The organism is Diaphorobacter limosus (genome assembly GCF_033100095.1).
GTDB lineage: Bacteria > Pseudomonadota > Gammaproteobacteria > Burkholderiales > Burkholderiaceae_C > Alicycliphilus > Alicycliphilus limosus.
The window spans coordinates 3,343,854-3,401,524 of sequence record NZ_CP136921.1 but is presented as its reverse complement, the minus strand read 5'-3'; the positions used below and the strand labels follow the sequence as shown (position 1 = coordinate 3,401,524).

At 60.6% G+C, this 57,671-nt stretch carries 46 protein-coding genes (1 of these 46 only partly in view); 11 read left to right on the top strand and 35 right to left on the bottom strand.

Annotated elements, in window-relative coordinates; translation table 11 throughout:
- The 3 genes from prsK to P4826_RS16305 all read right to left on the bottom strand — a co-directional run.
- Positions 1 to 873: the start of an XrtA/PEP-CTERM system histidine kinase PrsK gene (gene prsK, locus P4826_RS16315; protein ID WP_317701414.1), read on the bottom strand. 1,209 nt of this gene lie to the left of the window's left edge; the window shows 873 of its 2,082 coding nt (coding positions 1–873); the start codon lies at positions 871 to 873; the stop codon falls past the left edge of the window.
- Between the two features lie 98 nt (positions 874 to 971).
- A complete protein-coding gene (locus tag P4826_RS16310; RefSeq protein WP_317701413.1) occupies positions 972 to 2,177 on the bottom strand; it encodes a pyridoxal-dependent decarboxylase, exosortase A system-associated in 1,206 nt (401 codons plus the stop codon).
- Positions 2,164 to 3,801 carry an acyl-CoA ligase (AMP-forming), exosortase A system-associated gene (locus P4826_RS16305; RefSeq protein ID WP_317701412.1) on the bottom strand — a complete coding sequence of 546 codons (1,638 nt, stop codon included), beginning with the start codon at positions 3,799 to 3,801 and terminating at the stop codon, positions 2,164 to 2,166. The genes P4826_RS16310 and P4826_RS16305 overlap by 14 nt, the downstream gene beginning before the upstream one ends.
- A gap of 379 nt (positions 3,802 to 4,180) precedes the next feature.
- Here P4826_RS16305 and P4826_RS16300 point away from each other — a divergent pair, with 379 nt between their 5' ends.
- The 3 genes from P4826_RS16300 to P4826_RS16290 are packed head-to-tail and all read left to right on the top strand — an operon-like array spanning position 4,181 to position 6,125.
- A complete protein-coding gene (locus tag P4826_RS16300; RefSeq protein WP_317701411.1) occupies positions 4,181 to 4,441 on the top strand; it encodes an acyl carrier protein in 261 nt (86 codons plus the stop codon).
- Positions 4,438 to 5,286 (top strand): hydrolase 2, exosortase A system-associated, encoded by an 849-nt coding sequence (locus P4826_RS16295; protein WP_317701410.1) that lies wholly within the window; start codon positions 4,438 to 4,440, stop codon positions 5,284 to 5,286. Before P4826_RS16300 ends, P4826_RS16295 begins: the two co-directional genes overlap by 4 nt.
- Entirely contained in the window at positions 5,283 to 6,125 is an 843-nt protein-coding gene (locus P4826_RS16290; protein WP_317701409.1) for a hydrolase 1, exosortase A system-associated, read from the top strand. The genes P4826_RS16295 and P4826_RS16290 overlap by 4 nt, the downstream gene beginning before the upstream one ends.
- Positions 6,126 to 6,389: 264 nt before the next feature.
- Here P4826_RS16290 and P4826_RS16285 read toward each other — a convergent pair whose 3' ends face one another.
- Complete coding sequence (locus P4826_RS16285; protein ID WP_317701408.1) at positions 6,390 to 7,223, bottom strand: GNAT family N-acetyltransferase; 834 nt, start codon at positions 7,221 to 7,223, stop codon at positions 6,390 to 6,392.
- A gap of 470 nt (positions 7,224 to 7,693) precedes the next feature.
- On the opposite strand from P4826_RS16285, the gene P4826_RS16280 reads away from it, so the two are divergent.
- Positions 7,694 to 7,984, top strand: a complete 291-nt coding sequence (locus P4826_RS16280) for a hypothetical protein (RefSeq protein WP_317701407.1) — start codon at positions 7,694 to 7,696, stop codon at positions 7,982 to 7,984.
- Between the two features lie 479 nt (positions 7,985 to 8,463).
- Complete coding sequence (locus P4826_RS16275; RefSeq protein WP_317701406.1) at positions 8,464 to 10,539, top strand: RIFT barrel domain-containing protein; 2,076 nt, start codon at positions 8,464 to 8,466, stop codon at positions 10,537 to 10,539.
- A 91-nt stretch (positions 10,540 to 10,630) separates the two neighbouring features.
- On the opposite strand, the gene P4826_RS16270 is transcribed toward P4826_RS16275, so the two are convergent.
- The 26 genes from P4826_RS16270 to glmS all read right to left on the bottom strand — a co-directional run bounded on the left by P4826_RS16270 (position 10,631) and on the right by glmS (position 47,450).
- Positions 10,631 to 12,142, bottom strand: coding sequence for a lipopolysaccharide biosynthesis protein (locus P4826_RS16270; protein ID WP_317701405.1), 1,512 nt, complete (start codon positions 12,140 to 12,142; stop codon positions 10,631 to 10,633).
- Positions 12,143 to 12,388: 246 nt separating this feature from the next.
- Complete coding sequence (locus tag P4826_RS16265; RefSeq protein WP_317701404.1) at positions 12,389 to 13,573, bottom strand: DegT/DnrJ/EryC1/StrS family aminotransferase; 1,185 nt, start codon at positions 13,571 to 13,573, stop codon at positions 12,389 to 12,391.
- 5 nt (positions 13,574 to 13,578) lie between these two features.
- Positions 13,579 to 14,763 carry a carboxylate--amine ligase gene (locus P4826_RS16260; protein WP_317701403.1) on the bottom strand — a complete coding sequence of 395 codons (1,185 nt, stop codon included), beginning with the start codon at positions 14,761 to 14,763 and terminating at the stop codon, positions 13,579 to 13,581.
- Positions 14,764 to 14,802: 39 nt separating this feature from the next.
- Entirely contained in the window at positions 14,803 to 15,324 is a 522-nt protein-coding gene (locus P4826_RS16255) for a hypothetical protein (protein ID WP_317701402.1), read from the bottom strand.
- 601 nt (positions 15,325 to 15,925) lie between these two features.
- Positions 15,926 to 18,163, bottom strand: a complete 2,238-nt coding sequence (locus P4826_RS16250; RefSeq protein ID WP_317701401.1) for a polysaccharide deacetylase family protein — start codon at positions 18,161 to 18,163, stop codon at positions 15,926 to 15,928.
- A 107-nt stretch (positions 18,164 to 18,270) separates the two neighbouring features.
- Complete coding sequence (locus P4826_RS16245; protein ID WP_317701400.1) at positions 18,271 to 19,632, bottom strand: putative O-glycosylation ligase, exosortase A system-associated; 1,362 nt, start codon at positions 19,630 to 19,632, stop codon at positions 18,271 to 18,273.
- 361 nt (positions 19,633 to 19,993) lie between these two features.
- The gene (locus tag P4826_RS16240; RefSeq protein ID WP_317701399.1) at positions 19,994 to 21,001 is read right to left on the bottom strand and encodes a GDP-mannose 4,6-dehydratase; all 1,008 of its coding nucleotides are present in this window, start codon (positions 20,999 to 21,001) and stop codon (positions 19,994 to 19,996) included.
- Positions 21,002 to 21,024: 23 nt separating this feature from the next.
- The gene (locus P4826_RS16235) at positions 21,025 to 22,191 is read right to left on the bottom strand and encodes a nucleotide sugar dehydrogenase (RefSeq protein ID WP_317701398.1); all 1,167 of its coding nucleotides are present in this window, start codon (positions 22,189 to 22,191) and stop codon (positions 21,025 to 21,027) included.
- Complete coding sequence (locus P4826_RS16230; protein ID WP_317701397.1) at positions 22,188 to 23,393, bottom strand: glycosyltransferase family 4 protein; 1,206 nt, start codon at positions 23,391 to 23,393, stop codon at positions 22,188 to 22,190. The genes P4826_RS16235 and P4826_RS16230 overlap by 4 nt, the downstream gene beginning before the upstream one ends.
- Before the next feature lie 43 nt (positions 23,394 to 23,436).
- Positions 23,437 to 24,657, bottom strand: a complete 1,221-nt coding sequence (wecC, locus tag P4826_RS16225; protein ID WP_317701396.1) for a UDP-N-acetyl-D-mannosamine dehydrogenase — start codon at positions 24,655 to 24,657, stop codon at positions 23,437 to 23,439.
- 4 nt (positions 24,658 to 24,661) lie between these two features.
- Positions 24,662 to 25,801 carry a non-hydrolyzing UDP-N-acetylglucosamine 2-epimerase gene (wecB, locus tag P4826_RS16220; protein ID WP_317701395.1) on the bottom strand — a complete coding sequence of 380 codons (1,140 nt, stop codon included), beginning with the start codon at positions 25,799 to 25,801 and terminating at the stop codon, positions 24,662 to 24,664.
- Positions 25,798 to 27,015 (bottom strand): TIGR04063 family PEP-CTERM/XrtA system glycosyltransferase, encoded by a 1,218-nt coding sequence (locus tag P4826_RS16215; RefSeq protein WP_317701394.1) that lies wholly within the window; start codon positions 27,013 to 27,015, stop codon positions 25,798 to 25,800. Before P4826_RS16215 ends, wecB begins: the two co-directional genes overlap by 4 nt.
- Positions 27,016 to 27,018: 3 nt before the next feature.
- On the bottom strand, positions 27,019 to 28,125 hold the full coding sequence (locus P4826_RS16210; RefSeq protein ID WP_317701393.1) for a glycosyltransferase: 1,107 nt from the start codon (positions 28,123 to 28,125) through the stop codon (positions 27,019 to 27,021).
- A gap of 23 nt (positions 28,126 to 28,148) precedes the next feature.
- The gene (locus P4826_RS16205) at positions 28,149 to 30,260 is read right to left on the bottom strand and encodes an NAD-dependent epimerase/dehydratase family protein (protein ID WP_317701392.1); all 2,112 of its coding nucleotides are present in this window, start codon (positions 30,258 to 30,260) and stop codon (positions 28,149 to 28,151) included.
- Between the two features lie 18 nt (positions 30,261 to 30,278).
- On the bottom strand, positions 30,279 to 32,201 hold the full coding sequence (locus tag P4826_RS16200) for an XrtA/PEP-CTERM system amidotransferase (RefSeq protein WP_317701391.1): 1,923 nt from the start codon (positions 32,199 to 32,201) through the stop codon (positions 30,279 to 30,281).
- Positions 32,202 to 32,203: 2 nt separating this feature from the next.
- A complete protein-coding gene (xrtA, locus tag P4826_RS16195; protein ID WP_317701390.1) occupies positions 32,204 to 33,775 on the bottom strand; it encodes an exosortase A in 1,572 nt (523 codons plus the stop codon).
- 10 nt (positions 33,776 to 33,785) lie between these two features.
- Positions 33,786 to 35,042 (bottom strand): TIGR03087 family PEP-CTERM/XrtA system glycosyltransferase, encoded by a 1,257-nt coding sequence (locus P4826_RS16190; protein WP_317701389.1) that lies wholly within the window; start codon positions 35,040 to 35,042, stop codon positions 33,786 to 33,788.
- A 12-nt stretch (positions 35,043 to 35,054) separates the two neighbouring features.
- Complete coding sequence (locus P4826_RS16185; RefSeq protein ID WP_425605270.1) at positions 35,055 to 36,026, bottom strand: FemAB family XrtA/PEP-CTERM system-associated protein; 972 nt, start codon at positions 36,024 to 36,026, stop codon at positions 35,055 to 35,057.
- 76 nt (positions 36,027 to 36,102) lie between these two features.
- Positions 36,103 to 36,969 (bottom strand): XrtA system polysaccharide deacetylase, encoded by an 867-nt coding sequence (locus P4826_RS16180; protein ID WP_317701387.1) that lies wholly within the window; start codon positions 36,967 to 36,969, stop codon positions 36,103 to 36,105.
- Between the two features lie 8 nt (positions 36,970 to 36,977).
- Positions 36,978 to 38,099, bottom strand: coding sequence for an XrtA/PEP-CTERM system-associated ATPase (locus P4826_RS16175; protein ID WP_317701386.1), 1,122 nt, complete (start codon positions 38,097 to 38,099; stop codon positions 36,978 to 36,980).
- Positions 38,100 to 38,102: 3 nt separating this feature from the next.
- A complete protein-coding gene (locus tag P4826_RS16170) occupies positions 38,103 to 39,725 on the bottom strand; it encodes a TIGR03016 family PEP-CTERM system-associated outer membrane protein (protein ID WP_317701385.1) in 1,623 nt (540 codons plus the stop codon).
- 16 nt (positions 39,726 to 39,741) lie between these two features.
- The gene (locus P4826_RS16165; RefSeq protein WP_317701384.1) at positions 39,742 to 40,710 is read right to left on the bottom strand and encodes an XrtA-associated tyrosine autokinase; all 969 of its coding nucleotides are present in this window, start codon (positions 40,708 to 40,710) and stop codon (positions 39,742 to 39,744) included.
- Between the two features lie 9 nt (positions 40,711 to 40,719).
- Positions 40,720 to 42,282: an XrtA system polysaccharide chain length determinant gene (locus P4826_RS16160; protein WP_317701383.1), complete on the bottom strand. Its 1,563-nt coding sequence runs from the start codon at positions 42,280 to 42,282 to the stop codon at positions 40,720 to 40,722.
- A gap of 49 nt (positions 42,283 to 42,331) precedes the next feature.
- Positions 42,332 to 42,967, bottom strand: coding sequence for an XrtA/PEP-CTERM system exopolysaccharide export protein (locus P4826_RS16155; RefSeq protein WP_317701382.1), 636 nt, complete (start codon positions 42,965 to 42,967; stop codon positions 42,332 to 42,334).
- Between the two features lie 148 nt (positions 42,968 to 43,115).
- Positions 43,116 to 44,558, bottom strand: coding sequence for a mannose-1-phosphate guanylyltransferase/mannose-6-phosphate isomerase (locus P4826_RS16150; protein ID WP_317701381.1), 1,443 nt, complete (start codon positions 44,556 to 44,558; stop codon positions 43,116 to 43,118).
- Positions 44,559 to 45,539: 981 nt separating this feature from the next.
- Positions 45,540 to 47,450, bottom strand: a complete 1,911-nt coding sequence (gene glmS / locus P4826_RS16145) for a glutamine--fructose-6-phosphate transaminase (isomerizing) (RefSeq protein ID WP_317701380.1) — start codon at positions 47,448 to 47,450, stop codon at positions 45,540 to 45,542.
- Between the two features lie 138 nt (positions 47,451 to 47,588).
- Between glmS and P4826_RS16140 the strand changes: the two genes are divergently transcribed.
- The 3 genes from P4826_RS16140 (at position 47,589) to P4826_RS16130 (ending at position 49,497) form a co-directional block, all read left to right on the top strand.
- Entirely contained in the window at positions 47,589 to 48,083 is a 495-nt protein-coding gene (locus tag P4826_RS16140) for an Lrp/AsnC family transcriptional regulator (protein ID WP_317701379.1), read from the top strand.
- A gap of 98 nt (positions 48,084 to 48,181) precedes the next feature.
- Positions 48,182 to 49,165 (top strand): DnaJ C-terminal domain-containing protein, encoded by a 984-nt coding sequence (locus P4826_RS16135; RefSeq protein ID WP_317701378.1) that lies wholly within the window; start codon positions 48,182 to 48,184, stop codon positions 49,163 to 49,165.
- 2 nt (positions 49,166 to 49,167) lie between these two features.
- Entirely contained in the window at positions 49,168 to 49,497 is a 330-nt protein-coding gene (locus P4826_RS16130) for a chaperone modulator CbpM (RefSeq protein WP_317701377.1), read from the top strand.
- Here the strand turns inward: P4826_RS16130 and P4826_RS16125 are convergent.
- From P4826_RS16125 to P4826_RS16115, 3 genes are all read right to left on the bottom strand, one after another.
- A complete protein-coding gene (locus P4826_RS16125; protein ID WP_317701376.1) occupies positions 49,489 to 50,292 on the bottom strand; it encodes a sensor histidine kinase in 804 nt (267 codons plus the stop codon). The genes P4826_RS16130 and P4826_RS16125 overlap by 9 nt on opposite strands.
- Before the next feature lie 5 nt (positions 50,293 to 50,297).
- Positions 50,298 to 51,725: a bifunctional UDP-N-acetylglucosamine diphosphorylase/glucosamine-1-phosphate N-acetyltransferase GlmU gene (glmU, locus tag P4826_RS16120; protein WP_317701375.1), complete on the bottom strand. Its 1,428-nt coding sequence runs from the start codon at positions 51,723 to 51,725 to the stop codon at positions 50,298 to 50,300.
- A 61-nt stretch (positions 51,726 to 51,786) separates the two neighbouring features.
- Complete coding sequence (locus P4826_RS16115; protein ID WP_317701374.1) at positions 51,787 to 52,092, bottom strand: DUF2917 domain-containing protein; 306 nt, start codon at positions 52,090 to 52,092, stop codon at positions 51,787 to 51,789.
- Positions 52,093 to 52,213: 121 nt separating this feature from the next.
- Between P4826_RS16115 and P4826_RS16110 the strand changes: the two genes are divergently transcribed.
- Complete coding sequence (locus P4826_RS16110; protein ID WP_317701373.1) at positions 52,214 to 53,206, top strand: LysR substrate-binding domain-containing protein; 993 nt, start codon at positions 52,214 to 52,216, stop codon at positions 53,204 to 53,206.
- 80 nt (positions 53,207 to 53,286) lie between these two features.
- Here the strand turns inward: P4826_RS16110 and tyrS are convergent, their stop codons facing one another.
- A complete protein-coding gene (tyrS, locus tag P4826_RS16105) occupies positions 53,287 to 54,519 on the bottom strand; it encodes a tyrosine--tRNA ligase (RefSeq protein WP_317701372.1) in 1,233 nt (410 codons plus the stop codon).
- Between the two features lie 191 nt (positions 54,520 to 54,710).
- Here tyrS and P4826_RS16100 point away from each other — a divergent pair, with 191 nt between their 5' ends.
- A complete protein-coding gene (locus tag P4826_RS16100; RefSeq protein ID WP_317701371.1) occupies positions 54,711 to 56,075 on the top strand; it encodes a M23 family metallopeptidase in 1,365 nt (454 codons plus the stop codon).
- A gap of 38 nt (positions 56,076 to 56,113) precedes the next feature.
- Positions 56,114 to 57,199, top strand: a complete 1,086-nt coding sequence (locus P4826_RS16095) for an anhydro-N-acetylmuramic acid kinase (protein ID WP_317703776.1) — start codon at positions 56,114 to 56,116, stop codon at positions 57,197 to 57,199.
- Between the two features lie 54 nt (positions 57,200 to 57,253).
- Here P4826_RS16095 and erpA read toward each other — a convergent pair whose 3' ends face one another.
- The gene (gene erpA, locus P4826_RS16090) at positions 57,254 to 57,628 is read right to left on the bottom strand and encodes an iron-sulfur cluster insertion protein ErpA (RefSeq protein WP_317701370.1); all 375 of its coding nucleotides are present in this window, start codon (positions 57,626 to 57,628) and stop codon (positions 57,254 to 57,256) included.
- Positions 57,629 to 57,671: the final 43 nt, after the last annotated feature.

Here is a 57,671-nt window from a genome sequence, read left to right as displayed (position 1 = left end):
CACCCGCAGCGTGGCGCGCAATGAACCCGACAACGCCACCCCAATGGCCAGCACCACGGCCACGAAAACCAGGCCCAGCTGCAGGGCACCGCCCCACGCGCCGCCAAAATAGCGCACGTAGTAGCCGACGCTGGCCATGAACAGCAGGTAGAGCCCCACCAGCACCAGCGTGGCGGAGTGAAACATGACCTTGTGCGACACATGGATCTTGGCGATCCAGTTGCGATGGCGCGTTGTCGCCAGCCACAGCAAGGGCACCATGAGGGCATGCACGAACGGCCGCACGCTCAGGGCATCAGGGTCTATGCCCTGAAACAGCACCCCTTGCGAGAACACATACAGGTCAAACAGGAAGGTGCCCGCCAGACCCAGGCACACGGGTTTGGCGCTCCACAGCGAATCCTCCGGCACATTGCGCAGCAACTGTTCCAGCAGAACCAGCCCGGCAATCGCCAGCAACACCATCAGAAAAGCCTGCCCCTTGGCCCCCGCCAGCAGGTAAATCATGACCACCGCCGCCGGGGCGCCGAACAGTCCCACGACCACCAGGCCCGGCCACCAGCGGTACCAGCCATCGTTGGCCTGACCGGCATTCGTCCTGAAGAACAGGGCGACAAACACCGTCCAGCACAGATAGCGCAAGATATCGGCCGCCTGCGCCCCCAGCCACCACGCCGATGACTCGGTGAGCGCCAGCAGGCTGCTGACGCTCCAGATCACGGTCAGCACCGAGGCCGCGAGCATGACCACGGCAATGCGATTGACCGCGGCCCCCAGGTACTGCTGGCCAATCAAACGCAGGGACATCAGGCTATAGGCCCCAGCAGCCAGAGCCCAGCCCCAGTAAACCACCGTGCTTTCACTGCCGTTCATGGTGACCAGCTACCAGGCGGATGCGTCTGCTGCTGTCGCAGGTTGGCATTGATGTTGATACATTAAGAAACAATACCACGTAATGCGCGGTTTTTTGCTTACACCAACACTTCAACGCAAGCCGGGTGCCCCAAAAAAGTCTGCGGGCTGGCGGTCGCACCGTAGGCACCTGACTGAAATACCACCACCAGGTCGCCAGGTTGGGCCACGGCCAGCTCCAGCTTCTCGGCCAGCACATCGAGCGGCGTGCACAGCGGCCCGACCACGCTGGCCGACTCACGCTCGGCCGATTGCAGCCGGTTTCCTATGGCCACCGGGTAGTTGCGCCTGATCACCTGGCCAAAATTGCCCGAGGCCGCCAGATGGTGGTGCATGCCACCATCGGTCACCAAAAAGACCTGTCCGCGCGAGACCTTGCGGTCGAGTACGCGCGCCACGTAAATACCGGCCTCGCCGACCAGGTATCGCCCCAGCTCCAGCACCAGCTCTGCCGCCGGCAGGCCCTGCGCCAGGCGCGCCGTCGCTTGCGCGAGGGCCTCGGCCACGGGCGCCAGATCCAGCCGCCGCTCACCGGGAAAATACGGTATACCCCAGCCCCCACCCAGGTTGACATAGCGCACCGGTGCCGGTGCGTCCTGCGCTAGGCGCAGCACCATATCGACGGTGCGGCGCAGGCTCTCCGCAATCACCTCGCCGCGCAGGTTCTGCGAGCCTGGGTAGGCATGAAAGCCTTCAAACACCACGCCGTCCTGGTGCATGGATCGCAGCATGGCCGGCACCTGCTCGGCATCAATGCCGAACGGCTTGGCGCCCCCGCCCATGTGCATGCCGGCGCCGCGCAGCTCAAAGTCGGGGTTGATGCGCAGCGCCACGCGGGCGGGCATGCCCAAGTCCTGGGCGGCCTTGGCCAGCAGTTGCAGCTCACGCGCCGACTCCACATGCAGCAGCACGCCCGAGGCCACGGCCTGACGCAACTCGGCCGCACGCTTGCCCGGCCCCGCAAATCCTATGCTCAGCGGGTCTGCGCCAGCATCCAGCGCCAGCTTGAGCTCGCCGGCCGACGCCACGTCCATGCCATCGACCAGCGGGCACAGAAAGCCCACCAGGGCTGCCATGGGGTTGGCCTTGATGGCGTAGTGCAGGCGCACGCCCGGCGGCAAAACCAGCCGCACGGCCGCGATGCGCGCCGCGATCAACGACCGGTCATAGGCATAAAAAGGCGTCTGACCCACCCGCTCGGCAAGCCGCGACAAGGGCAGGCCGCCGACCCGCAACTCGGCACCCGAGGCATCAAAGCGATCCATGATCCTGCATCCAACGTTGGCGATCGAGCTTGCCATTGGGACTGCGCGGCAGGGGCTTGTCCACCCACTGCAGCACCCTGGGCAACATGAAGACCGGGAGATGCTGGCGGCAATGCGCCATCAGGGCGGCATCGTCCTGCGCCGCCTGACCGCTGGCCGCGGGCGACGCCCACAGGGCCGCGCAAATCGCGCTGCCCAGGGCTTCGTCGGGCTTGGCATACACCAACGCCTCGGCCACCAGGCCGCTGGCGTACAGCACCTCCTCGACCTCGGTCGGGCTCACGCGGTAGCCCGATGTCTTGATCATCTCGTCGCGCCGGCCGACAAAGTACAAGAAGCCCTCGGCATCGCGCCGCACGGTGTCGCCCGAGAACACCGCACGCTCGGGCGCGGCCCAGTCGCCGGTGGCCGCCAGCAAGGCCGCGGGCCAGGGCTTGAAGCGGCGCGCCGTCTCGTCGGGCCGGCGCCAATACCCTTGTGCGACCAGGGCGCCGCGGTGCACCAGCTCGCCGGGCTCGTCCACGGCGCATTCCGTGCCGTCTTCGCGCAGCACGCGCACGTCGGCGTTGGGTATGGCCCGGCCTATCGAGTCGGGGCGGCGATCCACCTCGTCGGGCGGCAGGTAGGTGGAGCGAAAGGCCTCGGTCAGGCCATACATCAGATACGGCAAGGCCCCAGGCGCCAGCGCACGCATGCGCTGCAGCGTGGCGCGCGGCATGCGCCCGCCGGTGTTGGCCCAGTAGCGCAGATGCTGCGCCGCACCATCGGGCCAGTCCAGGGCCGTCAGCTGCATGTACAGGGGTGGCACCGCCGTCAGGCAGGTGACGCGCTCGCGCGCCATGGTCTGCAGCACATCGCGCGGCAGCAGGTAGTTGAGCAGCACCACCCGCGCGCCCACCAGAAACGCCGTGGTGAGCTGGCTGAAGCCCGCGTCGAACGACAGCGGCAGCACCGCCAGCAGGGTGTCCTCGGCATGGTTGCCCAGGTAGCTGGCCACGCTGGTGGCGCCGGCCACCAGGTTGCGGTGCGACAACACCACACCCTTGGGCAAGCCGGTGCTGCCCGAGGTATAAAAAATCATGGCTACGTCGCCATCCAGCACCGTGGGCGCCGCAGCCGGGCCGCTGGCCAGCACCCCATGCCAGGCGTGCAAAGCCATGCCTGCAGGCACAGGCGCCTGCGCCAGCGGCGCATCCCCATCGCAGCACAGCACATGCCGCAGGTCGGGGCAGTCGCCCAGCACCGGCGCCAGGCTGGCCAGCCGCGCGGCCGACGTGATCAGCACCTGGGCCCCGGCATCCTGCAGGATATGCGCCACCTGCGTCGGCTTGAGCAGCGGGTTCACCGGCACCAGCACCGCCCCTGCTGCCGGGGCGGCAAAGCTGGCCACCACGGTCTCCACCCGCTTGTCCAGATACAACACCACGCGCGCGCCGCGCTCCAGCCCCAGCTGCTGCAAGCCGGCGGCGCAGCGTTCGATCTGCGCCTGCAAGTCGGCATACGACAGGTGCTGCCCCTCCACCGTCAGGGCGGTGCGCGTCGGCCAGCAGACCGCTGCCCGCTGCGGCAGCTGGTGCAGCAACACCGGGGGTATGGCACTGGTGAGATGGGGCGCGTAAGACATGCGGCCGATGTTACGGCATCGCCCTACCCGGCCCCCGGCAAGCATTGGCACCTGCACATTTTTTTAGTAGCGCATAACGCTTGTTTGGCGCGTGCTTCAGCTCCATCGCCACCCTTGGTGAAGAGGAGGTGACGGGGCGCAGCGCCAGCATTGGTCGCCCTCACCCCTGCCCTCTCCCGCAAGCGGGAGAGGGAGAAACAACCCCAAGGGCGCACACATATTGCGTGGAGCGCTATACAAAATAGGTGCAGACACCCATGCCCGGCAAGCGTGGGCGCTGAGTCTCGTCCTTGGCCGGGATGACGGTCGGCCTCTTTTCTTGCGGGTCAATAGAATCCAGCCGCAGCGCACAAGACATTCCACCATCGCCGCCTCCGAAATGAACCTGACCACACAAGTCATCCGCGTACTTGACGAAGCCCTTGGCCTGCAAGGCCGCAGCGCTGGCTTTCAGCGCGATACGCCGCTGCTCGGCGCTCTGCCAGAGCTGGACTCCATGGCCGTGCTGGCCCTGATCACCGGCCTTGAGAACCATTTTGGAATCACCTTCAGCGACGAAGACCTGCACGGCGCGGTGTTTGCCACCGTGGGCAGCCTCTGCGACCTGGTGGAGCAGGCGCTGGCCCAGCAGGACACATGAGCCCGAGCGCGCGCGCCGCCTTGCCGCAGGCGTTCTTTCTGCCCGGCGACAACGGCCAGCGCTTTTGCCTGTACCACCCGCCGCAAGGCAGCTCGCCCCAGGGGCGCGTGCTCTACCTGCACCCGTTTGCCGAAGAGCTCAACAGCACCCGCCGCGTGGTGGCCCAGCAGGCACGCGCCCTGGCCAAGGCGGGCTACGGCGTGCTGCAGATCGACCTGCTGGGCTGCGGCGACAGCTCGGGCGAGTTTGCCGATGCCACCTGGGCCGCCTGGCTGCACGACGCGCAGCAGGCCCGCCACTGGCTGCTGGAGCAAGGCGGCGGCCCGCTGTGGCTATGGGGAATGCGCGCCGGCGCGCTGCTGGCCGTGCAACTGGCGCAGCAGCCGCAAGAAGGCGGTGATCCAACCCACTTGCTGCTGTGGCAGCCGGTGGCAAGCGGCCAGCAACAACTGCAGCAGTTCTTGCGCCTGCAGGCCGCCAGCCAATGGCTGGGCAATGCGTCGTCGGGCCAGACACCGGCGCAGGCGTTGGCCTTGGGTGAATCCGTGCACATTGCCGGCTACACCCTGAGCGCCAACCTGGCCCGGGGCCTGGGCGACGCCCGCCTGACACCTCCCACGGCAGGGCCAGCGGGGCGCCTGGTGTGGCTGGAAGTCTCCAGCACACAGCCCCCGCAACTGCCCCCCGCCAGCGCCAAGCCGCTTGCCGCCTGGAGCGGCGCCGGCTGGCGCGTACAGGCCCAGGCCGTCAACGGCCCGGCGTTCTGGCAAACCGTGGGCACCGACGATGCCCCGGCCCTGATAGCCGCCACGCTGGCAGCACTGACCGACATACCGCCACCATGAACGTCCAGGAACAACCCCTGCAGATTGCGGGCGACGGCTTCGACATGCTGGGCATCTTGAGCCTGCCCGCGCCGGGCACGCCCACGCTGCGCACCGCCGTGCTCATCGTGGTGGGCGGCGCCCAGTACCGCGCGGGCAGCCATCGGCAGTTTGTGCTGCTGGCACGCCGCCTGGCCGCCGCCGGCTATCCCGTTTTGCGCTTTGACCTGCCGGGCATGGGTGACAGCCCCGGCGACCCCGTACCGTTCGAAAACACGGCCCCGGACATCGCCGCCGCCCTGGATGCCCTGGCGCAGGCGGCGCCGATTGACCGCAGCGTGCTCTGGGGCCTGTGCGACGGCGCGTCGGCCAGCCTGCTGTACCTGCAGGCCACGCAGGATCCGCGCGTGGCGGGCGTGGCGTTGCTCAACCCCTGGGTGCGCTCCGAAGCCGGCCTGGCCCGGGCGCATGTCAAGCATTACTACCGCCAGCGCGTACTGCAAGCCGACTTCTGGCGCAAGCTGGCTGGCGGGCGTGTGGGCTGGGCTGCGCTGCGCGGCATATGGGCCAACCTGCGCGCCATGCGCCAGACAGCCCCGGCGTTACTATCATTTCAAGAGCTTATGGCGCTTTGTTGGCAAGCGTTTGAAGGCAAAATCATGCTTATTTTGAGCGAACGCGATCTTACCGCCCAGGAGTTCATTGAATACGCCAGCAACCACGCCCAATGGCGCCCGGCCCTGCAGCGCCCCGGCGTGACACGCCACAACCTTGCCGGCGCCGACCACACCTGCTCGCAACCCGGTCAACAAGACCAGCTGGAGCAACTGACACTGCACTGGCTGGCCACGCTGGTGTGAACCACGCTGCGGCCCGTCGATCCATTCAAACGGGTTGGCCGTCATGCCAACGAATGCCGGGATCCAGCACGCAGGCAATTGGAATCTGACCCCAATTAGGTCAAGATATCAAAAAGTAGAGCTGCATACGAAATACCAACAAGCGCTAGAGCCATATTTTTATCAAAATCAAAGCGACGCGTGCAATGGGCCCCGGACTCCGCCGGGATGACGGTTAACCCGTTGCGGCGGACCAGCAGGCAGTTAATTGGAATCTGACCCCAATTAACTTCGGCGGCGCAGCCAGGCGCCGACAAAATGCCGCGCAGCGGCCAGCAGGCCTTGGGGGCGGCGCGGGTTGAAGGCCAGCAAACCCACGCGCTCGCGGCGTTGTGCCATCCAGTCGCGCTTGTAGGCATCGTCGCCGCTCAGGTAATCCACCTCGGACACGCGATCAACATCCATCACATGCTGCATCAGCGCGGCCGTCAGTGCCGACCCGGCCGATAGCTTCTCCTGCCCCTTCACGTAGGCCAGCTTGTAAATATTGGCCTTTGCCCCATGCACCAGCCACACCTGCGCCGCCAGGGGCTGATCCTGCAGCCACAACACGCCCAGGCGCAGCCACCCCTCGCGCGCGGCCGTGCGCACCAGGCCGGGCATAAAGTCGGGGCAGGGCTCGGGGTTCTTCCAGCTTTGGGCATACACCGTCAAGTAGGCCTGCAACGCTCGCTCCACGCCCTGCGGGTCATTGCTGTGGATCTCGACGTGCCACGCACCCTTGCGATCCAGGCGCCTGCGTCCACGCTCCACGCTGCTGCGCAGCATGGACGGGCGTTGGGCCCAATAAGCCGAAAAACCACCCGCCGGCACCGGCTGAAACCAGTTGCCAAAACAAAAAAACCGGTCCGTCCAGTACCCTGCCCCGCGCAAGGCCTGTTGCAACGCGGCAAGCCACGCGCTGTCTGCATCCAGCGGCTGCAGCCGCAACACCCCAGCATCGGGCCAGCGCCGCAGCGCCCCGGCGGCCTCGCGCCATTGGGCAGCAGACAGGCCTGCCAACGCCTTGCCAGAGCCCACCGGGCCATACAGGCAGCTGTAGTAATTGCTCAGACCCAACAGGGGCCCTCCGGGCTGCAGCCGCATCAACGGCAAGCCGACCTGCCCGTCCGGCGACGGCGCACCCAGCGACCAGGTCTTGAGCGCATGCGGCGGCCGCTCAAAGCCGTGCGCCAGAAGATTGGCAAACCAAGCCTCTGTTTGAAATACCTCAGCCGTCACTCTGCGCCCCTCACATCCATACATACGTACGCCCCCGGTTATACCGGGCTCGGCTACATTGGCGCCGCTGCGCCCACCTTGCGGCGGCGTACCCGCCACAAAACGGCTTCAGGCCTGACCGAAATGCGGTTCAGATAGCGCCCTAAGCCACCTACTCGCAGGAGCGGCTTCAGCCGCGAACGGCGCCATTCGCGGCTGAAGCCGCTCCTACAGCGTCGTTAACTGAACTGTATTGGATCCAACCGGCCACATTCCCCAGAGGCCCACATTCCCCCGCTTCATGAGGACAACAGCCACCGCCCGACCCCATGCACCCGCTCAACGCATGGATCCCGACAGTCGAGGGGATGACGGCTACGTTGTCACAGACGCAGGGCAGGGAGCATCCAAAACATGTCACTGAGCCAACGCCACGAGCCATTGCGCGCCAAGCAGAGATATGGCGCTATCAAAAAAATCTCAAACCACCAAACCATAGCGCCCAAGACGCAACGGGAAAGGAAGTAGTACATATGCAACATATTGTGCTATTTGTTTTATGCACACATCTATCAAAGGAACAAGGTCGTATTTGCGTACCAAACCGCATGATCCTCTGAATGCAAAAAGTGCTAAAACCAAAACATCCGCAGGTGACATCCCTATTTATATGGATGAACAACCAGCAGATGAGAGACACACCTCGGCAGCACCCAGCAAGCCTTGATCCCAATCATCCCTGCAACAAACCGAAACTGAACATATAGGATCAATAGACACCTTTTGTTTCGCCGGCGGCTTCACAATGTCGAAACAATCCCCGCTGCGTGGCCTACCGCAACTTGCCCCTGGCAACACCGGTAGCCACACACCCCCAAAGCCCGGCCAACCGCAACGCCCATCGGCCACACCCTCCCATCCACCACAGCACATTGCCCCTGCTTAGCACGCGGGCGCCCCAAACCGTACGAACTCGATCATCATGAGCCCTTCATCGCGCAAGAACAACGCACCCGGAAGCAATTACCGTATGTCTATTACATGCACACTCGCACTGGCCACCCTCACAGCATGTGGCGGGGGTGGGGGCGACGACGTAGTGGCCAACGTTGACCTGAACAGCTCACTTGCCACCCCCAGGCCACCGACCGCGGCCACTCCCACTCCCACACCCACGCTGCCCCCACCAAGCGTCGTACAGCCGGCTGGCGCATTCAACTGCGCCGCTGATGCCATCACCTGCGTCGAAGTCGCCTCGGCCAGCTCGCAAACGCAAGGCAGCGTACCCGTCACATTCGGGCAGCCATTCAAGGCGGGCGATTGGCAACCGACAAGCCAGGGCCTGGTGGCCAAAGTGGACGGCACCACTATCCCCCTGCAAACCGACGAACTATCAACACACCGCGATGGATCTGCGCGCTTTGCCGTCTTGAGCGCCCAGTTGACCAACCTGCCGGCAGGCCAGAAACGCATCATCAACCTGTACCGCGGCGCCAAGTCCAACAGCACCCCCAACGTACCCGCCAAACCCGACTGGAACCTGGAGCTGGAAGCCCAGGTATATGACGCCAACGGCAGCGTGACCACACTGGTGGCTCAACCCCAGGCCCAACTGGTGTCCCAGATCGCCAGCGGCAGCGAGCGCCGCCTGGCCGGAGCCATCGCGTCCGAGTACACCGTTACCCTGCCCTTCAAGAACAAGGCCACCGGCGCCACGCACCCACACCTGACAGCACGCCTGCACACGCGCCTGGTGGATGGTGGCCAGCGCATCCGTACCGACGTGGTCATGGAGAACACCCGCACCTGGACACCCAACCCGGCCAATATCACCTATTCACTAGACGTAAAGCGCAACGGCAGCACCATCTACACCCAACCCAAGTTCACCCACTACCACCACGCGCGTTGGCACAAGGTCTTGTGGACAGGCTCGTCGGCCGAGCCGCAGGCCCGTGTGCGGCACAACATGCGGTACTTTCTGGACAGCAAAGCAACCTGGAACTATGACTTGAGCATCAACGTGCCAGAAGCGGTGCTGGCCAAGTGGGCGACAGACCTGCAAAAACTGCGCACAGCACAAGCCGCGTTAGGCCCCATGGGGAATGCATTTCTGAATCCGTATTTTCCATCCACGGGTGCCAGATCAGAAATTGGCCCCCTCCCACGCTGGACAGCCACCTATCTCATCACGCAGGACGAGCGCGTACGAGAAGTTATGTTTGCCAATGCGGACGCTGCTGCTGCCGTGCCGATTCACTACCGTGACGAAAAAACAGGCCAAATACTGGACGTAGAAACACACCCAAAAGTCTCAGTGCAATACGGCACTTCCAACCCCGTAGTTCCATCATCATCCCCAAAGGACACGATATGGCACCCAGACATCCCCCACCAGGGGTCTTTCACCTATATTCCATATTTAATTAGCGGTGATGCGTTTTACTTGGAAGAGATGGCCTATTGGGCAGGTTGGAACGTTGCCTCTTATAATCCGGCATATCGCCAGGAGACGAAAGGACTGCTATATGCACATCAAGTCCGCGGCCAAGCCTGGGGAATGCGTTCAATCGCCGAAGTAGCTCATGCTCTTCCCAATAGCCACATACAAAAGAATTATTTCAACTCGATTCTCGCCAACAACCTTGCTCACTACGCGACCTATCAAAATAACTCAAAGCAGTCGCCTATAGGTGCAATGATCGGCTCAAGCCACACTCATGATGCAGCTCCTTGGCAAAATGATTTCGTTGGCACAATATTTAGTTTACTTGTTGAAAACAATGAACCAGGCGCAAAAACCATGTTGGATTGGGTAAATAGATTCAATATTGGCAGGTTCGAAAATGAAGCCAATGGATTTTGCATGGCACACGCACCAGGCTATTACTGGAAAGTCCGAAAAGACACCGGTGAATTTATCACCTCGTGGGCCGACCTATATGCAACAAACTATCCCACCGAGCAAGGAAAGGCATGCAGTACGCTGCCAATAACCGAAGGCTACCCTCATCTGGCTTTAGGCTATGCCGCCATAGCGCGAGGCACATTGGCAGCCACAAGCAACGCTGGATTGAAAGGTGCCACTAGCGCCTATCAAGCATGGAAAGCCAAGACGCCTTTGATGGATGCAGACTTCCGCAATGATCCTACCTGGGCCATAATTCCCCGATGAATCTGCATACAGGGTAAAGCGCTTTAATCTCCGAACAACACCTCAAATCAAATTCCCAAGATATGCCTCAGCCATGTCTTGGGATTCCTACTCAACTCCGCGTCGAAATTCTGCTAAACGGCCAACGATTCAATTTCGATTTGGAAATACCGACCTCACACAACACTTCATAACAATCCCGCAGGCCATCCTTACGCACATATATCAGGAATACTGCGTATGATATCGCACCGAAAACAGTCTTGGCCACCAGCAGTACCAAGGTTTGATTAATGCCACTGCGTATAAGCAATTCATTTATACCCAGCACAATAACCAACATCCAGACACACCCCTCTACGGCCATCCGGATAGCACCAACATACTTTCGCATCGACAGGTGAAGGTGGCGTCTTGCAACAAAAAATAGATAAAGCGACGACAGCGAATACGCCACCGCCGTTCCAACCGCTGCGCCTTGTAATCCCCACTGAATAGACGCGACAAACACACTCCCGGGAATGGTAAGCGCACAAAGTGACGTGTAGCGCGCAGCGATGTTCGCCCTACCAGTTGAAATGAGCGCCTGGGTAATCAATGGGTCAATCGATTTTACCAACCCAACAAGACATAAAATTTGAAGAGGCAGTACTACCTCCACCCAGTTACTACCAAGAATCAGTGGTACAAATTCCGGCGCCGTAATCACCATACCCACCATTACAGGGTAATTTATGAGCGCCAGTCCTGACGTCAATCGCAATAATGCACGATTGAGTCGATCTAGGTCATGCTGCAACCTAGCAAATAGTGGCGACGCAACACTAATTATCAGGCTTGTAATATGAGCATTCGGCAGCGATGCCAACGTGTCGGCCATTGAATATATTCCGAGCAACTGCGAGTTCAGCGTCTTACCAATGATAAGTGTCTTTGCATTATTATAAAAATACCAGGTGATTCTTGAGTATGTGACTGTCGCGCCAAATTTAATCAAGTCCACAGCTGCGCGCAGCCCTCCAACTCGTGAAGGATGCCACTTTCCAAAGTGATAAGTTAAAACGCTTTTCAGGACTTGCGAGGCAAAAAAACCCCAAGCAAGAGCCCAGACCCCAAAGCCAAGCCACGCCAACACCAGAGTAACAATACTCTGCAAAAGAACTGCAACAAACTCGATGCCCGCCAGCATTTTAAAGTTCATCGCACGATTGATTAATGCGCCTGAAACAGTCGCTAACGACCCAAATATAAATGTGAGCGCAACGAACCGTATGATTGGAGTCAGTAGTAAATTTTCATAGTAATGCGCAACAAAAGGGGCCAAAAAAAATGTGACCCCACAAAGCGCACTGCCGATCATCAGCGAAAGATAGAAACATCCGTCAAGCTGTGCGGCGGAGATCACAGGGCGCTGTAGTATTGCGCTCCCCAACCCAATCTCATTAAAAAATCCCAGAAACCCTATAAACACCATAACCAACGCCATGGTTCCATAGTCCTCCGGTGAAAGCAGTCGCGCGAGTACTAACGTTGTGGCAAATGAAAATAACTTTCCAAGCCATTTTCCTGCACCCAAGTATATCAAGCCCAACAGCGCAGTTTTTTTTATACTATCATTTTTCATTTTAATATGAGCTAGCGCTAAGTACTATTTAACAGCCTGAATAGGCCAATCAGCTTTTAGATATCGAAATATCTATGCTCGGGAGTTTTCGCGCCCACTGACTGTCAGCCCAATCAAATTGCAAATCATTGAGTTGCAACAACCACACTCAGTTTGGTGGAAGGCCAATAGAAAGCCTCACGAAAAAATCATACTTAAACTACACCACCCATTCCGACTGTGTCCACTGGAGCTAAATAACACCGGCTAACGTTGCCGCGCCCCGTTTATCGCACTATCGAGCACTGCACAAATACGCTCAACATCCTCTTTGTTTAGCTTTCGACCGCTAGGCACACCAACTACATTGTTAACGTAATTCCTCTGGCATCCAGCATCACCGGAACTGCACACAGGAGGGTATGCGCTACGTAATTGAACCCCTCGCCGCCGAATTTCCTGCGCGAGTAATTCAAAGTTGACGTCTTCCGCAAGCTCAACCACAACTCTGGCCAGGGATGCATCTTGTCGATACTGTGGCAATCTCATTTTTGGATAAATTTGTATAACGTCATTATATAAATTCAACACATTTTTCTTGGCGGCAAGAATAGATTGGATACGCGCTAATTGCACGACTGCCACAGCAGCATCAAGATTTCCGATTTGCGTAACTCCTACGTTGCCGGTTGGTTTACTAAAAAATCCAAGTATTCTCCAAATGTAGTAACCCAGACCACCCACATATGGTGCAGCCAAGTAATTCCAGAAAAAATGTGCAAGGGCTTCAATTCTTCCTGATGATGACGCGAAAGTTGCGCAGCGTTCTGAAATTTGACGTTCTAGAGTATGGTCATTAACCAGCAATCCTCCTCCTGAGCCACGCACGCCTGTTACTACCATTTTTGATTGCGCAAAGCTCAAGATACCCACGTCACCAAACGTCCCCAATAATCGATCACCATGCTTAATGCCCACGGCCTGGGCAGCATCGTCAATCAAATAGATGCCGGCATCTTTGCAGATGGTCTCAATAGATTGAATGTCTGCCGGACACCCATACATGTGCGGGGCTATGACCGCCAATGTATTACTTCCAATGGCCGATTTCACGGCGGCCGCGTCGATATTTAAGTCCTCGCCAACATCTACGCTACGCCATTGCAATCCACGCCGCGCGACAGAGCTCGGAACGCTGGGACAAATATAGGCGGGCCCAATGACTTCCAGGCGACCAGGGCGTTGCTCCTTGAAGATTTCCAGTGCGATCTCGATTGCATGGTGTCCATAATTTAGAAGATGGACACCCGCCGGCGCATACATTTTGGCTAACGCTTGCCTCAATTTCTCGATATCCGGCCCCCGATGTACTCGGCCAAGCAACAGGTTTTTTGCGATGGCTAGATACTCACGATGCGACCAGTCTGCGTACTCAACTAAATAACGCTTCACGGCAGTCACCGAACGGGTTTCGTCCAAAGCCGCAGTCGCTCACGCGCACGGCCAATGACGTCATCAACCCACGGGCGCAAGTCGGTTGATCTTCTAAGGGCATCTACTACTGGGTATGCCTCGAACCCAGGGGTATCACGTACTCGCTCATCTACTTCTTCTCTCGACCAACGATCTGCCTGGGCATCACGCCAAACCCTGGGGGGGCTCATGCGCGATGGTGAAGGAACAGAAATATTTAGTTCATGACAATATGCTGCAAATGGCATGTTATAGCCGTTTACTGTCGCAACTTCCTCCTGAAAATCGGTTCGCCCAACGGTCGGCTCCACCATATAAAACTTACCGTCACGCACGTCACGCTTGTACTCCATGCTTCCCATGCCAAAAAAATTGACAGCACGGAAAAAATCTGCAGTCGTCTTTGACAGCTCATCATGATAGTCAAGATCAGCAGTACAACTTGCCGTTCCCCCAACATTTGGTGGCCATGATCGAATTTTTCGCCCAGAGAACGAAATCACTAGCTCACCATCTCTTCCGATGTATTGAAGGCAAAAATATATGTCACTATCAAGACCTTCTATCCATTGCTGCACGACCATGTCTGGCATCACCGGTAGAATCTGTTCATATAAAGCAGCAACCTGCTCTATCGATTCAACCTTGTAAGCCTTCTTAAACATTTGGCCGTAGGCGTAGTTCTTCTCACTTGGCTTAAAAACACAAGGAAAGCGTAAACCAGTCAACTTGCGCAGATCTTGATTTCCAGACAGTCGAACCGCTGGGGGCACCAAAAAACCGAGATTCTCGGCAAGTCGCTGAAACCCTTCTTTATGCATCAAAGATAGCAAACAATCGTGTGCAGGCAAGCGCAACTTGAGTGTTCGGGCAAGCTGATCACGCATAGCCGAAACGGTCAATACCGTTTTTTCTTCAGTGAGAAAGACAACTGCAGCACCAGAAATCTGAGCTGCCAGGAGGTTCAGTTCTTCTATGAATGACTGTCCCTCCAAAACGCTGACTACCTTCGGTGTTGCGAAGCGCGAACGCATAGCTGGTGATTTGCTGTTGTCGTCAAGTACCCAGACTGGAACGCCGGCGGCTCCTAAGCTACGCACGACTCCCAAGGCATTTATGCCCCCCCCGATAACTATCGCTGGAGCAGTAGTTTTCTGTTCTGGTTTCATTATAAGTATGCCTATGTACTGAGTTATTCCTCTTAACTTTTACCGATCGCCCGCCCATTCGTAAAGCACATGGCTGTTGGTTCCACAATTAACAGGCGTAAAAAGCAAGCGATTTACAGGACTTATTCCTTGAGGAAGACAAATATACCCATATGCCCCCACCCCCTGGCGGGGTTTGGTTACATCATAGGGTAGCTCTAAAATATTTGTCCACGCACCTTGTTTATCGCGTATCCACAGTGCCGCTGTTTCTGGTGTATTCTGGGGTCTTCCAGGCTCAAACGTGGTTTGCATTACAGCTGCTCCATCTGCAAATTCACACGCGGAGTACACCGGGTTACCCACAAGCACTCGGCTACTGCGAATACCGGTTCTGAAATCGTAACGATAAATATAATTAACGGCGTCGGCCGGCGCATCCTTGCCCGCATCCATACCCCACTCCATGCCATGCTCGTCAAACACCATGGCAATCGCCCGCCAGGATTGATCTCCACCGCCAAATTTCTTTATCGACGAGAACTCATCATCGGTGTAGTAAATATTCGATTCATGATCCAAATCACCGGTACATATCCATAAGCGGGATCTGAACCGGTCGTAGTGGATTGCATGAATGTGTTTTATCTCTTGTCGAGAGAATCTCCAGCACTCTCGCATTGACGGAATCGACACATCTATACAAAAAACCCTGATATCGCACTGATGCCCGTTAAGATATTCACCAAAATATACTTTATTCGATATACCATGGGCTGTGGCCCCACCCCTCAATGGCGTTGCAAATTCAGGCCCAGCGTCACAAGAAACTACCGTTGCAAGCCGATCAGGTTTCCTCTCTGAATACCAATATATTCGATCGAAAATGACAACAACGTTTCCATCGTTTGTTCTCGTTAGATTTCCGATTCCTGACCCGGGTAGCAGATACCGCCTGACCCAACTTCTGGCAAGCCGATCTTTTATTCTGCCAGAAAGCGTGTTTGTGCGAGGTGGAATACTAAATAGTTTCTCGAACTGGCCCGTTTCATAGGTATATCTATAAACCGAGTGATCGAGCGAACAAAGCGCGCTATTTTCATCCGTCCAATGGGCCCACATTTCTCTTCGCAGCGGCCTTACCCGCCCACGCCTTACGGAAAAGTCACCATCTGGAATAGCTCTACTCAGTATTGCCACGGCAATTCTCAGTGTCGTTTTCGGGCTGTGGCAAAACCGCATTGAGGTATGTGACCAAACGCATCGTTTGTTCCTTGCGCGAATATCTTCGTACCTGATCAACGTTTCTTTGCAATGCCGCGGACTGCCGGTCGCCTCGTAGATCGGCAAGGGCGACCTCCAAGTTGGTAGCGATGTTCATCTCTGACGCAATATCCGCTACGTACGCCCCTGGAAACTGGCGCAATATTGCCGCTGTATCTCCCGCAGGATCAACCACCGCAAAGACAGGGCGCGCCGCACGCAAATATTCATAGATCTTTGCCGGTATTTGTGCATTGAAACTGCTTCCTTGAAACACCACCAGCAGGTCTGCACCCAGCATCTCCGCAATCGCTCTCTGGTACGGCACAGGCGGCGCCACCTCGACAACGTCTTGCAAGCCATACTGCTGGGCAGATGCCAACACCTCTTCATCGTGGTATGGCGCCCTGAATCGGATGCACAGGTTTTCTCGATCAATCATTTTTTTCTGCAGCAGACTATTAATTGCAGAGAAAAAAGTAGATGGGTTTCTATCCTTGGGATATATTAAACCGCTGTGCAGTATTAGCAGCTTATTCGCAGGCGCTCCAAAACGATCCGGTTCTACTCCGTTGAACGCGTCTTCGTCGTAACCATTCTCTATGACGTGGCAGCGCGCCTGCGCCATGGGGTAACGTTGGCGGTATGTTATTGCAGCGCGCTCAGTGGTAAATATGCAGGCAGCAGCATGGCGCAAGACGTATGATTCGAGCCTTTTCCATAACGTTCTTTGAAGACCGGTGGATGGATAGTTTTCACTGACCATTGGGTCTCGAAAGTCAGCGACCCAGGGTATTCCAGACAACCGGGACAAGGTCGCACCAATAAGGTGTGCCGTGGAGATCGGGTACGTACTCCATATCAACGCGGGGCGGTTGGTACGGATTTCTTGCATGCCTTTCATGACGGCAAACGGCCACCAGCTCACCCAGCGGTCTGGCAAGGCCAGCGTGCCCAGATACTTGCCCTTGATGGCAAGATGTTTGGCCGTATCGAGTGCAAAAGCACGTTCGACGCGCACACTGGGCGGAATGGAGCGAACCAGGTCATTGCGCTGCTCAACGTAGGCTTGGGGCTGGGCGGTAAGTACGGTGGGTTGCCAGTTTTGGGCTGGCAGGTTTTTCACGAAGTTCAGAGTGCGCAAAATGCCACTGCTACCCGCCTGGGGAGGGAAGTGAAAGGCGACCATAAGTGCCCGTTTGCCTTCCTGCTTTGTCTCTTCAAGCGCACCGTTGCGCACCAAGTAATTGCGCATGAACTGAACACGCATTTTGCCGGCCGACGGCCCCCAGGGGGTAAATCGCGGAATCTGGAAAAATGATCCGTCTGGACTGGCAACGCCATGATGCGTGGTAACCGCATGGGCGTACCCTGCCCTTTTTACCATGTCGATATGTTCTGACCCGAAATCTCGACCAGGAATGCCATTGGGATAGGCGAACGCCTCCACCCTGCCATTGATGATGCCCTGCAGCTCCTCTTTACTTTCGGCAATTTCAGAAAAAGCCCTCGATGGCGTGCAACTACTTAGTATGGGATGGGTGACTGAATGCCCTCCAATTTCAAACCCCCTTGAGTGCAAGTTACGAACCTGGGCAGGCGTCAGCACTGGTACGTCGGAACACCGAGCACCCATTTGATCTTCCAAAAACTGCAGATACATCTCACGTTCTGCAGGTGCCGTGTATTTTAAGAAACTGTCCAGTTTCTCTATCGCCTTCACTCTGTCAGTCTGTGACATCAATGGCAAGTGCGGTAATCCAGACGCTTTCAGCTCAACGCCTTCGTGACCGTCATTGGCCCGCATGACTGCGTGGAGTATCCGCTCATTCCACATGGCCTGGCCATTTAATTGACCCGTGGTAATAAAGAAAGTGGCAGGCAGTCCTTCGCTCTCCAGGAGCGGTGCTATGCCCGTAACCCAGTCAGGATAGCCGTCATCAAAGGTAATGCATGCCGCGCGGTGTGGCAAATTGCCGGCTTTGAGTGCGGTTACAGCATCGGACAAGGGGATGACACGAAATTGCTCTTTGATAAAGTGCAGAACATTCTTGAACGTTTCAAGCGGTGTTTCCAATGGTGTCAGCGGATTGCTAACGTGCGGCACCTTGTGAAATATCAGTACGGTGAGTTTGTTCTTTTGAACTATATTAAACATGTTCACCCCCAGTTCACAGCAAATTACTATGCAGCCTTGGGTTATGCTTACATTTTTGCATCAATGAAATATGCGCATAATATGACCATCATGATAAAACAAATTCATTATTTTGCGTTTGCGACGACCAATTTGTCCAAACGAGGGTGTCTTACTACAGAAGATGTTTTGGCACTATTTATAGTAGATTGCGCGCGCAATACATGAAGCTTCAACAACTCCATAAGCATGACTACCATGTAGATCACCTCATAGTAGGCCAAACTCACCGCCGCTCCGCCAGTCATATATGCCAGTATAGCCAACATTAGCATGTCAGCCATATCTCGTGCCCATTGATATCCAGAGCCAAGTCGAACTACGGTTTTCTTTATTATCCACCGCGCACGCAACCCTCGAACCAAGATTATTAAAAAAATTCCTAACCCAACGAATCCCAGATCTCCCAACACTTCAAAGTAAATACTGTGAGCAGCCTTCGCCTTGAAAGTTGGTGGGGGCAGATTCATAAAGCCAAACAAGCCGTGCGCTTCTTTGAAGCTGTCCCATATTGGTTGAATTTGCACGGCATGAAAACCGCCACCAAACACTGGATTGGCCAAGGCAATGGCAGAGCTTACCCGCCACGCATATACCCGCCCCATAAATGAAGCATCGTCGTCCATCTCTTGAATGGTTGTCATGCGATTAGTAATGTTTTCTGGAGCAAACGCAAGAAATCCAATGACGGCGGCGGCCACCAGAATGATCGCCAAACCCTTCCGCCTTGTGGTTAAAACCAACCACACACCTACTACCGACAACGCAATAAACCCGCCACGGGATCCACCACCAAGTATCGCGGCCACTAGTACGCAAAAGGCTCCTAGATAACCCAAACGGAAAATTCTATTAACCGTGTTCGCATGCAAATATAGGAGCAACGGAAGCACCAGCGTCAACGCTGCTGACAGGTGATTGCGATCAGCCAGCATGGTGCCTTGTGGGCCCTGCATGATATGCCCACCGGCTGTAGCGATAGTCTTTAGACCGCCCAGCAGTCCGTGAACACCCAAACCGAGCGCAATGACTATGAACATGACGTGGAAATGGATGCGTTCGCGCACAAAAAATGGCATTGCAATCGCAAACAACATTCCCTTAATAAATAGCTCATGATACGTGGCATTATTTGGATTGCCTGGGTATGCAAACAAATACGCCAACGTCGCATGCAGTGCAAAAAACACGTAAATCCACGTCAATGTATTCTTTTGGTAACTACGCCATTGCACCCGCCCCAAAGCCAGCAGCATCAAGGTAAGCAGCGCCATGACCAAATTTACGCGTACCCCGACCATGAATCCGTAAAAATATGCGGTCGGCGCAAGCATTCCCGTCCAACCCCATAGCAAATACGCATTGAAGGGGCGCGCCAAAGCCATCGGAAATACCGCAAGCAGCATCAAGGCAAAAGCTAAGTCACGCATAGATATTGCAAGGCAACACCACCGGATGCCTAGTGTTTTTCATTACTCTCGTCATACTGTAGGAATCCAAGGCCGGGCCTCTGGTCATCTTTCCAGCGATATATACGCCAACATAGATACAGCATGACGCCCATATCCAACACTAAAATTATTGCCTCCACCCACGCATCTCCAGTAAATAATCAACCGCACCTAAACACAAAATCCCAGCGAAATATTATGCCGCTACTGCAAATCAATGCCGCAATATTCAACCCGGAAAAATTATACACCTTGTCAAGATCGTCATTTTTCATGGTATATTTCAATCAGAATAATGATGATAGCTGCGCTTTGAAAATTTAACCGTCACCCATATTACTTAACAATCATAAAATTCACGATACCACTCAACAAATTGTTTTACGCCATGCTTAAAGTCAGTTTTTGGTTTGTACCCAGTGAGTTTGTTCAACAAGCTCGCATCAGCCCAAGTGGCAGGCACATCACCGGGCTGCATATCCATATAATTACGAATGGCTTTTTTGTTTAAACTATCTTCGATAGCCTCCACAAAATCTAGCAATCGCACCTTTTGCGAATTCCCAATATTTACTACTCGCCAGGGCGCAACCGAAGACAGGCTGTCATTTGAAATGCTTGGATTGGCATTAACTGCAGATGGTGCTGTATTTAGCAGGAGTGCGATGCCACGTACCAAGTCACTTACATAGGTGAAGTCGCGCCACATATCACCGTGGTTGTAGATGTCTATCGGTTTACCCTCCAAAATATTCTTGGTGAATTTGAAAAGTGCCATGTCCGGCCTACCCCATGGGCCGTACACGGTGAAGAAACGAAACATGGTAGTAGCTATGCCATATATGTGGGCGTAACTGTGCGCCATGGCTTCGTTGGCTTTTTTAGTGGCAGCATAGAAAGAGATTTGCGTATCGGCTTTGTGCGTCTCGGCATACGGCATTTCTTTGTTGGCCCCATAGACTGAGGAGGTAGATGCCATCAGCAGGTGTTGCACCTTGTGACGACGCGCACCCTCCATGACGTTGAATGTGCCGACGATATTGGCATCGACATACGCGCGTGGGTTGTCGATGCTATAACGCACCCCTGCCTGCGCGGCGAGGTGAATGATGACCTGCGGCTGGCAGGCGTCAATGGCAGCCTGCAGGACTGCGTCTTCTTCCAGCAAAGCTTCCGTCGCCGTGAACTGGGGGTATTGACGCAGTAACTGATGGCGGGCCTGTTTTAGGCGGATATCGTAGTAGTCAGTAATGCCGTCGTAGCCATGCACGGTATGACCCTGGCGCAAAAATAGATCTGCCAGGTGGTAACCAATAAAGCCGGCCGTACCGGTAATGAAAATATTCATGGACAGAGCGTTCCGGTGAAAAATCAATCGCTTCCAAATAGATCGCGGGTATAGACCTTGTGAGCGACGTCGGCCAGGTCAGCGGTATGGCGGTTAGCGACAATAAGGTCGCAACGCTGCTTGAAATCATTTAGGTCACGCAGCACGGGCGATCCAAAAAAATCCTCCTGCGCAAGAGCTGGCTCATACACCAGCACCTGCAGGCCCTTAGCCTTCAGGCGCTTCATCACGCCCTGAACGCTGCTGGCGCGAAAGTTGTCGCTTCCAGCCTTCATGATCAGACGGTGTATGCCCACGGTGCCCGGCTGGCGGCGCAAGATATCGTCTGCAATGAAATCCTTGCGTGTGACGTTCGCGGCAACAATGGCGCCAATCAACGTTTGCGGTACGTTCTGATAATTGGCCAACAGTTGCTTGGTGTCCTTGGGCAGGCAGTAGCCACCGTAGCCGAAGCTAGGGTTGTTGTAGTGGCTGCCGATGCGTGGATCGAGGCCCACACCTTCTATGATCTGTCGGGTATCCAGGCCATGGGTCGCGGCGTAGGTATCAAGCTCATTGAAGAAGGCGACTCGCATAGCTAGATACGTATTGGCAAAGAGCTTGATAGCTTCAGCCTCTGTGCTGTCAGTCAGTAATACAGGGACGTCTTTTTTCTCAGCCCCCTCCAACAACAGGCCCGCAAACGCACGGGCACGGGCAGATTTGTCGCCCACCACAATGCGGCTGGGGTACAGGTTGTCGTGCAGAGCCTTACCCTCGCGCAAAAATTCTGGCGAAAAGATGAGATTGCTGCATTGGTGCCGCGCTCGCACACGTGCAGTAAAACCCACAGGCACGGTGGATTTTATGACCATCAGCGCTTGTGGAGCGATCTGCATCACGCTGCAAATCACCGATTCGACGCTGCCGGTATTGAAGTAGTTGCTTACTGGGTCGTAATCGGTGGGCGTTGCAATAACGACAAAGTCGGTCCCCTCATACGCTTCGCGCGGTTCGAGCGTTGCACGCAGCTTGAGGGGCTTGCTGGCAAAGAAACGCTCGATGTCAGTGTCTTCGATGGGTGCATGGCGATGATTGATCCGATCAACTTTGACGGGATCGATATCCAGCGCAACCACGTCGTGATGCTGAGCCAGCAAGGTGGCAATAGACAGGCCAACGTAGCCGGTGCCGACGATAGCGATTTTCATATGTTCAATGATCGGTAAGGACTAGACGGAAACCCAAGCACACGCGCAAACAAATCCAGTTGCCCCTGGGTGGTCGCTGCCCAAGAAAATGTCTCGGCATGGGTACGGGTCGCCTGCCGTGCAGGCAACTGGCGCTGCAGATGTTCCCAAGCCTGCGCCAACGCTTGGGCATCGCGACGCGCCATAAGGACTCCTGCTGCGGGCGTATTCACTACTTCGGGTGTCCCCCAGATGTTGGTGGCGACCACCGGCGTGCCACAGGCCATGGACTCCAGCAGTACATTGGCCCACCCCTCACGGCTACTGCACAGGGCCAGCACGTCCGCTGCGCTGTACCACCACTTGAGTTCGCTCTGGGGCACCACGCCGGCCCAATGCACGCGGTCGGCCACCCCAAGGCGGCAGGCCAAGGTGTTCAAAGCACTCTCCTCAGGGCCTGCTCCGGCGATCAACAGCTTCAGGCCGGGCAGGTACGACAAAGCCTCAACAGCGATGTGATGACCCTTGCGTTCGATCAGGTGCCCCACCGAGAGTAGATAAGGCCCCTCTGGCTGAAGGCCTAGGCGCCTACGCGCCTGGGCGCGGTCTTCGGGCACGAAACGCTCCAAGTCCACGCCATTGCGGAGCGTGTTGAGCTTGGAGCGATCCGCCCCCATGTCCGCCAGAGTATTCATGAGTGCCTGGCACACGCCGATGGAAGCACTCGCCTGTTCTGCCGCCTGCAGAATCAGTCTGCGCGCAAATCGGTGCTGCGGAATGAGGTTCAGGTCGGTGCCACGCGCCGTTACCACGAAAGGCTTGCCCAGCCATTTGGCCAGCAACGCAGCGGCCACGCCATCGGGGTAGTAATAGTGGGCGTCGATCAGATCAAAGTCGAACCCGTTGCGTTGCAGCCGGCGTAGCGTGGGCAGCGCACCCAGGGCCAGGGCATATGGGGCGATGTTCATGCCCACCTTGGGCGGCAGCAGGTAACGCGGGTGGTGTACTTCGACCCCGTTGCGCTGCTCCATGCGCGGCGTGGCGGCAAACTTGGCATAAGAGCCAAACCGCGCCGCCTTGAAGGGGAACCAAGGCACCGGCGCCACCACCTTGGCCTGCACCTCGCCAGTCTTGAGCAGCTCGCGCAGGCGCGTCTCCACGAAGATGCCGTGGATGGGCCGCACCGCGCTGGGGTACAGGGTGGAGAAGAGAAGAATCTTCACGCCCCACCCCGGGCGAATAACGTGTTAAGCAAGGCAGAGCAGATCACCGCAGCACGCCCTTGGTATCGATGACCACCTTGTCCTTGATGACCTGGGGGTCGATGTCCTTGAACTCTTCGTGATCCACCAGCAGCAAGAGGATGTCGGCCTCCTTGATCACGGTTTTCAGGTCGTACAGCGCAAAGGGTGCCTTCTCTTTGCGCACATTGGGGTCGCAGGCCATGATCTTGCCTATGCCCGACTGGTGCAGGTGGTGGACTATGTCCATGGATGGCGACTCTCGCAAGTCGTCGATATTCGCCTTGAAGCTCAGGCCCAGGCAGCCAATCACCGGCTCGTGAAAACGTGCCGCCTTGGCCTTGACCTTGGCGATCACCCAGTCGGGCTTGGCGTCGTTGACCTCGCGCGCGGTACGAATCAAGCGTGACTGGGCGGGTGCACTGGCCACGATGAACCAGGGGTCTACCGCGATGCAGTGCCCACCCACGCCGGGCCCGGGCTGCAGGATGTTCACGCGCGGATGGCGGTTGGCCAGGGCAATGGCCTCCCAAACGTTGATGCCCAGGTGGTCGCAGATGACGGACAACTCGTTCGCAAACGCGATGTTCACGTCACGGAAGGAGTTTTCGACCAGCTTGGACATTTCTGCCGTGCGGCTGTCGGTCTCCAGAATGGCGCCGTTGCAAAAGGTCTTGTAGAGCGCCTTGGCCTTTGCCACTGCGGCCTTGGTGGTGCCGCCGATGATGCGGTCGTTATCCACCAGCTCGCGCAGGATTTGCCCAGGCAAGACACGCTCGGGGCAATGCGCCGTGTGGATCTTGCCAGCCAGTTCAGGGCGCATGGCAACAATGATTTCTTGCACGCGCTCGGTGGTTCCAACAGGTGAGGTGGACTCCAGGATGATCAGGTTGTCTTCGCGCAAAAATGGCGCAATGGCACGCGTGGCGGTCTCGATATAGGCCAGGTCGGGCGCCTTGGGGTTGCCGTCCACCTCTTTGAATGGCGTGGGCACCGCCAGGATGAACGTGTCGCCCTCCTCGGGCGTCAGGGACGCCTTCAGGTTGCCGCTGTTGACTGCCGACTTGACGAGGATGTCCAGGTCTGGTTCGACGATGTGGATGCGGCCCGAATTGATGATGTCAACGGCCTGTGCGTTGACATCGACGCCAAGCACCTGGTGGCCCTTGGTGGCCAGCATGGAGGCCGTTGGCAGACCAATGTAGCCCAGGCCCATTACGATAATTTTTTGCAGTTCGCGCGCCATGGCATTACTCCTTGTTCTTCAAATTTAATAGTGTTTTGACAATGCGTTGCGAGGCCTGGCCGTCTCCATAGGGGTTGTGTGCCTGTGCCATGGCCGCATAGGCAGCTGGGTCGGCCAGCAGGCGCTCTGCCTCGGCCACGAGCTTTTGCCGATTCGTGCCTACCAGGCGCACCGTGCCGGCCTCAACAGCCTCGGGCCGTTCGGTGGTTTCGCGCATCACGAGCACGGGCTTGCCCAGCGAGGGCGCCTCTTCCTGCACACCGCCCGAGTCGGTGATGATGAGATGCGCCCTGTCCATCAGGTAAACAAACGGCAGATAGTCCACGGGGTCGATGAGGTGGACGTTATCAAGCTGACGCGCCGCCAGGATGTCGTGCACGGGCTGGCGCACATTGGGGTTGAGGTGTACCGGGTACAGCACTTGCACGTCTGGGTGGGCGGAGGCAATGTCTGCCAATGCGTGGCAGATGTTCTGGAAGCCTTCGCCAAAATTCTCCCGGCGATGGCCCGTAACCAGGATGAGGCGGCGGTTGGGGTCGAGAAACGAGAACTCCTTGTCCAGGCGCTGGCGCAGCTCCGCGTCTGCACGCAGCTTGTCCACCACGGCCAAGAGGGCATCAATCACGGTGTTGCCGGTGACGTGGATGGCGTCGGCAGAGACGCCTTCGCGCAGCAGGTTGGCCTTGGCCGTTGCCGTGGGGGCGAAGTGGACGTCGGTCATGGCGCCAGTCAGGCGGCGGTTCATTTCCTCGGGGAACGGGGCCCACTTGTTATTGGTGCGCAGGCCGGCCTCTACATGCCCCACCTTGGCCCGCGTGTAGTACGCGGCCAGGCTGGCCGCCAGGGTGGTGGACGTATCGCCATGCACCAGCACCAGATCGGGCTGCTCGGCCGCCAGCACGGGTTTTAGCCCCGTGAGGATCTGGGTGGTGATGTCGAACAGATCCTGCCCTGGCTTCATCACGTTCAGGTCGTACTCGGGCTGCAGGTCGAACAGGCGCAGCACCTGGTCGAGCATTTCGCGGTGCTGCGCGGTGACGCACACCACTGTCTGTAACGCAGGCGCTGCCTGCTGCAGGGCCTTGACCAGCGGGGCCATCTTGATGGCCTCGGGCCGGGTTCCAAACACCACCATCACCTTCATGCTTGCACCTTCTTCTGCGTGATCCGTTCATACACGGGTTTGTAGTTGGCGACGCTGTTGCGCCAGTTGCGTACCGACTCGACAAATGCCCGGCCGTTGGCCTTGAGAGCGGGCCAGGCCTGCCTGTGGTTCAGCAGGTCCAGCAGAGCCTGTGCCAACGCATCCTTGTTGCCGGCTTCAAAAAGCACGCCGGTCTTCATGTGCTCCACCAGCTCTTTATGCCCCCCGACTGCGGATGCGACAAAGAGCTTTTGCTGCGCCATGGCTTCCAGCGGCTTGAGCGGCGTGACCAGTTCGGTCAACCGCATGGAATGGCGCGGATAGGCCAGCACGTCGATCAGGTCGTAGTAGCGGCTGACCTGCTTGTGCGGCACACGCCCGGTAAACACCACATGGGCGTCGAGTTGCAGGCGAGATACCTGCTCGCGCAGGCGCGCGTCCTCAGGCCCACCGCCAACCAGCAGCAAGGCCACGGCGGGATTGGCCCGCAGGATCGCCGGCAAGGCCTGGATCAGCAAGTCCAACCCTTCGTAGGCGTAGAACGAACCGACAAAGCCCAGAACCAGCTTGCCATCGAGGTTCAAAGACCGCTTCAAGGCGGGGTCGGGCGCCTGCGATGCCTGGAAGGCCTGGGTATCGACAGCGTTGGGAATGACAGTCACCTTGGCGGGATCGACGCCACGACCAGCAATATCGGAGCGCAGGCCCTCGCAGATCGTGAATACATGGTCGGCCTTGCGGATGGCCCAGGTCTCCAGGGCACGCGTGAGGCGGTAGCGCGCGCTGCCTTCACGGGTGGTGCCATGATCGACGGCCGCGTCTTCCCAGAAGGCGCGAATCTCGTACACCACGGGCAGCCCCAGTTCGCGCCCCACGCGAATGGCGGGCACGGCGTTGAGCACCGGCGAGTGGGCGTGAATGATGTCTGGCCGCACCTCCTGGGCCACCTCGCGCAGCCTGCGCGTGAGCTGCCCCATGAGCTGCCACTGACCAAGCAACGGCAGGCCGGATGCCGCGCCCGTTGCAGCGGCAGTGCGATAGAAGCTGAGGTCGTCAACGGTCTCCAAGGCCTGTTCGGTAACGCCTTGCTTGGGGGACGTGAGGTGAAAGGTTTGCCAGCCCAGCGCCCGCTGCTCGCGCAGCAGGGCGGCAGTGCGAAACGTGTAGCCGCTGTGCAGGGGGATGGAATGGTCGAGAACGTGAAGGATTCGCATAAATCAAGCGTGGCTCAAACTGGTCGCCCTGACACCCGCCAATTGTCCGGCCCATACTGCCTGCCATTGCGCCAGCATGGCTGGCTTGGCGTAGGTGCTGCTGACCAAGGCATGCCCTCTGGAAGACCAAGCGGACCATTTGCTGTTTGCCTGCGCAACCTGCAGCAGCAACTGCGCAAAAGCCGCATCGTCTGGCGGGCAGACATTGTCCGGTGACACGTCGGCAAGGATGGCCGGCACATCGCCCACCGCAGTAGCTACGACGGGCATGCCCATTGCCATGGCCTCCAGCAGTGCAATGGGCTGTTGCTCGGTATCGGACGACAGGGCAAATAGATCAAAGTCCTTGAGCTTCTCGCCCGGATTGCTCAGGTAACCAGTGAACTCAACGTCATCACCCACACCAAGCGACTGGGCCAGTTGCTGTAATTCGGCTTGCAATAGTCCTCCACCCACGATGGTCAGGCGCGCCGGTTGTACCGAACGCAGGCGGGCGAATGCCTTGATCAGACGAGCGATATTTTTTTCCGACCGCAAGCCGGCAACGGTGCCTACGTGAATGGCTGCGCCGGCCACCAACTCACGCTGCGGGCGCATGCGTGCCGGCACATTCACGCCGTTGGCAATGAAGTGAACACGGTGCTCAGGCAACCTCCATTCCTGCAGGGCAATGCGCTCCAGCTGGCGCGAGATGACCACCACTGGAACCCTTGCCCAGCCAAGCAATGCACGGCGCATCCATACCCGCCTGGGCAGCTGACGTGCGGCCTCTTCAGGGCCAAAACCGTCCTCCACATGTACCTGGTGGCAAACCTGGGGAAGGTTGGCCGCTGCCCATTCGATGGCACCCCAGTTGTAGCTCATCAACAAATCGGGCTGCAGGCTGCGCAGCACCTGGCGGAACGAAGCTCGATTGGCCAGCGCACCGCCCTTGATGACCTTCAGGGTCATGGGCGCCCAATTGACCGAAGGGTGCAGGCGCTCGCCGGCATCGAACCGGTTGTCCATGGCAACCACGGTATGGCGGAACATGGGGCCCAGCGCATTGGCCAGTTCGACAAAGCGCGCCTGCGGCCCACCCAGCTGAAAGGTGGAGAAGGCATGCAGCAAATGCCGGGGCCGCTGTTCGGTTGTCACGCGACGGGCTCCTCGGCATGCACCATCACGGCCATCTGCCGGAACGTCTTGGCATCGGCAACGGGGGCCCAATCCAGATCCCGCTTGGCAGCACTGCAATCGAACATGGCGGGAATGCCACGCGAACGGATGTCCCGCAAGTACGGGCGCTGCACGCGCCGCCCGGTAGCCCGCTTGACCAGCCATTTGCCCATTTCTGCCAGCCACAGTGCAACCGGCGACGAAGGCACGAACTTCAACGGTCTGCCCGTGACCTGGGCAACGTCAGCCAGATACTCGCGGGCCGTTGGACGCACATCGCCCACCAGGTTGTAGGCCCGCCCCACGGCCTGTTCAGAGGTCATCGCACCCACGATGGCGTTGGCGCAATCCGTCACCAACACCCAGGGCAAGGCATTGCGCCCGTCGTTCCAACCAACGCAGTATTGGTCGTTATTGAAGAATCCGAGGCCGCCATGGAAGGGCGAGGTCCCTGCCCCAACCACCAGGCCCGGACGTAGCAATACCACGGGCAAGCCCAACCGCCGATGAACGTCCAGAACGGCAGCGTCGGCCAGCGCCTTGGCATGTGCGTAGTCATTGCGGGTTTGTGGCAGCGGGTCGGGCGGGGTGTCGTCGCGCACCGTCTCGCCCGCGTCGCCCAGATAAAGACCGGCGATGGAGCCCACATGCACCAGGCGGCGTGCACCAGCGGCATGGGCCACCTCTGCCACCTGCACCGCGGTATCGACCATGGCGGCGCGAATGGCAGCAAAGTCTGCACCTCCGCCGCCATGCGCCAGGTTGATCACATAGTCGGCGCCAGCCATGGCGCGATCCAGGTCTTCGCGGCTCTTGACGTCGCCTCGAACCACCTCTACCGCCGGGTGGTTGAACACCGCTTGCAGGTTGCGCGCTCCCCGGGCCATGACGCGTACACGATAGCCTTGTGCCAGCAACGCCTCCGTGGTGTAAGAGCCAATAAACCCGGTGCCGCCGAGCAACACGACCAGTTCGCCCTGGTTCGCGGGGGGCATGGCCACGGCCTGCGCCGGCGCGGGCAGGGGCTTGAACCCTTGGGCAATCTGCTCGCAAACCTCTACCAACGAAGCACCAAACTCCAGGTCGATACGCGGGCGGCCATTGCTCTGCAGCTCGCGGTAAAAGGCCTGGATGCTGTTTTTCATGCCCACGTAGAACGCGTCCGACCGTGGCTTGAGTTTGGCCATGGCCAGGACATAGTCACGCAGCACGGCAAAACCTTGCCGGCGAATCTGGCCCGCCGTGGTGCGTGCCGACAGCCATGCGTCCACCGGATCCATATAGGCCGTGCGCGCCAATGTGTGGAACTGGTTGGCAAACATGTCGGCAATGGCAACACCGTCATCGCACACCACGGTGAGGCGGCACACCGTGAACTGAGAGCCCACATGGAAACGCATATGTGCCGGCATGCGTTCGCAGGCAAAGCTGGCCTGGCAGGCAGCATGGAGGCCGACGCCTGGCGAAATCTCGATGGGTGCCTCGCTCAATACCGACAGTTCGCGCACTGGGCCTGCCATGTCCACCACCTGCGACAAGGGATGGACAGCCTGCTCCAAAAGGATGTTGACCGGCTCGCGGAACATCCAGTGGCTGAACTGGCGCGCGGTCAACTGGCGCAGTGGCACTTCATAGACATAACTGAGATAACGCGGCTTACCCAGTGCGCCAGACGCTATGGTTTTTTTGAGCTGTTCGTAGGCTGGGTTGAAAACAAAGTTCTGATTGACCCCCACCACTGCCCCGGAGGCGGCGGCGGCGCAGCGCAGCGCGGCACATTCGGCGCTGCTCACGCCCAGCGGCTTTTCAAGCAACACGGTCTTGCCGGCCTGGACAAACGGCATGGCCGTGGCCAGGTGCAGATCGGGTGGCGTCAGGACATGCACCGTATCCGCTTCACTGGCTGCTGCCTGCTCCAGCGAGTCAAAGACGTTTGGAATATGGAAGTCGCGCGCCAGTGCCTGGGCAGTGGCGGCGTTGGCGTCAAACACGCCGTACAGCACCACTCCAGGCGTATCTTTCAATGCGGCGGCGTGGGATCTTGCAATGTTGCCGGCACCAACCAGCAGTACTTTCTTGGGGCTCACTCAGTCGTTCCTCAAATGTCAATCTAGTGCGGCGGCAGCAACCAATGCGCCTTCGTTCACGCGCAGAAACGCCTCGAACATCAGCAGCATCCACAGCGCGGTCGCGTGGTCACGCATGCCGCTGTTGTGCTCGTCGATCAGGCGGCTGATGGTCGCGGGGTTGAAGTAGCCGCAATCGCGCATGCGTTCGCCCTGCAATGACGAGCGCACCCGGTCTTTCAAGGGGCCGCGCAGCCATGCGGCCAGCGGCACCGAGAATCCCATCTTGGGCCGGTACAGCAGGTCGTGCGGCAGCAGTGGCTCATAGGCCTGCTTGAAGATGGCCTTGCCCTGGCCGCCACGGATCTTGAAGTCGCTGGGCAGCGTGGCCAGCCATTCGACCAGCAGGTGATCCATGAGCGGCTCGCGCACCTCCAGCGAATGGGCCATGCTGGCGCGATCGACCTTGGTGTTGATGTCGCCTATCAGCCAGGTCTTGTAGTCCAGGTACTGGATGAGCGCCAGCGGGTCGTCGGTCTGCGCCTGTGCCGCGTGGTGGCGGAACACCTCGAGCGCGTGATAGCCCCCCAGGCTGCGCTGCAAGCCAGGCGAGAACAACGCCTGGCGCTGGTCGCCGCGCAGCAGGGACATGCTGTGGCAGTAGGCCTGCACGCTGTCCATGGCCAGCGCCTGGAAGGTGGTCTTGGCGCGCAGCGAGCGCGGCGCCCAGTCGGCCTTGGGGTACCAGCGCCCCAGTGGGCCGAACATGCCGCGGCGCAGCGCCAGAGGCAGGCGACCGCGCACGGCCTCTTCGCCCAGGTGCATGCGGTAGCGCCGGTAGCCGCCCAGGCTTTCGTCGCCACCGTCGCCCGACAGGGCCACGGTGACATGCTTGCGCGCCATCTGGCAGACGCGGTAGGTGGGGATGGCGGAGCTGTCGGCGTACGGTTCGTCGTAGAGCCAGGCCAGGGTGTCGATCAGGTCGAAATCATCGCTGCTGACGATCTCCATCCGGTGGTTGGTGCGATAGCGCTCGGCCACCTGCTTGGCGTAGCTGGACTCGTCGAAGCGAGGGTCATCAAAGCCGATGGAGCAGGTTTGCACCGGCGTGCTGGACAGGCCGGCCATGGTGGCCACGACGGCGCTGGAATCCACCCCGCCAGACAGGAAGGCGCCCAGCGGCACATCGGCGATCATGCGCAGGCGCACGGATTCGGTGATGCGCTCGCGCAGCTCGGCCTGGGCATCCTGCAGCGTTATGACGCTATTATTAGTGAAGCTAACATCCCAATATGGTCGTGCGCTAGGCCTGTTTTTTTCACCACGTTTCAGCGTCAGCGTGTGGGCCGCTGGAAGCTTGTGCGCATGGCGGTAGATGCAGCGCGGATCTTGCACATAGCCGAAAGTGAAGTACTCCTCCACAGCCAGCGGGTCGATATCGCGTGCAAAACCGGGGTGTGCGGTGAGCACCTTGAGCTCTGAGCCAAAGACAAAGCTGCCATCAGGCAACCAGGCGTAGTGCATGGGCTTGACGCCCATGCGGTCGCGGGCAAGAAACAGGGTCTGCCGGTCTCTATCCCACAGCGCAAAGGCAAACATGCCGCGCAGCCGGTGCACGCAGGCCTCGCCCCAGGCCGACCAGGCATGCACGATGACCTCGGTGTCGCTGCGCGTCCTGAAGTGGTAGCCCAGCGCCTTGAGCTCGTCCGTCAGGTCACGGTAGTTATAGATCTCGCCGTTGAAGACGATGCCCACCGTGCCAGCCTGATTGAACAAGGGCTGCTGGCCTGCGGCCAGGTCGATGACGGACAAGCGCCTGTGGCCCAGCGCCAGGCCGGGTTCGAGGTGCACATCATGCTCGTCGGGGCCGCGGTGGGCTTGTGCGTCGTTGATGCGCACGATGAGTTCACGCGAGTAGGCGCGCGTACCCTGTGTGTCAAAAATACCGGATATGCCGCACATGCTCAGTCGCGCCCTCGTGTTTGTTTCAGGGCGGCCAGCAGCGCGCCGCCCTGGCTGTCCAGGTAAGCCTGAAGACGTGCGGCAGCATCTGCCTCGGCTTCCTTCGCGTCCATCTCTCCTGACAGCGGGGCATAGATCACGATGTGGGCGCTGTCGTCACCCCAGCCGGTGATGCGCCCCAGGGCGCCCTGGAGCTTGCCCACGTAGTCACTGGCTGTGAATACGCCGTGCACCCAGTAAAAGCGCCAGGCCAGAAAGCGCTCGCCCCCGACAGCCATGCCGCGCGTGTTGTTGCGGATTACCGCGCTTTCGACCTGCAAGGGCTGGCCTTGCAGCCGCACCGCTGCTGCCCCGCTGGTCACGCGCGACCATACCGGGTCATTGCTGAAGACCAGTACGTTTTCGGAGCTGATGAGCTTGCGCTCGTAGTTCTGCTGGCGGTAGTAGCTGATATGCAGGCCTGTTGGCTTGCCCTGTGCGTCCAGCAGCCCCATGTTCAGGTCAGCGGATGCATGGCGAAACATGGGCACCCAGGTGTTGGGGGGCTGCGCTGCGGCAGTCCAGGGCGCGGCCACCTGGGGTTGGGCCAGCTGAACCGGCGCTGTCTGCGCCGTCAGGCCCAGCATGGCGTGCACGCCATAGGGCGCCAGCACCATCACGAGGGCCAGCGCCAGGCCAAGCCATGTCGCTTGCCGGGGTGCATCTGCCTGTGCCAGCGTCATGGCCTTGGGCGCCGGCGCTGGCGGATCCACCCAGCGCGCACCAATGAGAAACATCACGCCAATGACCAGGCCAAAGAACAACCAGCCATAAATGAGGTGGTCCACACCTGTGGCGAGGGTGTTGCCCGAGAGGTGCCCCAACAGGACGATGAGGTAGGCGCGCACCCAGTTGGCCACCAGCGGAACCACGATCGCCACGCCAATGAACACCACGCGCTTGAGCATGCTCTGGTAGCTGAGATAGGCAAACAGGCAGCCGGCCGTCACCGATGCAATCAGGTAGCGAATGCCGCTGCATGCCTCAACCACCGACCACGCCCCAGAGGGAATGATGAACTGCAGCCCTTCGCGATACACCGGAATGCCGCTTGCACGCAGGGCCAGCACGGTGAAGTCGGCAGTCCACTCCATCATGCGCGGCAGCAGGAAGTCGCCAATGGGCACTGCGAAGAACAAAAAAGCCAACGGAAACGCCAGCGCCCGAGTGACCTGCCAGCCCAGCACCGCGGGTACGGCCAGCACGATCAACGCCACCAGAGCCAACTGGGTGGCGGCATTCACGGCCACCAGGTCACCGGCCAGCCACAGCGCGGCGGCCCCCGCCATGAGGAGCCACGCCAGGCTGCCGGGGCGCGGCACCATGCCTGCCAGCACGGCACGCTGGCGCCACACCAACCACAGCGTGATGAGGGGAACGACAAACCCATGGGCGTAGGTCTCGGAGCGCGTCCATGTCATGGCCATGCCCCAGGCGGAATGCCAATAGGCGGCCAGAATCACCGCCAGCAGCAGCACGAATGCGGCCAGGGGACGGTGCCAGTAGGCGGGTAGCAATGGCTTGGTGGCCGTCATATCGAACCTGTCATGCGGTAGCGGTGGCGATGGGGTTTGCGCTCGCATCCGACGGTGCAAACGTGCTGGCCAGGTCGTGATCAATTTTCTTCAGGTGGGCTTGCCAGCTGCATTCATGCTCGACGTAGTGCCGGGCGCGCTCGCCCAGCGCAGCCCTGTCGGCAGGCGACTCCAGCAGCCCGAGCAGCGCAGTCACGAATTCTTCGGGCTTGTCGGCGCGCAGCAAACCCTGCCCCGCACTGGCACCAATGGCGTCCGCGCAGCTGTTGACGGTGACCACCGGCTGCTGCATGGCCATGGCTTCCAGGATCTTGTTCTGAATGCCGCGCGCCACGCGCAACGGCGCCACCACGGCACTGGCGTGCTGCAAATAGGGGCGCACATCGGGCACCGTGCCCGTGACCACCACATGGGGGCCGGCCAGGGCCTTCACCTGCGGTGAAGGGCTGCGGCCCACGATATAAAAACGCAGGCTGGGGTGGCTGGCAAGCAGGTGCGGCAGCATGTCGGCCACGAACCAGCTCACGCCGTCGATATTCGGCCAATAGTCCATCGCACCGGTAAAAACCAGGGCTTCCTCGCCCTGCTCAAAGGGGGTGGCGAACCGTGCGTCGGGTTTGAAGAAATCGCAATCCACCCCATTGCCCATGGATTGGACGCGGCCCTTGGCTTCGGGTGCTTGCGAGACAAACAGGGCTGTCTCATTCGGCGTCACAAAATACGAGCAATGCGCCTGCGCGGCTACCGCGCGTTCATAGGCCAGGAGCCGCCGCCCCTCGCGCCGGTACACCATCGACAACGGCCAGCGATGCGCGGGCGCGTACTGGGTCCACTTGGCGGAGTCCACATCAACAAAATCGACCAGCATCGGCAGGTCCGGCAGCAGCGGCTGGGCGTACTGCGCCATGGCGGATGAAAACACGACACAAGCCTGCAATTTGTGCTCGGCCACGGTCTGCTGCACCCACCGTTGCATGCCGGCATTTCTGTAGTAGGTCAGGGTCAGCGGCTCACCGGTCAGCAGGCCGCTCAGGCTTTTGATCTTGGCGCTGCGCGGCTCAATGTGCTCCACGTGCAAGTCCTTGCACATGGCTTGCAATACAGGCAGGTGCTGCACATCGTCCGGGTCGTCGATAAACGTGCCCAGAAATACCCTGTGGTTCTTCTGCAAATGACGCAGCAGGTGGTAAGAGCGCACCTTGTCCCCCTTGTTGGGCGGATAAGGCAGTCTATGCACCAGAAAAAGAATGTTGCTCACGGCGGCCATGCCTTCCAATGCCTATCCAAGATTGCGCACGATCTTGGGCCCGAGCCAATTGGCCAGCTGAATCGGCATGCGGCGCCAGGTGGCGATCAGCAACCGATACTTGGCATTCGCGGGGTTGTTCTGCGGCACGCTGTCAGTTTTGTATAGCTGATATTCGTAGTGCAACGGCGTGGGTTCGAAACCCCAATTTTTCTTGAACGCATACGAACCCGTATTCAGCTTGCTGCGCCCATAGTCAAACACCTTCAGGCCACGCGCGCAGGCAAGCCGCATCAGCTCCCAATACTTGAAGTCATTGGCGGCGAGCTCACGCGCGGCCTCTGCATCGCCAGCGTAGTAAGGAAGCACCTCATCGCGAAAATAAAAACTCAGCACGCTACTCACGGGCTTGCCATCGGGAGCGCACACCGTCAACACTTCGCAGTCAGGGCCAAATACGCGCAGCAATTGATTGAAATACGCCTTGGGCATCGCCGGCGTGCCGTGGCGATGGACGTTGTCGGCATACAGCGCAAAGAATCGATCGGCCGTGGGATCGATCTGCGACGTCAAGCCATTCTTGATGCCCTTGCGCACCATCGCGCGTTGTTTGCGCGGAATGGCCAGCAGATTTTTCTCTTCGGTTGCCTCGATGGGCTTGCGAAAGGTGACGTAGAGATCCTGCAGGGGCCAGTCCGCGTGCCGGCGCTGCACATTGCGCAACTCCAGGTGATCCACGCCCAGCTCTCGTGCCAGCTGTTGCGCCCTCAGTTCGAGCGCTGTAGCCGTCTCTTCATCGACCGCAGCCACACCGCCGTAAACCGAGAATGGCAAGCTGGTCAGTGCCTTGCCAAACAAACGGCTTTTGACATGCCCCAGGGGCAATACCCCACGGATAACTCCGCCGCTTTCCGCATACAAAAAATAGCTGTCGTGACCAAAAATATCCTCGATCAGTACCTGCCAGCCCGAGCGATGAAAGAACGTAGCCTGAGGGCAGGCCATGACAAATGCATCCCACCGGGCGACATCGATGCTATTGCGCCGATCAAGCCTTTGAATGGATAGCGAGGTAACGACATCAGACAAGGGAAGCTTTCTGCACAGATTGAGGTAGAAATATATGATCCATCCGCCCCCATCTGAAATCTCGTAACAAACACCCCAGACGTTGCTCCATGCGACCAATGTTCACATAGTGCCTGAACCGTGTCTTGAGGCCCACTCCCTCCACACGTGGCTGATTTTTGTCAATTTCCCAAGGGTGAAAATAAAACACTGCCGGCGATGCATCCTTGCTATTGACCTGGCGCAGCATCCAGCGCGACAAGGCATAGGGTAGCAAACGGAAATACCCACCACCACTCGACGGAAGATTGCGATTGAACATGCGCATGGTGGTTGGTGGCACCTCCATCAACCCATCACGCGCCTCGTAGGCGAACCGCGGCGCATCCGGCATACCATAATGATCATGCTGAATGGGGTAGATGCTGGAACTATAGCGATAGCCTGCACGCTGCAAGGTATCAAGCGCCCACAAATTTTGGGAGCCTATGGAAAAACTGGGGGCGCGGTAACCTTGAACCTCCACCCCGCCAATATCTTCAAGCAAGCTCTTGGCGCTGTGAATATCGTCAAAAAACTGCCGCTCGGACAGATCACTCACCCGCTCGTGCCCATAGCCATGACTGGCAAGCTCATGCCCACCATCAACAATGGCGCGCACCAGCTTCGGGTATCTTTGCGCAATCCATCCAAGAGTGAAGAAAGTGGCTTGCACATTGTGCTCGGCCAACAGTTTCAATATTTGATCGACATTGCGCTCAACCCTGCACTCTCGAGAATCCCAGTTGCTGCGTTGAATATACGGAGCAAATGCCGACACCTGAAAATAGTCTTCGACATCAATAGTCAACGCATTGGTGATAGGTGGTGTAATACTCATGGCACCATCTAACCATTGCTGGACACGTTGCTATCAGGTCGTGGCCGCCGGCTTGCCGCCACCAGCTTTTGCAGTGTCATCAATATTTCCAGGCTGGCACGCTCTTGTCGCAGCACGCTGCGTTCTATGCGCAACAAATGCGCGCGCAGTTGCTCAATTGTCATTTGCATGAGCTGATCTGAAATTCCATCAGCCACATCTGCATCCAACTCAATAGAGTCCAAGCCGTATTCGGCATCAACGGATGTATCGTAGGCAGAAGATCCCCCCGTGGCTCTCAGTGGTGTATTCCACGGTGGCAACGTCTTTGGCGGAACCTGCATCTCAGATTGAACTTCGTGAATTATTCCAATCACCAGTTCAACGTCAATATGCGATTTGTCAGCGAGGAAGCCCTGAAGCAGCACTCTGTCCATCAAGGTATTGATGCGGCGCGGCACCCCGCCAGCAAACCGATAGATTTCATCGAACACTTCGTCATCAAACGTTGGCTTTTCTGCGGCACCCGCACATTTGAGCCGGTGCAAAATGTATTCTCGCGTTTCCTCCGCATCCAGGGGGCCGAGATGACAGGTCGCAATGACACGCTGGCGCAATTGCAGCATTCCAGGACTTTGCAGGATTTCTCGAAACTCTGGCTGCCCAACCAGAAAGGTTTGCAGCAATGCATCCTGCCCGTTCTGGAAGTTGGAAAGCATGCGCAGCTCCTCAACCGCCTGAGGTTGCAGGTTTTGCGCTTCATCAACCACCAGCAGGCAGCGCTTGCCCTGGAGTGTCTGGGCCACGAAGAACGCCTCCAGCGACATCAGTAAGTCGCCTTTGGACATCCCATTCACTGGGACACCAAACGCTGCCCCCACCAGCCGTAGCGTGTCATCAGCCCCCAACTGGGTACTGACCAAATTAGCGGCCACGACCGAATCGGAATCAAGGCTATCGAGCAAACCACGCACGATGGTGGTTTTGCCTGCACCCACCTCACCGGTGATGACGATGAACCCCTCGCAGCACATGACACCGTACTCGAGATATGCTCGAGCACGCTGGTGTTGCTTGCTACTGAAATAGAAACCCGGATCAGGATTGAGCTGAAACGGTTTGCTGGTCAGCCCGTAGAACGCTTCATACATGAATCAAAATCGGTGCGTAATAAAACCCATAATCGCCGACTCGCCATACTGACTGACGTTTCCATCAGAAAGCACGCGGCGCAACTGAAGCCCAACGCTGGTGCGTCGTGCGACCAGACTTGTCCAGGAAAATATAAACGGCCTGGTCCGCGTCTCCAATCCCGTATCAACACCCAAGTTGCGCATTTCGCCAAAACTGAGAGTGACACCTGAGCTTGGTGTAAGACGGTGACTCGCCGATATATTCCAACCCCGTTGCCTGATCTTGCTGTCATTACTGAAATCATCGCCAAGCGAGAAAGCACCTTGTAGCAGCCTGCTATCAGATCGCATCACAGCCACTGTCAATGTACTGCGTTGACCCAATATTGCGAATGATAAATTTTGTAATCGTTGCAGTTTACTGGACGATGTCAAAAAATCCTGGAAGACCTGCATATCCGCAGGCAATCCCATCCGCTCTATCTCCGCCTGCACCAACTGCATACGCCGAATGGCATTGGGCTCGGTTCGCATATAAAATCCGTCCAGCAGATCATATAGAGGGCTCGGCGATCCAAACTGATCTCCCAATCCATTAACAACGGATTTTTTATCCGTGTACCTCCATACAGTACGCCCCGTGCGATATTGGGCAACGGCATTGTGCGACTCGCCAAAATAACGTTTTACACGTTCAAAAGACACGCTGGTACGCTCTGACGGCCGCCAGTCTACGCCAAATCCAAGAATACTGCTGGTTTCACGTATTGGTGACAACTGATTGGTCGATTCTGCACCGCCTATCGCCACAAGACGCAAACCCGATCTGGGCATGTAGCCCAAACGCCCGCGCAAGGCCGTTGTATCTATATTTCGCCCATTGGTATATTCGGCATTCTGTTGCGCGGCTTCGACAGTCCACGACATTAATTGACCCAACGGCCGTTTTTCCAACTGAAGAAGCCAGTCATGCACCATCACATTGGAACGCGCTGCAGTGTCGTAGCGCGTGTCCGTCATGCGATACCGCGCCTCATACGACAATCCATCAGTTAAATCTCCTTTGATGTAAGGAGAAACACTAAATGATGTGGCCTGCGTCAGATTGGTGTTTGCGGTGTTAGCGCCGCCAGCGGGGCCGAATGCAGATATTGGCTGCAAAGCAGCTCGGCCGTCCACATCGACAAATACATGGTCTTCGACGGCTTCCACCGTCCCTCTGGCATAAAGGTTATGCCAAATTTTGTCTGGACTGGTGTCACGCGCATAGTTGACCGCTCGCAGCGTATAGTCAACAAAGCCCTTGAGGCGCGCCGTGTCCCTTGCCAAGCGAAAACCTGGCATTACTTCGGTTATCTGGTCGCCGCTGCCGTTGTGGATAAGGCGTGAATTATTGGTAACGGTGTGCTGCACCGAAATGCGTGGCTCGAACCACTGGCCTGACGCCCGCGGCTCCGGTTGATCACTACCAGACCGCGCCGCCGCGCCACTACCCGCTGGCGACTGCGTGGAAGCAGTACGGGATTGTGGATCGGAACCCAGATCAGGAACCTGCGCTGCGACCAGCCCAGGAGCGGAAGCCAACACCCATGCCGCCCAACCAATCGCGGGAATGCGTACCAAACCTACATGCGGCAAATACATTTCAGACGTCCTCTTTCTATGCGGCCGCTGCCGGCATGCGCTCTTCCGTCGCCCTTCCATAACCGCCATGCCCATAGCCATAGCCATAGCCATGTGCACCCAGGCCCTGGGAGCGCACCTGATTCAGCACCAGAAGCTTGATGGGGCAGGCCTCAATGGTGGACAGCGCATGCTCCACTTCTGACTGCAGTGTTTTTTCTGCTCGAACCACAACGACCACCTGCCCCATGTGATTGGCGAGAACGCGCGCCTCTGTCGTCAGCAACAGTGGCGGCGAATCAAAAATAATGATGCGGTCGCTATAACGCTTGCTCATTTCGTCGAGCAAGTCGGTCATTGCGTCACTGGCCAGCAGCTCGGTTGCGCGGTCGTGGGGTAAACCGGCGGGCAGCAGGGTCAGCCCCTCCACGTTGGTTCGCAGAAGCACGTCGGCCAGCTTTGTTTGTCCGCCCCGCAGCATGTCCAGTAATCCCGCGGCAGGCGGCAGGCCCAGCTTGGACATCACTGAGGGACGAGTGACATCGGCATCCACCAGCATGACGGTGTGATCCAGCTCCATGGCCAGGCTCATGGCCAGATTGATAGCCGTAAAGCTCTTGCCCTCCCCTGGCAAGGCGCTGGTCACCATGATCAGGTTGCCGTTTGTCACCAAGGATGCGCCCTTGCCCATGGCATTTTCCAGGAGTGGGCGTTTGATCACACGGTACTGATCCGTCGTGACCGAGCGCGGAGAGCCAGGAGTCACAAAACCGCTGGCACTCAGGGCTGTCAAATCAAGCTGCACGGTTTTCGAAACCGCCCTCAGTTCAGGAGCTGCATGATCGCCATCGGCTGCAGGCGCAGCAAACTGCGGCACGTGATTCAAGGGCTGGGATTCATCTGGCACGCCCGGGTTCTGCACCCGTGGTTTGTCGCCGGGCAACACCGCGCCCGCCTTGCGCAGTTGTTCCAGCCTCTGGGCTGCTTTTTCAATTGAGCTGGTCATGATTGCTTGTCACCCCAAGGCACCTGTACGAATGGACAATGCGGCCATACCGCCCGCGTAAAGCAGCAAAAATGCAACGCTCGCCATGATGAAGCGCTTCAAGCTGCGCGACTCGCGTCGGCGCTGCTCTTCGCTCGGGATCAGCCCCACCACCCCCAGCAATGGCAACTGGGTCACCTGCCGCAAGGTGGCGCCGTCAAAGAACACCGGCCTGATCTGACTCATCACAAAGGCAATGCCAAGCCCCGCTGCGACCGCCGCCAGCATTGCTCCCGGCATCAACAGCAGGCGATTGGGTGCAACAGGCTTGGGGGCCACACGCGGAGGATCGATGACGCGGAATTCGGCCACATTGGAAGTGTTTTCCAACTTTCCCGACATGAGAGCGGATTCACGGCGCGCCACCAGATCGGCATAGTTCTTTTGATGAATTTGATAGTCACGGTTGAGTTGTGCCAGCTCTGCCTCGAGCTGCGGTGCCACCTTCAGTTGCTGGTGAACACGTTGCACACGCGCCTCATACTCAACCACGCGCGCGCGCAGTGAAGCCACCTGCACCTGGGCTGCGGAATAAATGCGGCTCAGCTCCACGGCTGCGGGATTGACCTGGGCAATGGGCACCTCGCCGGTTTGCTGGAGCTTGCGGCGCAATACGTCGATTTCCTTGCGCTTTTGCCCTTCCAGATCGGCGATCAGCGTCCGCGTCCGGATGACGTCGGGGTGACCGTCGGTGTAGCGCTGCAGCAGTGCGTCCAGGTTCTGCTTTTGCGCAAGCAAGCGTGCATCGAGCTCAGGCGTCTGCACGTCGGGCGCCGGGCCCGCCATTGATTTGGCGGTTTGCGCACGCATTTCTTCCAGCTGCTGTGCTGCGGCAGCCCTAGCGCTTTCGGCTTCACGCAACTCAAGCCGTGCCTGGCTCAGAGTGTTTTCTATCTGGGAGGCACGCCCGGCGGAATCCAGCCCCCCCTCAGACTGCATCTCAATATTGCGCAGCTTGAATGCCTTGAGGCGCCCTTCTGCCTCGGTCAGTTTGGTCTCGTAGGTCTTGATCTGGTCGTCCAGAAACCGGCGTGCGCTGTCTGAATCCTGGCGCGTTGCTCCCAGGCTGGATTCCACGAAAATGGTCAACAGCGACTTCACCACGAGTTGCGCCTTCTCAGGGCTCTGGTCGCGGTAGGACAAGGTGTAGAGGTTGTCACGCCCCGTGGATTGGATCTTGATGGACTGGGTGACAGCATCCACCACGGCATCCGTTGAGGCCTTGGTCGTGGAGCCCAGATCAAGGTCGGCCATGCGCACCAGCCGCTCCACGGTCGGCCGGTTGATCAGCGTGCGGCTCAGCATCGACACCTGCTGCTCGATATTGGGCTGCACGGCAATACCGGTCATGAGTGGTCGCAAGATGGACTGCGTATCCACGAACACGCGCGCCGAAGCCTGGTAATAGTCCGGCATGGTGAGTACCACGCCAGCGCCTATCGCACCAACCACCCATATTGTCAGCATCGCCAGCCGGCGATAGATCCACATGCCACGCGCAGTGGTAGTGATCTGACTTAGAAGCTCATCCATTCCACTCCCCTTGACCAACTCATCAGCGACTCACTAGCGAGCAGGCCGATTAAAACCACCCTTGAGGAATGATCAGAACATCACCGGGCAACACTTCAACATTGGCATCAATGTCACCGCGCTTGATGAGGTCGTGCAAACGCACCTTGTAGCGCTTGTTGTCCTCGGCCGCGCGAACCAGGGTGGCGCTGTTGCCGTCGGCAAAATCGGTCAGGCCGCCGACGGCAATCATCACGTCCAGCACCGTCATTTTTTGCTTGTATGGCAGGAATTGCGGCTTGGCCGCCTCGCCCACCACACGGATCTGTTCACTGTACGGGCCAACGAAGTTGGTGACTATCACCGTGACAACCGGGTCACGCACGTACTTGGCCAGCTCTTTCTCGATGTCGCGCGCGATCTGTGCCGAGTTCTTGCCCTGCGCCTGAAGGCCGTCAATCAGCGGCAAGGACACCTGGCCGTCCGGGCGCACCGGCACTGACAGCGAAAGGTCAGGATTGCGCCAGACGATGATGTTCAGGGTATCGCCAGGCCCCACGACGTAGTTGTAGTCCGGGCTCGACGCCTTGACCGGCGCCGCAGGGTAGTTGCCGGTACCCGCACAGCCCACCGCAGTCACAGCCACTGCAACCACGGCCGCAGCGCGACCCACAGAACCGACGAGCCTTGAAAAGAATCCACGCATGGTACAACTCCGATACATATTTAACAGGTGATTTCATCAAATGCCGCTGCAGCATACCGTGGATGACCGCAGCACGTAAATACTCTGATTAAGGGATACCAAACCGCCGGCTGTGCCAGCCATGCACCCCGGCGGCGTCTGAACCGGATCAGCGCCCATACACATCCCCCAGACGCACGATGTCATCCTCCCCCAGGTAGGAGCCGGACTGCACCTCGATCATCTCCAGGTCTACATGGCCGGGGTTCTCCAGCCGGTGCGTGACGCCGAGGGGGATATAGGTGGACTGGTTCTCGGTGAGCAAAAAAGCCTCGTCACCCTTGGTCACGCGCGCCGTGCCGCGCACCACGACCCAGTGCTCGGCACGATGGTGGTGCATCTGCAGCGAGAGCTTGCCACCAGGCTTGACCATGATGCGCTTGACCTGGAAGCGCTCACCCGCGTCCACACCGTCGTACCAGCCCCAGGGGCGGTACACCTTGCGGTGCAGCATGCCCTCGGCGCAGCCCTCGCGCTTCAGGCGATCGACGATCTTCTTCACGTCCTGCGTGTGGCGCTGATCGACCACCAGCACCGCATCCGGCGTCTCCACCACCACCAGGCCCTGCACGCCCACGCAGGCCAGCAGCCGGCCCGAAGAATAGGCCAGGGTATCGTCGCAGTCCTGCAACATCACCCGCCCCTGACTCACGTTGCCGGCCTCATCCTTGGGCAGTATCTGCCACAGCGCATCCCATGCGCCCACATCGGACCAGCCCGCGGACAGCGGCAGCACCACGCCCTGCGGCAAGCCCTCCACCGCCTGCGCTCCGGCCAGGCGCTCCATCACCGCGTAGTCGATCGAATCGCTGGGGCAGGCGGCAAAGGCCTCGGCATCCACCCGCACAAACGACAGGTCGGAGGTGCTCTTGTTCCAGGCCGCCTCGCAGGCCTCGAGGATGTCTGGCCGGCATAGCCGCAGCGCATTCAGCCACACGGACGCCCGCAGCACGAACACGCCGCTGTTCCATGAATAGTTGCCTTGCTTCAGATAGCCCTCGGCCGTGGCGCGATCGGGCTTTTCCACGAAGCGGGCGATGGCACAGGCACCACCGGCATCCAGCGCCGCACCCGCCTGTATGTAGCCATAGCCCGTCTCCGGTCGATCCGGGGTGATGCCAAAAGTGACCACGGCTCCGTTCTGGGCAAGGCGCGCGGCGTGGCGCACGCATTCCTGAAATGCCGCCACCTGGCTCACCACATGGTCGGCCGGCATGACGAGCAACACCGGGTCGTCGCCAGCCGCCCGAGCAGCCAGCGCGGCCAGCGTCAGCGCCGGTGCGGTATTGCGCCCCACGGGTTCGAGCACGATGCGGCCCTGCAGCCCCATCAGCCTGAGCTGCTCGGCCACCACAAAGCGGTACTCGTCGTTGCAGACCACCAGCGGCGGCGCGCAGGTGGCGCCATCGATGCCCTCCAGCCGGCGCAACGTGGCCTGCAACAGCGAATCCTGCCCCACGAAGGAAAGCAGCTGCTTGGGGTACTTTTCACGGGACAGCGGCCACAGGCGCGTGCCCGAACCTCCCGACAAAACGACTGGCTGAATCAACATGATGTGCTGGCAATCCGCTTTTTTGACAGGCAAGAGGGTAATCCGGGTTCATGGCGACCCGTCAGCGATCGAACCCTGATGCCCATGCCGCCAGAGTTTGGCTTTTCCTATCGGCAATGTAGATTGATTGTTTGTTGCGATGCAGCATACCTGATCGCTACGCGGCCCAACTCCTATATCGACCGCTTCTGGCATAAATGGAAACAATTTCACGATTCGAGCCTGTATGCCCACGCCTGGCTGCAACCCATTGACTTGTAAAGAGACACAAATCATTTTCCGAGCGGGGGCGCCTGTCATTCGATCGTCACGCTCTTGGCAAGGCTTCCGGGCTTGTGCCGCCACATAACTTCGCTGCGCGAAGTGAGTGGCGTCCAAACCGCGCCATTTGGGCGCTACGCGCGGCGGCTGCGCCGCCCCAAGAGCGCGCCGGTCATTCGACCGTCACGCTCTTGGCAAGGCTTCCGGGCTTGTGCCGCCACATAACTTCGCTGCGCGAAGTGAGTGGCGTCCAAACCGCGCCATTTGGGCGCTACGCGCGGCGGCTGCGCCGCCCCAAGAGCGCGCCGGTCATTCGACCGTCACGCTCTTGGCAAGGCTTCCGGGCTTGTGCCGCCACATAACTTCGCTGCGCGAAGTGAGTGGCGTCCAAACCGCGCCATTTGGGCGCTACGCGCGGCGGCTGCGCCGCCCCAAGAGCGCGCCGGTCATTCGACCGTCACGCTCTTGGCAAGGCTTCCGGGCTTGTGCCGCCACATAACTTCGCTGCGCGAAGTGAGTGGCGTCCAAACCGCGCCATTTGGGCGCTACGCGCGGCGGCTGCGCCGCCCCAAGAGCGCGCCGGTCATTCGACCGTCACGCTCTTGGCAAGGTTTCTGGGCTTGTGCCGCCACATAACTTCGCTGCGCGAAGTGAGTGGCGTCCAAACCGCGCCATTTGGGCGCTACGCGCGGCGGCTGCGCCGCCCCAAGAGCGCGCCGGTCATTCGACCGTCACGCTCTTGGCCAAATTGCGCGGTTTGTCCACATCCGTGCCGCGGGCGCAGGCGGTGTGGTAGGCCAGCAGCTGCAGGGGCACGACATGCAGCAAAGGTGACAGGGGGCCGTAGTGCTCGGGCATGCGGATCACATGCACACCCTCGCTGCTCTCGATATTGGTGCGGGCGTCGGCCAGCACATACAGCACGCCGCCGCGCGCGCGCACTTCCTGCATGTTGCTCTTGAGCTTTTCCAGCAGCTCGTCGTTGGGCGCCACGGTGACCACCGGCATGCTGCTCGTCACCAGTGCCAGGGGCCCGTGCTTGAGCTCGCCGGCCGGATAGGCCTCGGCGTGGATGTAGCTGATTTCCTTGAGTTTCAGGGCCCCTTCCAGCGCCACCGGATAGTGGATGCCACGTCCCAGGAACAGCGCGTTTTCCATCTTCGCGAAGTCCTCGGCCCAGCTGATGATCTGCGGCTCCAGCGCCAGCACGGCCTGCAGGGCCGCCGGCAGATGGCGCATGGCGGTCAGGTACTGGGCTTCCTTTTCCTCTGTCAGGCGCCCCTTGGTTTGCGCCAGCGCCAGGGTCAGCAGGAACAGGCCCGCCAGCTGCGTGGTGAAGGCCTTGGTGGATGCCACGCCGATCTCCACCCCGGCGCGCGTGACGTAGGTCAACGCGCATTCGCGCACCATGGCGCTGGTGGCCACATTGCAGATGGTCAGCGTGTGCTTCATGCCCAGGCCCTGGGCGTGGCGCAGCGCGGCCAGGGTGTCGGCCGTCTCGCCGGACTGGCTGATGGTGACCACCAGGGTGCGCGGGTTGGGCACGCTGGTGCGGTAGCGGTACTCGCTGGCCACCTCCACCTGCGTGGGAATGCCGGCGATGGATTCGAGCCAGTACTTGGCCGTGCAGCCGCTGTAGTAGCTGGTGCCGCAGGCCAGGATGAGCACCGAGTCGATCTCCTTGAACACGCGCCACGCTGCCTGGCCCGGCTGGCCATGCTGGCCGGCGCCGTCAAACAGCTCGGGCACGATGGCCTGCACGCCGTCCAGCGTGTCGGCAATGGCGCGCGGCTGCTCGAAGATTTCCTTTTGCATGTAGTGGCGGTACGGCCCCAGCTCGGCCGCGCCGCTGTGCGCGTGCACGGTGCGAACGGGGCGGCTGCCTTCGGCCAGGGGCTGGCCATCCGGCCCGGTGATCCAGTAGCGGCCCAGCTGCAGATCCACCAGGTCGCCCTCCTCCAGGTAGACGATCTGATCGGTCACGCCGGCCAGGGCCATGGCGTCGCTGGCCAGAAAGTTCTCGCCCTGGCCCACGCCCAGGACCAAGGGCGAGCCGGCGCGCGCGCCGACCACGCGCTGCGGCTCGTCCTTGTGGATCACGGCAATGGCAAACGCACCATGCAGCTCGGCGGTGGCGGCGCGCACGGCCTGGAACAGGTCGCCGTCGTACAGGCTGTCCACCAGGTGCGCGATGACCTCGGTATCGGTCTGGCTGGAGAACACATAGCCGCGCGCCTGCAGCCGCGCGCGCAGCTGCTCATGGTTTTCGATGATGCCGTTGTGCACCAGGGCCACGCGGCCGGCGCGCGCCGTCTCGGCCGGCGCCTCGCCACAACCGTGGCTGAAATGCGGGTGGGCGTTGTGCACCGCGGGCGCACCATGCGTGGCCCAGCGCGTGTGGGCGATGCCGGTGGCGCCCTGCAGGTCGTCCTGCGCCACCTGCTCCAGCAGCTCGGCCACGCGCGCCGTGCTGCGGGCGCGACGCAGGCCGCCTGCCGGGTGCTGGCCCATGCTCGCCTCATGCACGGCCACGCCGCAGGAGTCATAGCCGCGGTACTCGAGCCGCTGCAGGCCCTGCACCAGGATGGGAACGATGTTGCGCGTGGATACCGCGCCGACGATGCCGCACATAGAAAAACCTCCCCAAATGAACAATGGATGCGATGCTAGACTGACAAGCTAGAAATTTTCAAGATTTTTTCTTTTGTTTATGCGCAATAATTTCATTGACAATGAAATGACAAATTTTATTTCTCATTTTTATTTGTAATGGAATCTGATTTCATACCCGATGCAACCGACTGGCAGCTGCTGGACTGGCTCCAGCGCGATGCCTCGCTCAGCAACCAAGCCTTGGCCGAGCGCGTGCATGTTTCGCCCCCCACCTGCCTGCGCCGCGTGCGGCGGCTGCAGGAGTCCGGCCTGATCGAGCGCCAGGTGGCGCTGCTGCAGCCCGACCGGCTGGCGGCGCTGCAAGGCCACGGGCTGGCGGCCATTGTCGAGGTGTCACTGGACCGCCAGGGCGCCGAGCACCTGGACGCCTTCCAGGCCCGCGCCATCGCCGACGATGCGGTGCAGCAATGCTGGCGCGTGTCGCCCGGGCCGGACTTCGTACTCGTCGTGCACACGCGCGACATGCCGGCCTACCTGGCCCTGTCGCAGCGCCTGTTCACCCAGGACGCGAATGTGCGCAACGTCAAGGTCTTCTTCGCCACGCAGCGCGCAAAATTCGAGACAAAATTGCCGATAGCGCATACCCAATAAGCGCTACAAGCTATAAATACGATAGTAAAAACAACTCCGCCCCTTGACCTGTGGCCGCATAGGCGCCACCCTCGACCCATGCCAAGCATGGAGGATGCATGGAATTCAAGGACTACTACCAAATCCTGGGCGTGCCGCGCGATGCCGGTGCGGACGACATCAAGAAGGCCTACCGCAAGTTGGCGCGCCGCTACCACCCCGACGTCAGCAAGGAGGCTGACGCCTCTGCCCGCATGGCCGAGGTGAACGAGGCCAACACCGTCCTGTCCGACCCCGAAAAGCGCGCTGCCTACGACCGCCTGGGGCAAGAGGCCGCGCACCACCCGGGTCAGGACTTCCGCCCGCCGCCCAACTGGGACGCCGGTTTCGAGTTCACCGGCGCACCCGGCGCCGAGGGCCTGGACGGCGCCGAATTCAGCGACTTCTTCGAGCAGCTCTTCGGCCGCGCCGCCCGCGCCCAGCATGCCCAGGGCCGCGGCGGCGCCCAGGCCCGAGGCGCGCCGCCACCGCAGCGCGGGCGCGATCACCATGCGTCCATCGAGCTGGATCTGCGCGACGCCTACCACGGCGGCGAGCAGCTGCTGGCCCTGCACGGCGCGCGGCTGGACGCGGCCGGGCATCTGGTCAACGAACAGCGCCAGCTGCAGGTAACCATTCCCAAGGGCGTGCGCGCGGGCCAGCTGATACGCCTGTCCGGCCAGGGCGGCCCAGGCACGCCGGCGGGCGACCTGTTCCTGGAGGTGCGGTTCAAGCCCGACACCCGCTGGCGCGCCGAGGATCGCGACGTCTATCAAGCCGTCACCCTGGCGCCCTGGGAGGCCGAGCTGGGCGGTGCCATCGAGGTGCAGACACCCGGCGGCAGCACCGTCGAGGTCACCGTGCCGCCACGCTGGAAGCCCGGGCGCAAGCTGCGCCTGAAAGAGCGCGGCATACCCGCCGCCACGCCCGGCGACCTGTACCTGGAGCTGCATGTGGCCCTGCCCGCCGCCGCCACCCCGGCGCAGCAGCAGGCCTACCGCGCCCTGGCCCAGGCCTTCCCCGACTTCAAGCCGCGCGCCACGCAGGGCGCGCAAGGAGGCTGACCATGGTCACGCACCATTTTCTGGACAGGGCCCTGGCCGAGCTGCTCGACGAGCCCAACCGCCTGACACTGGAGGAGCTGGCGCGCAGCTGCTGCATGGCGCCCGGCTGGGTCGTGGAGCGGCTGGAGGCGGGCTTGCTGCAAGGGGAACAGTCCGGCGGCCGCTGGCTGTTCACCAGTTCCACCGTGCTGCGCGCACGCCGCCTTGCGCGGCTGGAATCGAGCTTCGACGCCGACCCCGAGCTGGCGGCGCTCACGGCCGACCTGATCGAAGAGGTGGCGGTGCTGCGCCAGCGCCTGCGCCAGCTGGAACAGGGCGTGGACCTACCCTGAGCAGCCGGGCGCCGCAGCCCCGGGCCAATCCAGGCGGATGCAGCAACCCGCGCCGGGAGCGGCGGTGGCACTGATGCTGGCGCCGTGGCGCTGGGCAATGGCCTGGCACAGGGCCAGGCCGGCGCCCACGCCGTCGAAGTCGGCCTCGCGGTGCAGGCGCTGGAACACGCCGAACAGCTGCTGCGCGCGCGTGCCGTCAAAGCCGACACCGTTGTCCTGCAGGGTGACATGCACGCGACCGGCGGGCGCCACCTCGGCATGCAGTGCGATGCGCGGCTGGGCCACGCCGCGCGAGAACTTAAGGGCGTTGGCCAGCAGCTGGGTGAGCAGCTGGGTGAGCAGCTCGGCGTCGGCCTGCACCGGCGGCATGGCGCCGGCAATCTGCCACTGCACGCCGTCGGCCGCACCGCCCAGGGCCGCGCGCGCCTGCTGCACGGCGCCGGCCAGATCCAGCGATTGCAGGCGCAGCGGGGCACGGCCGGCGCGGGCGATGGCCTGCAGGCCGTCGATCATCAGCGCCATGCGGCGCGCCGATCCCTCCATGGTGGCCAGAAAGTCCATGGCTTCGAGCAACTGCGGCGGCTGGCCCGGCAGCTCCTGCGACAACTCCTGCAGCAACTCGCGCGCCAGGGCACCGTACGACGTCACATGGCGCAGCGGGGCGCGCAGGTCGTGCGAGACGGCGCGCAGAAAGGCCTCGTGCGCGGCGGCCATGTCGGCAATCTGGCGCTGGGCCTGGTCGAGTGCAACGCGCAACTGCTCTGGTGTTTCAGTGGCAGCCGCGTCGCTTTGCATGGCCGTCACTTGGCCTGTTTCACCGGGCGCTTCCAGCCGGCAATGTTGACCTGCTTGCCGCGCGCCACGCTCAACGCGCCTGCCGGCGTGTCCTTGGTGATGGTGGAGCCGCCGCCCACGGTGCCGCCGGCGCCCAGGATGACGGGCGCCACCAGCACGCAGTTGCTGCCCACATGCACGTCGGCCTCGATCACGGTGCGGTGCTTGTTGGCGCCGTCGTAGTTGGCGGTGATGCAGCCGGCGCCGTAGTTGACGCGCTCGCCCACCGTGGCGTCGCCCAGGTAGGCCAGGTGGTTGGCCTTGGCGCCGTCGGCCAGGGTGGAGTTCTTGACCTCGACAAAGTTGCCGATATGCACCTCGCGCCCCAGTTGCGCGCCCGGACGCAGGCGGGCAAACGGGCCGACCAGGGCGCCCTCGCCGACGCTGGCGCCGGCCTTCTCGCCGTCGATATGGGTGAAGGGGTGGATCACCGCGCCAGCGGCAATGCTGGCGTTGGCGATGCAGCAATAGGCGCCGATCTGCACGCCCTCGCCCAGCTCGACGCGGCCGGTGAAGATGCAGCCGACGTCGATGTCCACGTCCTGCGCACAAATCAGCTCGCCGCGCGCGCCGGTCTTGGCATCGTCGCGCAGGTCAAAGCGCGCGGGGTCGGCCAGGCGCACGCCCTGCTCCATCAGCGCCGCCGCCTGGCGCATCTGGTGCGCGCGCTCCAGCTCGGCCAGCTGCACCGGGCTGTTCACGCCGGCGACCTGCAGCGCATCCTGGATGCGGTGCGCCACCACCGGCACGCCGTCCGCCACGGCCATGGCGACGATGTCGGTCAGGTAGTACTCGCCCTGGGCGTTGTCGTTGGTCAGGCGGGCCAGCCAGCCAGCGAGCAGGCGCGCCGGCACGGCCATGATGCCGCTGTAGATCTCGCCAATGGCGCGCTGCTCGGCGCTGGCGTCCTTGTGCTCGACGATACGCTGCACCTGGTCGTTGGCGGCGCGCACGATGCGGCCATAGCCCGTGGGGTCGCTCAGCTGCACGGTCAGCAGCGCCAGCCGTTCGCCGCCGGCCGCATCGACCAGCGCGGCCAGCGTGGCGGCCTGGGTCAGCGGCACATCGCCCGAGAGCACCACCACCATGCCGTCGCCGGCCAACTGCGGCACGGCCTGCTGCACGGCGTGGCCCGTGCCCAGTTGCGGCTCCTGGCGCACGCATTTAAGGTCAAATTGGCCGCTAGCGCCCGTTCTCTGTGCGCAACTAGCTTCTACTTCTGCAGCACCATGGCCGGTGATCACCACCACCCGTCGTGCCTGCAGGCTGGCCGCCTGGTCCAGCACATGCTGCAGCAGCGGCCTGCCGGCCAGGCGCTGCAAGACCTTGGGGGTGCGGCTTTTCATGCGCGTGCCCTTGCCCGCGGCCATGATGATGATGTCCAGTGCTGTCATGAGGTAAGTGGGATTGGCTGATCGACGCCCGGCCAACCCTGCCGGCCGGGCAAACGCGCCATTATCCCGCGCTGCACCATTGGTACTGCAGCGCCTGCTGGCCCAGAGGTTCGAGCACGGCATGCTGGCCGGGGGCGATGCGCAGGCTCTGGCCGGCCTGCAGCAGCAGGTCGCCCGAGTCCTCGCGCCAGCCATGGGGGCCATCGTCTACCGTCACCGAGGCCTGGCCGCAGACCACGCGCAGCCGCATGGCCGTCGTCGGCCGCAGGCTGCGTGCGGCACCCGTGGCGAGCCGGTACGGATCGGCGCCGGCAGCGTCTGCGCAGGCGCCCCATTGTTGCGAATTCAGAACATGCGACGCGGTCATGGCGGTCTCCTGAAACCATTGATGTGGCGCCAGTTTGCGCCTTGCCACGGGCTATCGTCCAATGAAAACAAGAGCCACCATCAATTCTCAAATCGCATCAATTCAGGCATCATCGCAGGCCATGAAAACGCCCCTGCCACCCATCACCCACCTGCGCACCCGGCCCGTGGCCGTGGGCCATTGGCGCGCCTTTCTGGCCGTGGCCCGGCATCTGAACTTTCGCGCCGCGGCCGAGGAGCTGGCCCTGACCCAGTCGGCCGTCAGCCGCCAGATCCAGGCGCTGGAGGACGAGGTCGGCGTGCCGCTGTTTTTGCGCCACACCCGCGCCGTGGAGCTGACCGGCGCCGGCGGCCAGCTGCAGCGCGCCGTGGCGCCGGCCCTGGAGCGCATGGACGCCGCCGTGCGCCTGGTGCGTCAAACGGCCGGGCGCAAGAGCGTGGCGATCACCACCTGGGCCAGCTTTGCCTCGATGTGGCTGATACCACGCATGGAGGAGTTCCAGCGCGACAACCCGGACATCGACATCCGCATGGACGCCAGCGATGCCATGGTGGATCTGGAGACCGCCGACGTGGACCTGGCCCTGCGCTCGGCCGTGCCCGGCAGCCAGCCGGCGGGCGCCGAGCGCCTGTTTGGCGAGCAGCTGGCGGTGGTCGCCAGCCCCTGGCTGCTGAAAAGCATGCCGCCGATACACGAGCCGGCCGACGTGGCGCGGTTCACCCTGATCGAGGCCGGGGATGCGCACCGCCTGCCCTATTTCGAGCTGATCACCTGGCGCCGCTGGTTCCAGGTGCATGGCCTGGAGAAGCTGCAGCCGCGGCGCTGGCTGTACTTCAACTACGCCCAGCAGATCGCCCAGGCGGCCCTGGCCGGCCAGGGCCTGGCGCTGGCGCGCATGCCGCTGGTGGCGCAAAGCCTGGCATCGGGCGACCTGGTGGAGGTGCTGCCCGGCCATCGGCTGGATTCGCCGCTGGCCTATTGGCTGGTGGTGGGGCCGAGGAGCGGCCAGCGCCCGGAGATCCAGGCCTTCTGCGCCTGGCTGCTGCTGCAGGCCGAGGCCACGCGCCGCGCCATCGGCGAGGCGGCGCCGGTCACGACCCCTGACACCCCATGAATAGCTACATTTTTAATAGCTAATAGCGCTTGCTGCACAAGCGCAAAGGCCGTTTTTATTGCAAATGACCTATGGCCACATCAAGCCAATGTCACGCGCGCGAACTTGCGCTTGCCCACCTGCACCACGTAGCGACCGGTGGCCAGCTTCAGGCCCTTGTCGCTGACCACGCCGCCATCGACGCGCACGCCGCCGCCGTCGATCAGGCGGTTGGCCTCGCTGCTCGAGGGCGCCAGGCCCGCCTGCTTGAGCAGCGCCGCAATGCCCAGCGGCGCGCCGCACAGTTGCAGCTCGGGGATATCGTCGGGAATGCCGCCCTTGGCGCGGTTGTTGAAGTCTCCTTCAGCCGCATCGGCCGCGGCCGCGCTGTGAAAGCGCGCCGTGATCTCCTTGGCGAGCAGCACCTTGGCGTCCTTGGGGTTGCGCCCCTCGGCCACTTCCTGCCTGAGGCTGGCGATCTCGGCCAGGCTCCTGAACGACAGCAGGGTGTACCAGTCCCACATCAGCTCGTCCGAGATAGACAGCACCTTGGCGAACATGGTGTTGGCGTCCTCGGTGATGCCGATGTAGTTGTTCTTGGACTTGGACATCTTCTCCACCCCGTCCAGCCCCACCAGCAGCGGCATGGTGAGCACACACTGCGGCTCCTGCCCCCACTCCTGCTGCAGATGGCGGCCCATCAGCAGGTTGAACTTCTGATCCGTGCCACCCAACTCCAGGTCCGCCTTGAGCGCCACGGAGTCATAGCCCTGCAGCAGTGGGTACAAGAATTCATGGAGGCTGATGGAGCTGCCCTCGGTGAAGCGCTGGTGAAAGTCGTTGCGCTCCATCATGCGCGCCACCGTGTACTTGGCCGCCAGCTGGATCATGCCGCGCGTGCCCAGGGCGTCGTTCCATTCGCTGTTGTAGCGGATCTCGGTGCGCGCCGGGTCCAGCACCTTGGCGGCCTGGGTGTAGTAGGTCTCGGCGTTGACCTTGATCTGCTCGGCCGTGAGCGGCGGGCGCGTGCTGTTGCGCCCCGAGGGGTCGCCGATCAGCGTGGTGAAGTCGCCGATCAGAAAAATCACCTGGTGGCCCAGATCCTGCAGCTGGCGCATCTTGTTGAGCACCACCGTGTGGCCGATGTGGATGTCCGGCGCCGTCGGATCCAGCCCCAGCTTGATGCGCAGCGGCTGGCCCGTGGCCGCGCTGCGCGCCAGCTTGCGCGTCCAGTCCTCGCGCGGCAACAACTCGTCGACGCCGCGCAGTGACACTTCCAATGCCTGACGTACGTCATCGGTCACCGGGAAATTCGTAACAACGGTTTGATTCATAAGGGTTTTCAGGGTGTCACCAGGGGCGCAGGGACTATACTCTCGAGCGCTTTGTAGCAGCGGATTCTAGTGGCCCCGCCCATCCCACCGGCCCGGGGCCCCTTTCCGCAGCCATACCAAATTCCTTGTGCCTGCCGCCCACACGCGCCCGCGCCAGAGGCATGCAGGCACATCTGCCTGGGGTAAGACTCTTGAACAACGGCTTGACCACCGCCGGACTGCTTTTGCTCAGCCAGCTGAAGCAGACCCTTCAAACCCATCCGAAACGCATTACCGCCGCCCTGACAACGCTGCTGCTGACCACCGGCGGCGGCGCCTTTGCCGTGGCCTCGCTGGCGCCCGATCCGGCCGAACTGCCGGCGAGAACCGTGACCCAGGCCGTGCAGTCGCTGGCCGAGGGCGAGCCACTGTCGGCCCTGGTGGACGGGCCTGGCTTCTCGCTGTACCGCTCCGACGTCACGCGCGGCGCTGACACGGCCGAGAGCATCCTGCAGCGCCTGGGCGTTGCCGACCCCGCCGCCGCGGCCTTTTTGCGTGCCGACAATGCCGTGCGCCAGAACCTGCTGGGCCGCGTGGGCCGCTCCATGTCGGCCGAGGCCACGGACGACCACCGCCTGGTGCGCCTGACGGCCCGCTGGGCGCAGGACGACAGCGACCGCTTCCAGCGCCTGGTGGTCGAACGCAAGCCAGACGGCAGCTTCGCCTCGCGCATCGAATCGGCACCGCTCACCGTGGGCAGCCGGCTGGCCGGCGGCGTCATTCGCAGCTCGCTGTTTGCCGCCACCGACGCGGCCAGCATCCCCGATGCCGTGGCCGTGCAGCTGGCCGAGGTGTTCTCGGGCGACATCGACTTCCGCCGCGCGCTGCGCAAGGAGGATCGCTTCTCCGTGGTCTACGAGACGCTGGAGGCGGACGGCGAGCCGCTGCGCAGCGGCCGCGTGCTCAGCGCCGAGTTCCAGAACGGCGAGAAGACCTACAACGCCCTCTGGTTCCAGCCGCCTGGCGCCGCCAAGGGTGCGTACTACACGCTGGACGGGCAAAGCATGCGCCGCGCCTACCTGACCTCGCCGGTCGAGTTCTCGCGCGTCTCCAGTGGTTTTGCCATGCGCCTGCACCCCATCCACAAGACCTGGCGCGCCCATCTGGGCACCGACTTCGCCGCGCCCACGGGCACGGCGGTGCGCACCGTGGGCGACGGCGTGGTGGACTTTGCCGGCGTGCAGAACGGCTACGGCAACGTGGTCTACGTCAAGCACCGCAACCAGCATGTCACCATCTACGCTCACCTGAGCCGTATCGACGTGCGCAAGGGCGACAGCGTCGAGCAGGGGCAAAAGCTGGGCGCCGTGGGCGCCACCGGCTGGGCCACGGGCCCGCATCTGCACTTCGAGTTCCGCGTCAATGGCGAGGCCCGCGACCCGCTGAGCATCGCCCGTGAAAGCGAGGCCGCCCAGCCCGTGTCGAACGCCGCACGCCCGGCCTTCAACCGCCTGGCGTCGAACATGCGCGTGCAGCTGTCATCGGCCCTGCAAATCCTGCAGGCCAGCGCCGAATAAGGCCACGCCCTCCTTTGACGCAGCGCTACATCGGCCTGATGTCGGGCACCTCGCTCGACGGGGTCGATGGCGTGCTGGCCGAGTTTTCAGGGCAAAAATGCCGTGTAGCGCAGTACTCATCAGCGCAAATAGCTCCTGATTTAAGAGCAGAACTGCTCACACTTAACACCCCCGGCAATGATGAACTGCACCGCGCCGCACTGGCCGCGAATGCACTGGTGCGCGGCTATGCAGATGTGGTGCAACGCCTGCTGGCGCAAGCCGGGCTGAGGCCAGATGCCATCCACGCCATAGGCGCGCATGGCCAGACCGTGCGTCACCGGCCCCTGGCCTTCGATGGCACGGGCTACACCCTGCAGCTGAACAACCCCGCCCTGCTGGCGGAAATCACCGGCATCACCGTGGTGGCGGACTTTCGCAGCCGTGATGTCGCCGCCGGCGGCCAGGGCGCGCCGCTGGTGCCCGCCTTCCACCAGGGCATGTTTGGCCAGGCAGGGCGCAGCGTGGGCGTGCTCAACCTGGGTGGCATCTCCAATCTGAGTCTGCTGCGCGCCGATGGCGGCGTGCTGGGTTTTGACTGCGGCCCGGCGAACGCGCTGATGGACTATTGGTGCGAGCGCCACACCGGCCGCACCTACGACGACCAGGGTGCCTGGGCGCGCACCGGCCGGCCCCATGGCGCCCTGCTCGATGCCCTGCTGGCCGAGCCCTTTCTGGCCCTGCCGCCGCCCAAAAGCACCGGGCGGGATCTGTTCAACCCGCACTGGCTGGAGCCTCTGCTGGCAGCAGCCAGTAACGCCCCGCCACAGGACGTGCAGGCGACGCTGGCCGAGTTCACCGCCAGAAGCTGCGCCCAGGATCTGCTGCGCCACGCGAGCGACTGCGACCTGCTCATCGTCTGCGGCGGCGGTGCGCTCAATCAGTATCTGATGGAGCGCCTGCAGGCCCTGCTACCCGGAGTCACCGTGCAGGATTCGGCCCTCCATGGTCTGCCGCCACTGCAGGTCGAGGCCGCCGCGTTCGCCTGGCTGGCACGACAATGCCTGGCCGGCCAGACGGCCAGCCTGCCCGAAGTGACCGGCGCACGCGGCGCGCGCATCCTGGGCGCCATCTACCCCGCATGAACGCAAAAAACCGCCTTGCAGCGGTTTTTTTGCCCCTGTACGGTTGGAAGTTTGTCAGTGCTCGGGCGTGGAGAAGCTGGAGCCGCAGCCGCAGGTGGTGTCGGCATTCGGGTTCTTGATGACGAACTGCGCGCCCTGCAGGTCTTCCTTGTAGTCGATCTCGGCGCCCACCAGGTACTGGAAGCTCATGGCGTCGATCAGCAGCGACACGCCATTCTTGGTCATGGTAGTGTCGTCCTCGTTGGTGATCTCGTCGAAGGTAAAACCGTACTGAAAGCCCGAGCAGCCGCCGCCCTGCACGAACACGCGCAGCTTCAGTTCGGGGTTGCCCTCCTCGGCGATCAGCTCGGCGACCTTGGCAGCCGCGCTGTCGGTGAAAAGAATCGGGGTGGGCATCTCGGTGTCGGAGGTTTGTGCTACTGCGCTCATGGATTGCTCCAATGTTCAAAACTTGTTGGATGCTACTGCAAAC

Excerpts from the sequence above, each read along its gene's own strand:
- P4826_RS16160 (WP_317701383.1), bottom strand. The coding sequence starts at position 42,282 with ATGGATGAGCTTCTAAGTCAGATCACTACCACTGCGCGTGGCATGTGG.
- P4826_RS16130 (WP_317701377.1), top strand. The coding sequence starts at position 49,168 with ATGGTCACGCACCATTTTCTGGACAGGGCCCTGGCCGAGCTGCTCGAC.
- P4826_RS16190 (WP_317701389.1), bottom strand. The coding sequence starts at position 35,042 with ATGGCCGCCGTGAGCAACATTCTTTTTCTGGTGCATAGACTGCCTTAT.
- P4826_RS16135 (WP_317701378.1), top strand. The coding sequence starts at position 48,182 with ATGGAATTCAAGGACTACTACCAAATCCTGGGCGTGCCGCGCGATGCC.
- P4826_RS16110 (WP_317701373.1), top strand. The coding sequence starts at position 52,214 with ATGAAAACGCCCCTGCCACCCATCACCCACCTGCGCACCCGGCCCGTG.
- P4826_RS16150 (WP_317701381.1), bottom strand. The coding sequence starts at position 44,558 with ATGTTGATTCAGCCAGTCGTTTTGTCGGGAGGTTCGGGCACGCGCCTG.
- P4826_RS16175 (WP_317701386.1), bottom strand. The coding sequence starts at position 38,099 with ATGTATGAAGCGTTCTACGGGCTGACCAGCAAACCGTTTCAGCTCAAT.
- P4826_RS16200 (WP_317701391.1), bottom strand. The coding sequence starts at position 32,201 with ATGTGCGGCATATCCGGTATTTTTGACACACAGGGTACGCGCGCCTAC.
- P4826_RS16250 (WP_317701401.1), bottom strand. The coding sequence starts at position 18,163 with ATGTTTAATATAGTTCAAAAGAACAAACTCACCGTACTGATATTTCAC.
- P4826_RS16170 (WP_317701385.1), bottom strand. The coding sequence starts at position 39,725 with ATGTATTTGCCGCATGTAGGTTTGGTACGCATTCCCGCGATTGGTTGG.
- P4826_RS16300 (WP_317701411.1), top strand. The coding sequence starts at position 4,181 with ATGAACCTGACCACACAAGTCATCCGCGTACTTGACGAAGCCCTTGGC.
- wecC (WP_317701396.1), bottom strand. The coding sequence starts at position 24,657 with ATGGCGCGCGAACTGCAAAAAATTATCGTAATGGGCCTGGGCTACATT.
- P4826_RS16185 (WP_425605270.1), bottom strand. The coding sequence starts at position 36,026 with ATGGCCTGCCCTCAGGCTACGTTCTTTCATCGCTCGGGCTGGCAGGTA.
- P4826_RS16140 (WP_317701379.1), top strand. The coding sequence starts at position 47,589 with ATGGAATCTGATTTCATACCCGATGCAACCGACTGGCAGCTGCTGGAC.
- tyrS (WP_317701372.1), bottom strand. The coding sequence starts at position 54,519 with ATGAATCAAACCGTTGTTACGAATTTCCCGGTGACCGATGACGTACGT.
- P4826_RS16155 (WP_317701382.1), bottom strand. The coding sequence starts at position 42,967 with ATGCGTGGATTCTTTTCAAGGCTCGTCGGTTCTGTGGGTCGCGCTGCG.
- P4826_RS16095 (WP_317703776.1), top strand. The coding sequence starts at position 56,114 with ATGTCGGGCACCTCGCTCGACGGGGTCGATGGCGTGCTGGCCGAGTTT.
- P4826_RS16290 (WP_317701409.1), top strand. The coding sequence starts at position 5,283 with ATGAACGTCCAGGAACAACCCCTGCAGATTGCGGGCGACGGCTTCGAC.
- glmU (WP_317701375.1), bottom strand. The coding sequence starts at position 51,725 with ATGACAGCACTGGACATCATCATCATGGCCGCGGGCAAGGGCACGCGC.
- P4826_RS16280 (WP_317701407.1), top strand. The coding sequence starts at position 7,694 with ATGCACCCGCTCAACGCATGGATCCCGACAGTCGAGGGGATGACGGCT.
- P4826_RS16215 (WP_317701394.1), bottom strand. The coding sequence starts at position 27,015 with ATGCGAATCCTTCACGTTCTCGACCATTCCATCCCCCTGCACAGCGGC.
- P4826_RS16260 (WP_317701403.1), bottom strand. The coding sequence starts at position 14,763 with ATGAAACCAGAACAGAAAACTACTGCTCCAGCGATAGTTATCGGGGGG.
- P4826_RS16310 (WP_317701413.1), bottom strand. The coding sequence starts at position 2,177 with ATGGATCGCTTTGATGCCTCGGGTGCCGAGTTGCGGGTCGGCGGCCTG.
- P4826_RS16295 (WP_317701410.1), top strand. The coding sequence starts at position 4,438 with ATGAGCCCGAGCGCGCGCGCCGCCTTGCCGCAGGCGTTCTTTCTGCCC.
- P4826_RS16245 (WP_317701400.1), bottom strand. The coding sequence starts at position 19,632 with ATGCGTGACTTAGCTTTTGCCTTGATGCTGCTTGCGGTATTTCCGATG.
- xrtA (WP_317701390.1), bottom strand. The coding sequence starts at position 33,775 with ATGACGGCCACCAAGCCATTGCTACCCGCCTACTGGCACCGTCCCCTG.
- P4826_RS16305 (WP_317701412.1), bottom strand. The coding sequence starts at position 3,801 with ATGTCTTACGCGCCCCATCTCACCAGTGCCATACCCCCGGTGTTGCTG.
- P4826_RS16165 (WP_317701384.1), bottom strand. The coding sequence starts at position 40,710 with ATGACCAGCTCAATTGAAAAAGCAGCCCAGAGGCTGGAACAACTGCGC.
- wecB (WP_317701395.1), bottom strand. The coding sequence starts at position 25,801 with ATGAAGGTGATGGTGGTGTTTGGAACCCGGCCCGAGGCCATCAAGATG.
- P4826_RS16270 (WP_317701405.1), bottom strand. The coding sequence starts at position 12,142 with ATGAAAAATGATAGTATAAAAAAAACTGCGCTGTTGGGCTTGATATAC.
- P4826_RS16115 (WP_317701374.1), bottom strand. The coding sequence starts at position 52,092 with ATGACCGCGTCGCATGTTCTGAATTCGCAACAATGGGGCGCCTGCGCA.
- P4826_RS16125 (WP_317701376.1), bottom strand. The coding sequence starts at position 50,292 with ATGCAAAGCGACGCGGCTGCCACTGAAACACCAGAGCAGTTGCGCGTT.
- erpA (WP_317701370.1), bottom strand. The coding sequence starts at position 57,628 with ATGAGCGCAGTAGCACAAACCTCCGACACCGAGATGCCCACCCCGATT.
- glmS (WP_317701380.1), bottom strand. The coding sequence starts at position 47,450 with ATGTGCGGCATCGTCGGCGCGGTATCCACGCGCAACATCGTTCCCATC.
- P4826_RS16180 (WP_317701387.1), bottom strand. The coding sequence starts at position 36,969 with ATGAGTATTACACCACCTATCACCAATGCGTTGACTATTGATGTCGAA.
- P4826_RS16235 (WP_317701398.1), bottom strand. The coding sequence starts at position 22,191 with ATGAAAATCGCTATCGTCGGCACCGGCTACGTTGGCCTGTCTATTGCC.
- P4826_RS16240 (WP_317701399.1), bottom strand. The coding sequence starts at position 21,001 with ATGAATATTTTCATTACCGGTACGGCCGGCTTTATTGGTTACCACCTG.